Annotated in this window: 48 protein-coding genes and 1 pseudogene (1 of these 49 running past the window's edge); 2 read left to right on the plus strand and 47 right to left on the minus strand. The window is 55.8% G+C overall.

The window, feature by feature from the left end:
• The 23 genes and pseudogenes from A2273_07370 to A2273_07480 form a co-directional block, all read right to left on the minus strand.
• Window positions 1–283, minus strand: a pseudogene (locus A2273_07370) (hypothetical protein).
• Between the two features lie 4 nt (window positions 284–287).
• Window positions 288–1,124, minus strand: a complete 837-nt coding sequence (locus A2273_07375) for a hypothetical protein (protein OGF08162.1) — start codon at window positions 1,122–1,124, stop codon at window positions 288–290.
• A complete protein-coding gene (locus A2273_07380) occupies window positions 1,117–2,379 on the minus strand; it encodes a hypothetical protein (protein ID OGF08163.1) in 1,263 nt (420 codons plus the stop codon). The genes A2273_07375 and A2273_07380 overlap by 8 nt, the downstream gene beginning before the upstream one ends.
• Window positions 2,380–2,385: 6 nt before the next feature.
• Window positions 2,386–3,312 carry a hypothetical protein gene (locus A2273_07385; protein OGF08366.1) on the minus strand — a complete coding sequence of 309 codons (927 nt, stop codon included), beginning with the start codon at window positions 3,310–3,312 and terminating at the stop codon, window positions 2,386–2,388.
• 42 nt (window positions 3,313–3,354) lie between these two features.
• On the minus strand, window positions 3,355–4,797 hold the full coding sequence (locus A2273_07390) for a hypothetical protein (GenBank protein ID OGF08164.1): 1,443 nt from the start codon (window positions 4,795–4,797) through the stop codon (window positions 3,355–3,357).
• Window position 4,798: 1 nt separating this feature from the next.
• Window positions 4,799–5,956, minus strand: coding sequence for a hypothetical protein (locus A2273_07395; GenBank protein OGF08165.1), 1,158 nt, complete (start codon window positions 5,954–5,956; stop codon window positions 4,799–4,801).
• 3 nt (window positions 5,957–5,959) lie between these two features.
• The gene (locus A2273_07400) at window positions 5,960–6,781 is read right to left on the minus strand and encodes a hypothetical protein (GenBank protein OGF08166.1); all 822 of its coding nucleotides are present in this window, start codon (window positions 6,779–6,781) and stop codon (window positions 5,960–5,962) included.
• A gap of 1 nt (window position 6,782) precedes the next feature.
• A complete protein-coding gene (locus A2273_07405) occupies window positions 6,783–7,151 on the minus strand; it encodes a hypothetical protein (protein ID OGF08167.1) in 369 nt (122 codons plus the stop codon).
• Window positions 7,151–7,870, minus strand: a complete 720-nt coding sequence (locus A2273_07410; GenBank protein ID OGF08367.1) for a glycosyl transferase family 2 — start codon at window positions 7,868–7,870, stop codon at window positions 7,151–7,153. The genes A2273_07405 and A2273_07410 overlap by 1 nt, the downstream gene beginning before the upstream one ends.
• Before the next feature lie 13 nt (window positions 7,871–7,883).
• On the minus strand, window positions 7,884–8,624 hold the full coding sequence (locus tag A2273_07415) for a hypothetical protein (protein OGF08168.1): 741 nt from the start codon (window positions 8,622–8,624) through the stop codon (window positions 7,884–7,886).
• Window positions 8,624–9,310: a hypothetical protein gene (locus A2273_07420; GenBank protein OGF08368.1), complete on the minus strand. Its 687-nt coding sequence runs from the start codon at window positions 9,308–9,310 to the stop codon at window positions 8,624–8,626. The genes A2273_07415 and A2273_07420 overlap by 1 nt, the downstream gene beginning before the upstream one ends.
• A 107-nt stretch (window positions 9,311–9,417) precedes the next feature.
• Window positions 9,418–10,236, minus strand: coding sequence for a hypothetical protein (locus A2273_07425; GenBank protein OGF08369.1), 819 nt, complete (start codon window positions 10,234–10,236; stop codon window positions 9,418–9,420).
• 64 nt (window positions 10,237–10,300) lie between these two features.
• Window positions 10,301–12,034, minus strand: a complete 1,734-nt coding sequence (locus tag A2273_07430) for a hypothetical protein (GenBank protein ID OGF08169.1) — start codon at window positions 12,032–12,034, stop codon at window positions 10,301–10,303.
• A gap of 299 nt (window positions 12,035–12,333) precedes the next feature.
• The gene (locus A2273_07435; protein ID OGF08170.1) at window positions 12,334–12,753 is read right to left on the minus strand and encodes a hypothetical protein; all 420 of its coding nucleotides are present in this window, start codon (window positions 12,751–12,753) and stop codon (window positions 12,334–12,336) included.
• Between the two features lie 198 nt (window positions 12,754–12,951).
• Window positions 12,952–13,992: a hypothetical protein gene (locus tag A2273_07440; GenBank protein ID OGF08171.1), complete on the minus strand. Its 1,041-nt coding sequence runs from the start codon at window positions 13,990–13,992 to the stop codon at window positions 12,952–12,954.
• 169 nt (window positions 13,993–14,161) lie between these two features.
• Window positions 14,162–16,333, minus strand: a complete 2,172-nt coding sequence (locus A2273_07445) for a hypothetical protein (GenBank protein OGF08172.1) — start codon at window positions 16,331–16,333, stop codon at window positions 14,162–14,164.
• A gap of 22 nt (window positions 16,334–16,355) precedes the next feature.
• Window positions 16,356–17,567: a pilus assembly protein PilC gene (locus tag A2273_07450; protein OGF08173.1), complete on the minus strand. Its 1,212-nt coding sequence runs from the start codon at window positions 17,565–17,567 to the stop codon at window positions 16,356–16,358.
• A 57-nt stretch (window positions 17,568–17,624) separates the two neighbouring features.
• Window positions 17,625–18,695, minus strand: a complete 1,071-nt coding sequence (locus tag A2273_07455; protein ID OGF08174.1) for a type IV pili twitching motility protein PilT — start codon at window positions 18,693–18,695, stop codon at window positions 17,625–17,627.
• 99 nt (window positions 18,696–18,794) lie between these two features.
• On the minus strand, window positions 18,795–20,558 hold the full coding sequence (locus A2273_07460) for a type II secretion system protein GspE (protein OGF08175.1): 1,764 nt from the start codon (window positions 20,556–20,558) through the stop codon (window positions 18,795–18,797).
• Between the two features lie 38 nt (window positions 20,559–20,596).
• Window positions 20,597–22,324, minus strand: a complete 1,728-nt coding sequence (locus tag A2273_07465; protein OGF08176.1) for a type II secretion system protein GspE — start codon at window positions 22,322–22,324, stop codon at window positions 20,597–20,599.
• A gap of 35 nt (window positions 22,325–22,359) precedes the next feature.
• Window positions 22,360–24,054: a type IV-A pilus assembly ATPase PilB gene (locus A2273_07470; GenBank protein ID OGF08177.1), complete on the minus strand. Its 1,695-nt coding sequence runs from the start codon at window positions 24,052–24,054 to the stop codon at window positions 22,360–22,362.
• A 79-nt stretch (window positions 24,055–24,133) separates the two neighbouring features.
• On the minus strand, window positions 24,134–24,556 hold the full coding sequence (locus A2273_07475; protein OGF08178.1) for a hypothetical protein: 423 nt from the start codon (window positions 24,554–24,556) through the stop codon (window positions 24,134–24,136).
• A 19-nt stretch (window positions 24,557–24,575) separates the two neighbouring features.
• Window positions 24,576–30,182 carry a hypothetical protein gene (locus tag A2273_07480; GenBank protein OGF08179.1) on the minus strand — a complete coding sequence of 1,869 codons (5,607 nt, stop codon included), beginning with the start codon at window positions 30,180–30,182 and terminating at the stop codon, window positions 24,576–24,578.
• A gap of 131 nt (window positions 30,183–30,313) precedes the next feature.
• On the opposite strand from A2273_07480, the gene A2273_07485 reads away from it, so the two are divergent.
• The gene (locus tag A2273_07485) at window positions 30,314–31,546 is read left to right on the plus strand and encodes a hypothetical protein (GenBank protein ID OGF08180.1); all 1,233 of its coding nucleotides are present in this window, start codon (window positions 30,314–30,316) and stop codon (window positions 31,544–31,546) included.
• On the plus strand, window positions 31,524–32,612 hold the full coding sequence (locus A2273_07490; protein ID OGF08181.1) for an LPS export ABC transporter permease LptG: 1,089 nt from the start codon (window positions 31,524–31,526) through the stop codon (window positions 32,610–32,612). Before A2273_07485 ends, A2273_07490 begins: the two co-directional genes overlap by 23 nt.
• Window positions 32,613–32,796: 184 nt before the next feature.
• On the opposite strand, the gene A2273_07495 is transcribed toward A2273_07490, so the two are convergent.
• From A2273_07495 to A2273_07610, 24 genes are all read right to left on the minus strand, one after another.
• The gene (locus A2273_07495) at window positions 32,797–34,053 is read right to left on the minus strand and encodes an adenosylhomocysteinase (protein ID OGF08182.1); all 1,257 of its coding nucleotides are present in this window, start codon (window positions 34,051–34,053) and stop codon (window positions 32,797–32,799) included.
• A gap of 236 nt (window positions 34,054–34,289) precedes the next feature.
• The gene (locus A2273_07500; GenBank protein ID OGF08183.1) at window positions 34,290–35,435 is read right to left on the minus strand and encodes a methionine adenosyltransferase; all 1,146 of its coding nucleotides are present in this window, start codon (window positions 35,433–35,435) and stop codon (window positions 34,290–34,292) included.
• A gap of 34 nt (window positions 35,436–35,469) precedes the next feature.
• Window positions 35,470–36,447 (minus strand): hypothetical protein, encoded by a 978-nt coding sequence (locus A2273_07505; protein OGF08184.1) that lies wholly within the window; start codon window positions 36,445–36,447, stop codon window positions 35,470–35,472.
• Window positions 36,444–37,517, minus strand: coding sequence for a bifunctional phosphoglucose/phosphomannose isomerase (locus tag A2273_07510; protein OGF08185.1), 1,074 nt, complete (start codon window positions 37,515–37,517; stop codon window positions 36,444–36,446). Before A2273_07510 ends, A2273_07505 begins: the two co-directional genes overlap by 4 nt.
• Complete coding sequence (locus A2273_07515) at window positions 37,514–38,092, minus strand: hypothetical protein (GenBank protein ID OGF08186.1); 579 nt, start codon at window positions 38,090–38,092, stop codon at window positions 37,514–37,516. Before A2273_07515 ends, A2273_07510 begins: the two co-directional genes overlap by 4 nt.
• Window positions 38,093–38,103: 11 nt before the next feature.
• On the minus strand, window positions 38,104–39,294 hold the full coding sequence (locus A2273_07520) for a UDP-4-amino-4,6-dideoxy-N-acetyl-beta-L-altrosamine transaminase (protein ID OGF08187.1): 1,191 nt from the start codon (window positions 39,292–39,294) through the stop codon (window positions 38,104–38,106).
• A gap of 1 nt (window position 39,295) precedes the next feature.
• Complete coding sequence (locus A2273_07525; GenBank protein OGF08188.1) at window positions 39,296–41,167, minus strand: hypothetical protein; 1,872 nt, start codon at window positions 41,165–41,167, stop codon at window positions 39,296–39,298.
• Between the two features lie 17 nt (window positions 41,168–41,184).
• Window positions 41,185–41,877 carry a hypothetical protein gene (locus A2273_07530; protein OGF08189.1) on the minus strand — a complete coding sequence of 231 codons (693 nt, stop codon included), beginning with the start codon at window positions 41,875–41,877 and terminating at the stop codon, window positions 41,185–41,187.
• 30 nt (window positions 41,878–41,907) lie between these two features.
• Window positions 41,908–42,387, minus strand: a complete 480-nt coding sequence (locus tag A2273_07535; protein ID OGF08190.1) for a hypothetical protein — start codon at window positions 42,385–42,387, stop codon at window positions 41,908–41,910.
• An 81-nt stretch (window positions 42,388–42,468) separates the two neighbouring features.
• Window positions 42,469–43,662: a hypothetical protein gene (locus tag A2273_07540; protein ID OGF08191.1), complete on the minus strand. Its 1,194-nt coding sequence runs from the start codon at window positions 43,660–43,662 to the stop codon at window positions 42,469–42,471.
• A complete protein-coding gene (locus tag A2273_07545; GenBank protein ID OGF08192.1) occupies window positions 43,655–44,893 on the minus strand; it encodes a hypothetical protein in 1,239 nt (412 codons plus the stop codon). Before A2273_07545 ends, A2273_07540 begins: the two co-directional genes overlap by 8 nt.
• 74 nt (window positions 44,894–44,967) lie before the next feature.
• Window positions 44,968–46,062, minus strand: a complete 1,095-nt coding sequence (locus A2273_07550) for a hypothetical protein (protein OGF08193.1) — start codon at window positions 46,060–46,062, stop codon at window positions 44,968–44,970.
• Window positions 46,062–47,123, minus strand: a complete 1,062-nt coding sequence (locus A2273_07555) for a hypothetical protein (protein ID OGF08194.1) — start codon at window positions 47,121–47,123, stop codon at window positions 46,062–46,064. The genes A2273_07550 and A2273_07555 overlap by 1 nt, the downstream gene beginning before the upstream one ends.
• Window positions 47,120–48,334, minus strand: coding sequence for a hypothetical protein (locus A2273_07560; GenBank protein OGF08195.1), 1,215 nt, complete (start codon window positions 48,332–48,334; stop codon window positions 47,120–47,122). The genes A2273_07555 and A2273_07560 overlap by 4 nt, the downstream gene beginning before the upstream one ends.
• 16 nt (window positions 48,335–48,350) lie before the next feature.
• Window positions 48,351–48,587: a hypothetical protein gene (locus tag A2273_07565; protein OGF08196.1), complete on the minus strand. Its 237-nt coding sequence runs from the start codon at window positions 48,585–48,587 to the stop codon at window positions 48,351–48,353.
• 9 nt (window positions 48,588–48,596) lie between these two features.
• Window positions 48,597–49,574 (minus strand): hypothetical protein, encoded by a 978-nt coding sequence (locus A2273_07570; protein OGF08197.1) that lies wholly within the window; start codon window positions 49,572–49,574, stop codon window positions 48,597–48,599.
• Complete coding sequence (locus A2273_07575) at window positions 49,564–50,160, minus strand: hypothetical protein (GenBank protein OGF08198.1); 597 nt, start codon at window positions 50,158–50,160, stop codon at window positions 49,564–49,566. The genes A2273_07570 and A2273_07575 overlap by 11 nt, the downstream gene beginning before the upstream one ends.
• A complete protein-coding gene (locus A2273_07580) occupies window positions 50,153–51,457 on the minus strand; it encodes a hypothetical protein (protein ID OGF08199.1) in 1,305 nt (434 codons plus the stop codon). Before A2273_07580 ends, A2273_07575 begins: the two co-directional genes overlap by 8 nt.
• Before the next feature lie 21 nt (window positions 51,458–51,478).
• Complete coding sequence (locus A2273_07585) at window positions 51,479–52,351, minus strand: hypothetical protein (protein OGF08200.1); 873 nt, start codon at window positions 52,349–52,351, stop codon at window positions 51,479–51,481.
• 22 nt (window positions 52,352–52,373) lie between these two features.
• Window positions 52,374–53,789 carry an undecaprenyl-phosphate glucose phosphotransferase gene (locus A2273_07590; protein ID OGF08201.1) on the minus strand — a complete coding sequence of 472 codons (1,416 nt, stop codon included), beginning with the start codon at window positions 53,787–53,789 and terminating at the stop codon, window positions 52,374–52,376.
• Window positions 53,786–54,799, minus strand: coding sequence for a hypothetical protein (locus A2273_07595; GenBank protein ID OGF08202.1), 1,014 nt, complete (start codon window positions 54,797–54,799; stop codon window positions 53,786–53,788). Before A2273_07595 ends, A2273_07590 begins: the two co-directional genes overlap by 4 nt.
• Entirely contained in the window at window positions 54,796–56,259 is a 1,464-nt protein-coding gene (locus A2273_07600; GenBank protein ID OGF08203.1) for a hypothetical protein, read from the minus strand. The genes A2273_07595 and A2273_07600 overlap by 4 nt, the downstream gene beginning before the upstream one ends.
• Window positions 56,256–57,533, minus strand: coding sequence for a hypothetical protein (locus A2273_07605; GenBank protein OGF08204.1), 1,278 nt, complete (start codon window positions 57,531–57,533; stop codon window positions 56,256–56,258). Before A2273_07605 ends, A2273_07600 begins: the two co-directional genes overlap by 4 nt.
• Window positions 57,523–57,671: the 3' portion of a hypothetical protein gene (locus tag A2273_07610; protein ID OGF08205.1), read on the minus strand. It continues 991 nt past the right edge of the window; the window shows 149 of its 1,140 coding nt (coding positions 992–1,140); its start codon lies off the right edge, out of view — the gene reads right to left on this strand; its stop codon occupies window positions 57,523–57,525. Before A2273_07610 ends, A2273_07605 begins: the two co-directional genes overlap by 11 nt.

The following is a 57,671-nucleotide window of genomic DNA, read 5'->3' on the forward strand; positions in this document are numbered from 1 at the left end:
AGACCAGAAGGCCGTTGATGGCATGGATGGCCACATTGACAACATGATAACCAAACACGTCCAGGCCGCCAAGGCGATAGTTAAGGGCAAAGGAAAGATTCACCAGAGAACGGGGAATGGCCCTTAGAAGCGAGTGTGAATAGATCGAAAGCGACCTGATGCCGTGGTTCTCCACTATGGCGTGATAATCGTCCAAATGAAATGGAGCCTGCAATGAATTGCCGTAAATTAAAATTGCGGCCAAAACCGCCGCCAGCAGGCTTATTTTTTTTAAAAGATTCATTTGCCTAAATCGGAATTTTTCTGTTTTTGTTTTTTACGATACGGCTGTCGATCCTGCGCCACAGGCGAATAGCGGGATACAGCCGCAGGATCCCGGCCAGGTCCCGCAATCGGATCAGAAAGATATCCCGGTAAAGAATGGCCAGGGACCGAGCTCTGGGGATGCCGTGTGAAATTCTAATGGCGTGGCATTCTGCGGCGCTTTCTTTGGCCCGGGCCTCGCTTATTCCCCCCTCCGACATGAAGGCCATGGTCCTGTCCAGATAGCGGAAGCTGGCCCCTTTCAGGTAAAACCTTGAGAATAGGTCGTAGTCGCCGGCAATTTTGTAATTCTCGTTGTAGTAACCGTATTTCAAGTAGGCGTTCCGGGTGATAAAGGAACCGGGATGGTTCAACGTCATCTTGACGGTCAATAAACGGTAATCAATTTCCGGGAACAATGTCTCCTGATAGCCGCCCCGTCTGGAGACCAAACAGACATTGCCGTGATAAACATCGCCCTGGGGTGAATCCCGGCGGGCTTCCACTAAAGCTGAGACGGCATCAGGTGGATAGCGGTCTCCGGCGTTCAGCATGCCTATCAGATCCCCACCGGCTTTGGCCAGGCCCTGATTCATGGCCTGGTAGATGCCGGAGTCGGGCCGGCTGGACCAAAAAACCAGCCCGGCCTGGGCCTGCCGTATGATCTCCACGGTGCCGTCGGTGGAACCGCCGTCTATAACAATATGCTCGAGGTTTTTATATTTCTGTTGCTGGACGCTGTCCAAGGTCCGCTGAATTTCACCGGCGGCATTGAACACCACAGTGATCACAGAGACCCGGGGGGAGGAATTTTCAGACATGACCAGCGCCTTCCCGCACCAACTCCCGGTAAAGGTTCAGATGGCTTTCTACCGTTCGCTCCAGGCCGAACTCCCGCAAGGCCTTTTCCCGGGCGGCAGTTTTCAGCTCCCCTCCCCCTTCAGACTTCCGCAGGATCCATTTGATGCCTTCAGCCAGGTCGCAGGCGTCGAAGGGCTTGGCCAGATACCCGTTTTCCATATTGTCTATCATGTCGGGCATGCCGCCGGTATTGAAGGCCGCCACAGGGGTCCCGCAGGCCAGCGATTCCAAAACGGTGTTCGGCAGATTGTCCTGCAGCGAAGGGACCACCTGCAGGTCGGCTGCGGAGTAAAGCAGGGCCATGGATTGGTCATCATGCAGATAGCCGGTAGTTGTAATATCGTAGCCGGCGCCACTGGAGCTGATGCCATCCCGATGGCCAAAGATCACGATTTCCAGGTCCCGGGGCTGGAAAGACCTCCTCAGGTAGGGCAGCGCCTCAAAGAACAGGGCCGACCCCTTGCGCTTGTCCCCTCCCGGGGAAAAGGCCCCGAAAAGCACTATTCTTTTGTCCTGCGGCAGGTTCAGAATTTCCCGCGCGGCCTTTTTATCCACCGGCTTGTATACTTCCGTATCAAGGCCGTAAGGTATAATTTCGATCCTGGCATTCTTCAAAACGTTGCTGGCCCCGGCCGACCGGGCCATCCAGTGGCTGGGTGCGACAACGGTATATTTTTTGCTGAGCCAGGCCCGGCTTTTTGCCTTCCAGCCCCAGCGGCTGAGGTCGGAAGCCCGGCGGCTTTTTAGCTGGGGGCAGCCGGAGCATTGGGTTTCATATTTTCCACAGCCGCCGTCGTAATGGCATCCCCCGGTGAAGGGCCACATGTCATGAAAGGTCCATACCACCGGACATTTTATCCTGGATATGTCCGCCAGCGGGAGCATCCCGTTCCCCACCCAGTTCAAATGGCAGATGTCGGGATTCATCCGGTTGATCCTGCCCGCCGCTCCGTTATAGAGCCAGTTAACCGACCAGTTCCCGAAATCCCGGCCGGGATACAGCCTGGTCGGCAGCAGATCGATCACCGGCCCCGTCAGCGACCAGACTTTCCCGATTTTTGAACGCGGGGCCGCGACCTGAGGGTCATCGGAGCTCTTCTGGCCTGCCAGCATCAGAGAATCCTGGCCGGCAGAGAGCAACCCGCGGTGCAGGCGGTAGGCCGCCTTGGCCGCTCCTCCCTTCAGATCGGAAAAACTAACGGACAGTATCTTCATGCTTTTTTAAAACTCTTTTATTACATTCATCATATACAACCGGTGCCTTATTTTCTGGTATAGGGACAGGGAGAAATGTTTCTGCTGGATCGCCTGGTCCATCTCATCATCCACCAGGATCGTTTCCGGGTGGATCAGGGGGAAATCCAGCGGTTCGGCCTGGGCGTTGGCCACCCTGATCCTTTTGCGGGTGTGGGTGGCCTCCCGGGAGAAACCGATATTGCTCACCAGATTGGCCGATGGTATGGCTGTCAGCCCGCCGTTAAGCCAGCTGGAATAGGTCCAGCGGTAGGCCCAGGAGTGGTTCTGTTCCCGGTGGGTCTGATCGAATATCCTCTCCCAATACCGGACATGCCGGCGGTTCCCCAGGAGCCCATCCAGCCACCGGCTGTCGCGGAGCGATGGCCATCGGGACATGGAGAAATCGAATCTGTCCCAGGCCCTTTTCCAGGTGGCCCATCCCCAGATAAGGGGATATTTGGAAAAATGGTAACTGGTCCTGGACTTAGGACGGCTGTAATGGAAGTTGTTTCCGGAGATGGTCATCACCCGCGGATCTTCCCGATATCTCTCCAGCAGGTCGCGGCAGAAAACAAAGAAATCCGGCGAGGGCAGGCAGTCGTCCTCCAGGATTATCCCGCTCTCCACCCGGCTGAAGAACCAGCCTATGGCCCGGCTGACAGATTTTTTCAAGCCCATATTCTTTTCATTGAACAGGGTCTCGACCGCGCATCCCCAGTCGGCGGCCTGGGCGTATTGCCTGACCCTGGCCACCTTTTCGGCGTCCTGAACAACCCCCTCCCGCGGTCCGTCCACCGCCAGAAACAGGCGCTGGACCCGGTTCTCCCGTAATCTCTCCAACACCCGGCCCGTCTCCTCCGGACGGTTGAATCCCAGCAGCAGGACCGGAGTGTCGTTTGGTTTGTTGTTCATCAGATCCCGAATGATTAGGTTGGCCATTACTCCCCCGGAATATCAACCGGAGGGAATTAATACCTGCCGGACATCACGAATGAAGCTGTGATTGAATATCCGGCTGGTAAAATAATATATCAGCAGGAAAACGGCAGCAAACAGGGCAGCCCTCGGTCCGGGTGAAGGGATCCAAAAAACCACCCCGTATGAAACAATGCCGCTGGCAGCCGCCAATAGTAGCGGCCTGCCCAACGATCTCCCGTAAGCACCATAACCTATGCTGGCAACCGGCCGTATCCAGAAGATATAATTCGGCAACAGGGCCAGCAGTTGCCCGGCCATCAAGCATAAGGCCACCCCCATGATCCCCCAGCGATACCCGAGCAATACTGTCGCCGGGATCAACAGGAGCATCAGGCCGCTCCAATAAAAATGCAGGTCGGCCCTTCCCTTTGACAGCATTAATGTCCCCGAAGGCTGCCAGACCGATCTGGCCGCTGAATATACCGCCAATATCCTCAGCAACGGAACCACGGAGCCCCATTTATCCCCCAGCAGCAGTCCCACTATCGGTTCGGCCATGATGCCGATCGCTGCGTAAATCGGAAAAGTGATGGAAGACAGGTTGTTTATAAAAGACAGATAGAGGTTGTTTTGTTTCGCGCGGTCCGACTGGTATTGGGAAAGGACCGGGTAAGCCACCCGGATGACCGCCGGATTGATCAATTCAAGCGGTTTGAGGGCGATGTTTTTTGCCAGGCTGAAGAAACCCAGCAGCTCCGGTCCGAACAAACGGCCGATGATTATAATATCCAACTGGAAGTTAAAATAGGACATAAGCCCTGAGGCGGTTTGGTAGAGCCCGAATTTTACATAAGACTGGACATCCCCCGGCGAAAAACCGGGCTGAATGCGGTAGGTCCTCAGGCCTAACAGCAGGAATAACACCGCGGACAGGACATACTGCGCCATGACCCCGGCCATCAGGGAATAAACACCGTGGCCTTTTACCGCCAAAAATATCGAAATGACCAGATTGCATAAAACAGCAGCCGTTTCTATGGCGGTGATAATTTTGAACCGCAGCTGCTTCTGCATCAATGCCGCGAACTGCAAGCCCAGCGGGACGACCAGGAACAGGGCCGAGGCCAATCGCAGCAGCTGCTGTAGTTTTAACTCCTGATAATATTTGGCCAGACCCAAGCTTGAAAGGTACAGAACGGCGGACACACAGATGCCGGACAGGATATTCATCCAGAACAGCGACGACAATTGGCTGGGTGAGATATCCTGACTAGAGATGATAAAATTGCTGGTTCCCAGATCGGTCACCAGCAGAGCCAGCCCGATCACAGCGAAGACGATGGCCATCAAGCCAAAGTCCGCCGGCTCCAGCAGCCGGGCCAGAACGGTCATCTGGATCAAATATATGGCCGCTTTTAAAACAGTCCCGGCGGTGCTCCAGCGGACACCCGATATGGCTTTTATTCTGAATTCTGCCATTTTACCCGTACAGTCCGATTGCCAGTGTTTCCATGGTCTTATTCCAGTTGAAAAGTCCGGCGTGTTTTCTGGCGTTTTCTGAGTACCGGCCGTACAGGTCTGGATCCCCAAAAAACACGCTCAGGGCGCCGGCCAGAACCTGGGGGTCGCCTCCCTCGATCAAAAACCCTGTCTCCCGGTCCAGCACCGTCTCGGCCGGGCCGCCGGAGTTGACCGCCACCACCGGCAGTCCATGGGACATGGCCTCCAGCGGGGCCAGCCCGAATGGTTCATTGAGGGCAGCGCTTACGTAAACATGCGATTCGGCGTACAGCCGTTCAAGCTCTGACTGGCTGACGCTTCCCGAAAAACAGACGGCTTCCCCCAGTCCCAGCTCACCAGCCAGTCTTTCCAGATCTGCTCTCTCCTCTCCGTCTCCCACGATGTTCAGCCTCACCGGATGTCCCTGGTCCAATATTATCTTCAACGCCCTGATAACTGTCCCAATGTTCTTGAATTTCGTCAGCCGGCCGACCGTGATCAGGTTGAACGCCCCGCCACTGAAATTTTCCCGTTCCGGCTCTGCAGGCTGTTCCACGCCGATATATACCGTTTTGATCTTATCTTCGGCATAGCCATACACCGCCCGGGCGTATTTCCGGGTGTATTCCGAATTGGCGATCACCCGGTCGGGCAGGGCGGCCAATTTTACATCAACAGCCTTCAGCAAGGGATTAAAGAACCCGGCTCCCAGGCGCATCAGGGGATCTTTGATGGAGGCTATCCACTCTTTGGAGTGGATGAAGGCCGATGGCTCCTGGCACATCCAGACCAGGCGGACCTTTTTGTGGAACAGCTTGTAAATGCCTCCCCACCAGTTGGCCGGAAAGACCTGGGAGAATAGAATAAAATCTTCAAATTTATCAAGGACCCTGGATACTTTGATGTAAGACCAGGGAAAAAGAAACCAGAACCATGGGCTGGAGGACAGCGGGCCTCCGATATCGATGAAATCGATGTCCTGGCGGTGATCCCCCACCAGGGCCTCATCGGCCCTGATGGAGATGACCCTGACCCGGTGGCCCCGCTGGGCCATCCGGCGGCCCGACTCCAGCACGAAACGTCCGGCCCCGCCGTGGGCGGTGAAATGGGGATGCAGATATATAATGGTCTTGGCCATGCCTCAGGTCCCGCCGATAAGGTTCCACAGCCGGTAGACCGCGGTTGTCTTGACGATGTTGAACCGGTGTATCAATTTTAGCATCGGCCTTTTATCAAGATACCTCAAAGCGATCCGATATTCTTCCTCGAACTGGGCGCCGAAACCGCCGCCGCTCTTGGACTGCCGGTACCAGCGAAAATCAGCCAGATGGTTCCGTATCACGTTTATCCGGTATTTGGAGGCCATCCGGCACCACATATCGTAATCCATGGCATAACGAAGCCCCTCGTCGAAATATCCCAGCTCTATATGAACATCCCGGCGCCAGAAGGTGGCCGGCTGGGAGATAAAATTCTCCTTTAAAAGATTTTTAAAGGAAGGAATCCCCAATAATATATTTTTGTACCAAGTGATGGCTTTCCTTATCTCGTGGCCGTCTTCATCTATAATCCGGCAGTACCCGGTCAGCAGTTTCTGGCCCGGATTTAACCGGAAGAAATCGCTGACCGTCTGAAGGCATCTCGGGGCCAGCAGATCATCAGCGTTCAGATAGGCCGCCACCTCTCCCCGGGCCATCCTCAGGCCCTTGTTGATGGCGTCGGACTGCCCCCGATCCTTCTCCGAAAACCAACGGAAACTAAAGCCGGCGCAGGCAGCTTTGATCCGCCCGGCGGTCAGGTCATCCTGGCATCTTTTTAATATCTCCAGGGTGCCGTCGGTGGAACCGCCGTCGATGACCAGATATTCCAGCTCAAAATCCCCGGCCTGGGAGACCACCGAATCGATGGTCCGGGGCAGGAACCGGGCCAGGTTATAGCTGGGAGTGACTACAGATATCAGCATCTCACTTGCCTTCCAGCATCTCCCTGAGCCTTTCCTTGAGCAGGCCTATCTCCTGGGCCATTTTTTTGTTCTTCTCGGTCAGGTCCGAAGTGATGATGGAGAATTGGATCAGGATGACGAACAATGCCATCACCAGTATCAGCAGGAAGGCGGTGGGCGGGTAGGCGATGCCCATCAGATTGGCCATCACCTCCAGCCCCCGGCGCCATATCGAGAAGAACATGAAGACCGCTCCGATGAACAGCCACAGCAGGGAATGGTTCTCCCGGATCCTTTTACGGCGGATCAACTCCAGGATGAACAGCAGCAGGCCGACGCTGCCGGCTATGGCTAAAAACTGGATGCGGTGGGGATCAAAAGACGTGAACATCACTCCCTCCTTATTTTGGGCCGGATGGCGTTCATGGCCAGGGTCAACAGCACTTTTATCATGTAATAGGGTCCGATGATGCCGGACAGCGAAGAGGCGCCCTCCTTACGCTGTTCCATCTTCACCGGCACTTCGGTCATTACAAATCCGTTACGCCCCAGCAGCACCACCGCCTCGGGCTCGGGGAAATCATCGGGGTAAGTCTGGGCCAGAAATTTCAGGGCCCGGCGATTGTAAGCCCGGAAACCCGAGGTGTTGTCGGTGATCCGCTGTCCGATGAGCAGAGAGTTGACAAATTGGATCATCCTCATTCCCAGCCGCCGAAAGAAGGCCGTCTTATATTGATAGGGCCGGGTTAAAAACCTGGAACCGATCACCACCTCGGCCCGGCCGGCCAGAAGCGGGGCGATCAGGGCCGGGATCTCCCCGGCCAGGTGCTGGCCGTCCCCATCGAACTGGACGGCGATATGGTAGCCGTTCCTTTGGGCATAGATGAAGCCAGTCTGCACCGCCCCCCCGATGCCCAGGTTCACCGGCAGGTCTATCACCCGGACGTTATGGGCCCGGGCAACGGCCGAGGTCTCGTCGGAGGAGGCGTCATTGACCACCAGGATATCGGCCTCCAGGCCGGATGATCCCAGGTCTTCCAGCACCCGTGCTATGTTCCCGGCCTCGTTGAAGGCCGGGATGATTGTCAGGATATCGTGTTTTTTTGGCATCATCCGAATTTGGTTATTTGTCCGGGGTTGCCCGGCCCGGGGCTTTAATGAAAGTATAGTTGCCCGGCCTTCCGATGCAGGCGATTGAATACCCGGCGGCGATCAATCCCTCTATCGATCCCTTGATCCTTTTAACATAGCCGCCGTCCAGGGGATTGAAGGTCTCGTCATATTCCACGCAAATGATCGAAACATCCAGCTTATCCTCCAGGATCGAATCCAGCACCCGGTATTCCGCCCCCTCAATGTCCAGTTTTAACAGGTCCAGCCGGCGGTGTCCGTTCCTCCCCATCAACTCGCTGAGCCTGGCGACCTCGGCCGTAAAATAGCTATCGGTCCCCTGCAGATTCAACAGGGAATGGGAGACATGCTCGGGGTTTAGGGGGGCGTAGAACCTGAGTTTATCCGCCCGGTCCCATAGTCCTATCCCCTGAAAATGGTAATTAGCCTCAGCTCCGGCCGTTCTTCGGACATATTCGATTGACCTGGGAGTGGGGTCGAAGGCATGGACCTGGCAGCCGAATTTTCGGATCAGTCCCAGATCGAAGGAGATGTCCTCACCGCACCCGGCGCAATAGCAGACCGCTCCTTGATTGATCAAAGATACCGGGACCGCCCACCCTCCGTAGGGTGTGCCGATGAACTGGACGTCTCTCCGGGCCAATATCCGGCGCCCTGTCAGGGGATCGCGCCGCAGTGCTTTGTAGACGGCGCCCCGCACAAGGGCAGCCAATTTGGCTGCAAAATCAAGCATCAGAGCGCTGCAGGAACATTGTCCCCCGCTGTTTTGGATCTATAAAGACAGTCATGGGCGGAAAACCTGTCCACCAAATCGTAACGATCTTTTAAAAATCCATTCACCTCATCGAAAAACCTGGCCTCCACTAATATATAGCGGGGACGGTATTTTTCAATGTTCAGCCCTTTTAAAACTTCAAGCTCGAAGCCCTCGACATCCAAAGAAAAGAGATCGATATCCGGCAGGTCGTCCTGTTCATCGAGGATGGATCCCAGTGTCCTGGCCGGAACTTCTATTTGGTACGTTCGGTCGAGATTCTGGATCTTCAGCCCGTTCTTTATATGTTCCTCTTGGGCTTCCTCTGTTTTCAATCCACCCTGGGCGACAGACATCAGGTTGGCATAATGCATGGTCAGGGCGGGTTCACCGTATGAGCGGCTCACCAGCCCGCAGTTATACACCCGGGAATTGGGCCGCTCCCTCAGGCACTTTTGATAAAGCTCCGGGATGGCCTCGACCAGCACCCCGCGCCAGCCGAGCTTTTTCTCCAGGTAATAAGTGTTGCTCTGGGCGTATCCGTCGTTGGCCCCGGCCTCGATGAAAAATCCGTTCCGATAGTTGATATAGCGTGAAAGTTTTTTGTCTATATCATTGAGGGCTGGCCTGGGGTTTTTAGATATCCTTTGCTTAAGGCCATACAGAAAGTTCTTAATATTATTTTTTCGTGGGGAAAGCATATCCTCCAAACTTACCTACGGTAATGTGTATCATTTGTATTGCCTTTCCTGGCAAAATTTAATGTTTGTTTTCATCTAGTGAACGAGAATCCTATGCCGGCCCCCGGATACCAATGCTTGGCTGGTTTTTCCTGGAAGAAAACAAAATGCCGGCCTCTCTTCAGAGAAAACTCAAGAAGCTTGTCAGTGCAATGGGCATTGTCCCCCAGGATCACCGCCTGCCGGGACAGCTTGTCCGCAATCACCCTGTATTCCTCGGCCTCATAGTCCGGAGAATGATCGCTGTCATTGATAAAAAGGTCTATCGTCCCGGTAAAATTTTTCAGGGATGTGATGGAATCGCCGTATAGTATAGACCCGTAGTTTGCATAATCCCCGGACATCAAATATCCCGCTCCGGGATCTATGTCGGTGCCCAAGTACCGGCCGGGGTGCCCCTCCCGGGCGTTGCGCCTGAGCGCCACCGCCAACAAGCATGCCCCCAGCCCTTTATCAACCCCGGTTTCGATGATCACCCCGGGCTTTAATATCCTGGCCAGGGCGTACCAGCCGATCCTCCTCCCGTAACGCGCTTCCCGGTCGGCAATGAAGGCCGAACCGCTGGCCCGGGTCAACTGGTGGATATGCCGGCGCAGTTCATCGTCCTCCTTAAGTTCCCGGATATAGGACATAACCAGATCGTAGCTTTTATTTGTAATATCGGCAATCATCGACGCCAGATATCGTTCATTGGTCTCATCCAGGTCATAGGTAAAGTTGGATATCTCCCGGGATACGAACAACAGACGGAACAGGTTGGCCAGCGGTTCCCGAAAGTACCTCCAGGCCGTCCTGGCCCGGTAGATGACAAGCAGGGAACGGCCCAATAGCGGAGTTTTGGCGATGGTCATCAATGGTCCCATTTGCACCTCATGGTTCCTTGTAAAGCCCGCCTCCGTTCCGGCCCGGCCGGATTCAAGGCATATGTTTTTCAAGCTCCGGATTTTCCCCCGCGGCCCGCTTCAGATAATTTTCCGAACTGTCCCGCCGCCCCGTCTGCCGGAACAGGATGCCCAAATTGAACAAGGCTTGGGAGGCCTTCCCATCAATCGATAAAACCCTTTTATATTGGCGCTCCGCCTGCTGTAGTTTACCCTGCTGGTGGTAAAGCATCCCCAAGTTAAGTTGGGCCCTGATATTCTCCGGCCGGCTTAAAATTGCCAGTTTGTACTGTCTCTCCGCCCCGGCAGTATCGCCCCGCTGGTGGTAAAGGTAAGCCAGATTATACCTCAACGACGAGGAACGGGGCGCCAGTTCCAGGCCTTTTTTAAAACTGTCCTCAGCTTTTTCCCAATTCCCTTGAGACTCATACACCACCCCCAGGCCGTGAAATATATTTTTGTTCTTGGGTTCCAGTGTAAGGGCTTTTTGGTAATACAGCTGGGCTTTATTATACTGGCCGGATTCGGTAAAGATGTAGCCCAGATGCTGATATGATAGCGCAAGTCCGGGGGTCTTTTCAATCAAATTCAGCAGAAGACTGTTGTGATCGTAATATATCGGCAGACGAATAATGGATAGGGCCGCAAATACCCCCAGAATGATCGCAGCCGCCGCAAAATTCGCCGTCTTGCGCCAATTGATCTCCCCCAAGACATTCATCTGGGAGAGCATCAAAACAAAGCCGAGCAGGGGAACATACAGCCGGTGCTCCAGGAAATTTACGAACTCGGCGCCCCTCAACAGGTGGGGCAGCAGGAACAGGACCAGGATCGAGGCCCCGGTATAGAATAAACCCTTATTCTTTAGCCCCCGCGCCGCGATGGCGGCAATTATTATAATGACGACAACAGCTCCATATAAAACCATATTGATACCAGGGATCGGGATCACCGACAGATTGAACGGCAATAATATCTTTCCCAGATATCCCAGCAGGCCCTGGACATTTTCCCAAAAACTGTTGAAGATCATCCTACCGGATTCGTTGCTTCCCCCTATCGCCGAGTTCCGCAATACAAACCAAAAGACCGATATACCGCCCCAGCCGATCATCAAGGCACATCTTGATTGCCGGGAAAGATCACCGGCCCGATAAAACATCATATAAACCAATCCCACCGCCGGCAATACCAGGGCCGCCTCCTTGATGAAAAGGGCCGACAGATAAAAGGTCAAATGAATGAACAGCCAGCCTCGCGATCCGGTCTGGGTGATCTTATATAACGATATCAGCCAGAGCAGGACAGCCAAGCCCAGCAGAGAGTCATTCCGGCCGGGGATCCAGGCCACCGCCGGGACCAGGGCCGGGTGGACCAGAAAAAAGATCGATAATAGCGTTGCCAGCCCGGCACCGACCTCAGATTTTTTCAGGAAGAAGAACAGCAGGCAGGCTGCCGTCAGATGTATGATGATGTTGCTCAGGTGGTATATCCAGGGCGAGGTCCCGCCGATCCTGGCGTCAATCATTAACGAGAGGGTAAGGAACGGCCGGTAGGCTACGGTTTCGGCCCGGAAGACATCCGAGCTGAATATCTTAAGAACATTATGAGCATTGGAGATGAATCCTGCATCCTGCACGATCAGGGTGTAGTCATCAAAATAGGTGTATTTGAAGAATACCGCCGGGGCATAGAGCAGCAGGCCCAGCAGGGCATATTGCCGCCAAAAAGGCAAGCGCCGGAGAAATGTATCCATATATTTTTTCATATCGTGACGGGAATTATATCAGAACTAGGCTTTTGTATCTACCATTTATTACTTTGGCAACTAAATACATCTGCTCGTCATTCCCTCGAAAGAGGGCATCCAGGCCTGGATGCCCGTTCCCCGATCTATGCCGAGGACAAGTTTCAGGGGCATGACAACGAAGACTTCCGGAAAATGGATTGGGGTTATTGTCCTGTTTAATTGTCAAAGTAATAATAGATCCAAAATCAGCCCTGAAAATATAGAAACTAAAATAGGTAGGTTGCTTAACAACCTACCTATTATACACGGAAAACAGCTTACAGGCTGATGCCGGGGGACAGGGTCAGGGTCAAGATGTCGGTCTTGCCTTCGCCGACGATGGTATAGCCGGAGAATGCTCCGTCATAGGTGACTATGCCCGGAGTGGCAGTATGGGTTGCCGAATACTCAATCACGCTGCCCGGGGTCAAGGGATTCTTTAAGTTAACAGCGTCAATCAAGGCTGAGAAAAGAGTACCTGACGGGGTGGTGGAGGAGCCGTCCTCGGCATAAACGCCATCGTTACGGGTGGAGAAATCCTCGGCAGTCAGCTGAACGGTGTGCATGTTGGCCTTGATGGCCGATTCCTTGGCCCGGTCCTGCATGGACATAAAGTTGGGGATGGCGATGGCCGCCAGGATGCCAATGATGACCACCACGATCATCAGCTCGATGAGGGTAAAACCTTTGCGGGACATTTTGTTCTCCTTTTTAAAGTTAATTGATATGTCTGATAATTTAAATTGTTACTCTATAAATAATGCAAGTCTGATGCCAAAATAATTTATTATGCAGTATGTTAATTATCAAGCGGTTATAAGTTTTAGATCATATTGGTTTATATTAAGACCTTGCATTTGCTTATATTGTACCATATGACCTTGCATATTGCAAGGTCATATTGACTGACCCGGAGTTAGTTCCAATGATAATAGCTCAATTTTTCCAAAACCTCTTATTTTATACCTATCAGCTCTGGTTCCAACACCATCTCCTATTATGGCCCCGGAAGTATCGTAGGTTGTATAAAATACCATACCGGGGTTTCCAGCAGGATCATCGTTATCCAAATAGGCTAAGGCGTTTTCCTCTTTATTGAAAGGATTGGCATAACCCAAATAGGGACAGATCAGAGAATTGACCGGGAAAGGTGGTTTATACACGCCTTCGGTAATAGATTTATCTACATTAAATTCGGGATTTACAGCAGAGATCCTAACCTCCAGATCAGCCGGATAAAAACCTCCGGTCCTGACATTGTAATCTTCCACCACCAATTGCAAAGTATGCATATTGCTTTTGATGGAAGCCTCCAAAGCTCTGGCCCGCATGCTCATGTAATTGGGCACCGCTATGGCCGCCAATACCCCTATAATCACCACTACGATCATCAGCTCTATCAGGGTGAACCCCTTCTGAGCCGTTTTATTGGCTTTCTGCTGGATCCGGTTAAGCTTTTCTATGATCTCCCTATCCACCTTCTGCTCCTCCTTAAGTATGCGGGTGTACACCTCCAGCTCCGACAGTATGGACCTGGCTGTCTCCTGCTCCCCGGCCACCATCTTCCTGACGCTCTCGGTCATTACATTGAACTGCTGGGCCAGATGATGGCCCTCGTCACCCTTGCGGAATTTCATGGGCCTTTCAGGCCACCGGCCGCTCTCCAGGTCCCTCATGCCGTTGTTCAGCCTGACCAGCGGCCCGGCGATGCGATGCGAGATGATGATCGCTATCCAGCCCATGATAACGATCAGAACCGGCACCACCACCATCAAGGTCTGATTGACCTGATCGAAGATGCTGATTATGGAGACCGCACCGCCGGCAAAATCCTGGCTGGTGATCCCGTTCCAGATTATCATATAGATAGCCCCGCCCACCAGCAATATCCCGCTGGCCACCATGGCCAAGATCTGGGCTACGATCCTGATCTGCATATCCTTGTGAGCCAGTATTTTTCGCCTTCTATTTTCAGCCATACCCGATCCTTTTTTATATTGTCATATAATACAAGCAATTATCATGCCCGATAATACCATAGCCCGGGTAATTGCGTCCCGGGCTATATTTTGTTTTCCAATCAGCTAAAAACCCCTGCCGGCCCTGTCAATCGGCACTAATATTATAGCTTTTCAGCTTGCGGTACAGGGTGGCGTAATGGATACCCAGTTTTTTGGCGGCCAAAGATTTATTGTTTCCGCATTCCTCCAATACCCGGAGTATGGTCCGCTTCTCCTTGTCCTTAAGGCTCCCTCCCTCCTCCGGGGCCGATGCTTCCTTTTTCACCTCAGGACCGGGCCTCAGCAGCTCGTCCGGCAGGCTTGACCGCTCGATCACCGGGCCGGTCTCCAGGATGATGGCCCGCTCCAGGACATTCTCCAACTCCCGGACGTTGCCCGGCCAGCTGTACTGCATCAAAGCATCCCTGGCCGCGGCCGACAGCAGTTTTACCGGAAGGTTCTGCTTCCGGCAGTAATTGTCAATGATCTCCTCGGCCAGCAGCAGCACGTCGTCCTTCCGGTCCCTTAAGGGGGGGATGGTTATCTGGATCACATTGAGCCGGTAGAACAGGTCCATCCTGAATTTGTTGTTCTCCACCGCCTTGGCCAGGTCGCAGTTGGTGGCCGAGATCACCCGGACGTCCACCTTGATGGGACGGGTGCCTCCCACCGGCACGATCTCCCTCTCCTGAAGCACTCGCAGCAGCTTCACCTGGATGGCCGGCGAGGTCTCCGACACCTCGTCCAGGAAAAAGGTGCCGCCGGAGGCCACCCGGAACAGGCCGTCCTTGTCGCGCATGGCCCCGGTGAACGACCCCTTGACGTGGCCGAACAGTTCCGATTCCAGCAGGGTCTCCGGCAAAGCGGCGCAGTTGATGCTGACGAAAGGCCCCTGCCCCCGGCCGCTCAGGCGATGCAGCTCCCGGGCCAGCAGCTCCTTGCCGGTGCCGGACTCCCCGCTGACCAGCACCGTGCTGTCGGTGGGAGCCACCTGCTGGACCATGTTCATGATCTCGACGAAGTTCGGGGACCGGCCTATAATCCGGCTGTCATATTCCCGGCCGGCCTGTTCGGCCTTATGGGCCCCGGGGATCTCGATATGGGCAAACCGGGCGAAATCGTCTATGGTCTTGCGGATGTACTCGGTCTTCTCCTTCACCCGGGAGATCTTGGAGATGATGACCGGGTCCACCTCATTTTCCCTCATCAGTTCGGAGATGGTGGCGTTTATCTCGGAGAGATAGGGATGCAGCAGCTTCAGCAGGGATTTGGTCAGCTCCTTGGAGGTCTCCAGCTGTTCCATCTCGATCATCCGGTTCTCCAGGGATTTGACCGCGCTCAGGTCCTGAAAGATGGCGATGACCCCCTCCAGCTTCCCCTGGCTGCCATAAACCGAGGTGGTGCTGACCCCCACCGGAATGCCCTCCTCCCGGCCCCGCGATATCTTTATCTCCATCCGCTGGGAGCGGTTCCCCGGCAGGCTATTCTCCGGGTTCAGCACGCTCCCCAGGGGCTCCAACCCCTCGACGGCTATCTGGGAGACATTGCGGCCGATGATGTCCTTCTTTCCCAGCCCCAGTATCTGCAGGCCGGAAAGGTTGCAGTATACGATCTGTCCTTTTTCATTGATGGTCAGCAGGCCGCTGCCCATCTTCTCCAGAATATCGCCGGTGGAAAGCTTGAACTCCTCCAGGGCCCGGGTGGTGTCCTCCAGCTGCCGGCCTTTCAGCCTCAGCCTTTCGGCCAGGTAGCCGGAGAAGGCCGCCACCAGATAGAAGCAGATGGCATAGAGGTATCCCCGGAAAACAAATTCGGTGGTGAAGGCGGTCACGAATTCCTGATCCCGGCCCAGCAGCAGGCCGGTCCTCAGGCTGCGGTAATCCAGATAGATCAAAAAGGCCAGGGTCAGGCTGGACAGGGTGGCGGTGAAGATGGCCCCCCTGGCAAAACGGGCATTGGCGGCGGCGATGATGGCCAGGAAGAACAACAGGGTGAAGGGATTCTCCGCCCCGCCGGTCTTATGGATGAAGATGGCGATCCAGCCGATGTCCAGCACCATTTGGGCATAATCCCACCGCCAGCCGGGCCATTTGTAATTCAGATACCTGGCCAGAATGGTCAGCAGCAGGTACATGACCGACAGCAGGATGATGGCCGCAAAAGAAAGGGGAAGCGCCCCCAGTGCCTTCAGCACCAAAGCGCTTCCCGTCATCAGGGCCATGATCGTCACCCGGCCCCACAGCAGGATCGGATTGTCCTTTAGGAAGGTTGCTCCCATCAGCTTGCCAATGATAGGCCGATTACTTGCCGCCCATCAGGGCCGAGGTCATGCTGAAGATGGGCAGGTACATGGCGATCACCATGCCGCCGATTCCCAGGCCCAGCACCACCATGATGATGGGCTCCATGGCGGCGGTCAGCCCCTCCACCGCCCCGTCCACCTCCTCGTCGTAGAAGTCGGCGATCTTGTTGAGCATCTCGTCCAGGCCGCCGGTGGCCTCGCCCACCGCGATCATCTGCACCACCATGGGCGGAAAGATCTTCATGGTCTTCAGGGGGGCCGAGATGGTCTCGCCGCCGCCGATGGACTTGCGGGCCGACATGATGGCGTCCTGCACCACCCGGTTGCCGGCGGTCTTGGCGGTGATCTCCAGGGCGTCCAGGATGGCCACGCCGCTGGACAGCAGGGTGCCCAGGGTCCGGGCGAATCGGGCCACGGCCGATTTCTGCTGGAGGTTGCCCAGGATGGGGATTTTAAGCATCAGGGTGTCCAGGTACAGCTGCCCCTTGTCGGTCTTGTACCAGCGCTGCAGGAAGATGATGGCGGCAGTTGCCACAATTATGATGGGGATGATGAACTTCTGCAGGAATTTGGAAAGCCCCACCACGAACAGGGTTGGGCCGGGCAGCTTGGCCCCCATTCCGGCGAACATCTTTTCGAAGATGGGGATCACGAAGATCAGCAGCACCGCCGCGGCCCCCACCGCCACGGTGATCAGGATCACCGGCATGATCATGGCCCTTTTGACCTTGGCCACCAGGGCCTCGGCCTTCTCCAGGTAGATGGCCAGGCGCATCAGGATGTTGTCCAGGATACCGCCGGCCTCGCCGGCCGCCGCCATGTTGATATACAGCTCGCTGAACACATTCTTCTGCCGGTTCAGGGCCTCGGCCAGGGTGGAGCCGCCCTCCACATCGGTCTTGATGGTCTCCAGCACCTTCTTGAAGGTGGGATTCTCCTGCTGCTGGGCCTGGATCTCCAGGCAGGACACCAAAGGCAGGCCGGCGTTGATCATGGTGGCGAACTGCCGGGTGAAGATCGACAGGTCCTTGTTGCTGACCTTGGGCTGCATAAAACTGAGTTTGAGCTCCTTGGGCTTGATCCGCACCGAGGACACAATTATATTTTTCTTGCGCAACGCCTCGATGACCGCGCCTTCGCTTTCGGCCGTCAGCTCTCCGGATACCAAACCGGCTTTGGAATCGCGCCCTTTCCAGAGATATAGTGGCATCGTTATTGCTCCTTGTAAATATTTATTTTTCTCTAAGGAAATATATTGCCGATTTGATTACACCACCGCCTGGCGTTTCTTGATCATCTGGTCCAGTTCCTCAACGTTGGAGGTATAGTCGAAGGCGGTGTCCAGGGTGATCTTCTTCTCCAGGAACAGGTTCATCAGCGACTGGTTCATGGTCTGCATGCCGTATTTCTGTCCGGCCTGCATCGAGGAATATATCTGGTGGACCTTGTCGTCCCGGATCAGGGCCTTGATGGCCGGAGTGCAGACCATCACCTCCAGGCACAGGGCCCGGCCGCCCCGGGTCATGGGGATCAGCTGCTGGGTGATCACCCCCTCCAGCACGAAGGCCAGCTGGGCCCGCACCTGGGGCTGCTGATAGGGAGGAAAGACGTCGACTATGCGGTGGATGGATTCGGCCGCCGAGTTGGTGTGCAGGGTGGCCAGGGTCAGGTGGCCGGTCTCGGAGATGTGCAGGGCCGATTCTATGGTCTCCAGGTCCCGCATCTCGCCCACCAGCACCACGTCGGGATCCTGGCGCAGGGCGTATTTCAGGGCGTTCTTGAAACTCTTGGTGTCCGATTCCAATTCCCGCTGGTTGATGATGCATTTTTTATGATGATGGATGTACTCGATGGGATCCTCGACGGTGATGATATGCCCCCGCCGCTCGCTGTTGATCTTGTCGATCATGGTGGCCAGGGTGGTGGATTTGCCCGAGCCGGTGGGCCCGGTGACCAGCACCAGCCCCTTGGGTTTGTCGGCCAGGGCGGCGGCGATGGGCGGCAGGCCCAGGGCCTGGAAGGAGCGGATCTCCCAGGGGATCACCCGCATGGCCATGGCCACGCAGCCCCGCTGCAGAAAGATGTTGCCCCGGAAGCGGGAAAGCCCCTGAATGCCGATGGACAGATCCAGCTCCCGCTCGGTCTCAAAGCGTTTCTTCTGGGTGTCCTTCAGGATGCTGTAGGCCAGCTGCTCTGTCATTTGCGGGGTGAGCGGCTCGTGGGAGGTCTGCATCAGTTCGCCGTCCACCCGGATCACCGGCGGTACGCCCACCGTCAGGTGCAGATCGCTCCCCTTCTTCTGGATCATCTCCTCCAGGAGTTGGGTAAGAGTCACCATGCTTTGCCCATCCTTATTTTATATTCATTTTAGCGCTGGAACAGGGGAATATTCGGGATCAGCCTTTTAGGTTTTGAATTTTACATTTTTATATTTGAACTATCCCTCGGCGGTCTCGCGGAACATCTCCTCCACCGTGGTCAGGCCCTGTTTGACCTTGCCCCAGGCGTCCATCCGCAGGGTCAGCATGCCCTGCTCCACCGCCTTGGCCCTGATGGAGGTCACCGCCTCCCGGTTCAGTATCAGGTCCCTGATGTCGGGAGAGATGGGCATCACCTCGTAGAGGCCCACCCGGCCCTTGTACCCGGTGTTGTTGCAGATGGGGCAGCCCCTGCCCTTGTAATAAGTGACCCCGGCCACCTCCTCGGCTTTGAACCCCATGTCGATCAGGGACTGGGGATTGATCTGAAATGGCTCCTTGCAGGCCTTGCATATCCGGCGCACCAGCCGCTGGGCCTGGATCAGCACGGTGGAAGAGGCCACCAGAAACGGCTCGATCCCCATATCGATCAGGCGCGACACCGACGACGGGGCGTCGTTGGTATGCAGGGTGGACAGCACCAGATGTCCGGTCAGGGCGGCCTTGACCGCAATGGCGGCGGTGGGGCCGTCGCGGATCTCGCCCAGCATGATGATGTTGGGGGCCTGCCGCAGCATGGCCCGGAGGGCCACGTCAAAGGTAAAACCTATGCCCAGCTCGGCCTGGACCTGGTTGACCCCTTTCAGATTATATTCGATGGGATCCTCCACCGTCAGGATGTGCCGGTCCGGCGTGTTCAGCTGGGATAGGGCGGAATACAGGGTGGTGGTCTTTCCCGACCCGGTGGGGCCGGTGATCAGGACTATGCCGTAAGGGGCATGGATGGCTTTCATGAAATTCTTCAGGGCCAGCTCGGTAAAGCCGAAGTTGGCCAGGTCCAGGGTCAGCGATCCGGCGTCCAGGATACGCATCACCACCTTCTCCCCGAACAGCACCGGCAGGGTGGAGACCCGCAGGTCTATCTTCTTGTTAAGCACCTTGATGGCGATGCGGCCGTCCTGGGGCTTGCGGCGCTCGGTGACATCCAGCTTGGACATGATCTTGATGCGGGAGACCAGCGGGGCTTTCATCCGCATGGGCGGCTCCATCAGGGTCTGCAGCACGCCGTCCTGCCTTAATCTTATCCGGAAGACCTTCTCGTAGGGCTCCACATGGATGTCCGAGGCCCCGCGACGGACCGCCTCGGTCATGATGTAATTCACCATCTTGACCACCGGAGTGGAGGAGCCGGCCTGCTGGGCATCGGCCAGGTCCTCGTCCTGCTCCAGGTCATCCACCATCTCCATCTCGATGTCTTCCCCCAGCCCCTCCAGGGCCGTGTCCTCGGGCAGGCTCTCGATGGCCTCTTCCTTGACCTGGCTCAGCTGGCCGCCGGAGGCGATCACCTGGACGTCCTTGCCCAGCGGATAGTGCTGTTCCAGCAGTTTCTTGACGGCCGAATAGCTGGCCACCACCGGCTTGACATCCAGCCCGGTGAGGAATTTGATGTCCTCCAGGGCGAAGATATCGGAGGGATCGATCATGGCCAGGGTCAGGGCCCGGCCCAGGCGTTTTATCGGGATCACCATGAATTTGTTGGCGATGTCCGGCCGGACCAGCTTGATGACCGCCGACTCCACCTGGAAATTGCTCAGGTCCATGGCCGGGACGGTGAACTGCCGGGACATGAACTGCATGGCCACGTTCTCGGTGACCATCCCCATCCGGACCATGGTGGCGGCCAACGGCTCGTTGCTGTTCTTCTGCTCCAGGGCGGCCTGGTCGTACTGGGCCTTGGTCAGGAGCCCCATCTTCAAAAGCATGTCGGCTATGTTTTGCGCCATATATCAACAATCTATCTATGATGTGTTTGATTATCCTGCTACTCGGCGGCGGCCACGGTCTCCTTGATGACCTCTTCGATGGTGGTTATACCGCTGCGGACCTTGTGGATGCCGTCCATCCGCAGGGTGGACATCCCTTCTTTCACAGCCTGGGCCTCTATCTTGAAGGTGGGGGCCCGCTCCAGTATCAGGTCCCTGATGGCCGGGCTAATCGGCAGGATCTCGGCCAGGCCGATCCGGCCCTTGTATCCGGTATTGCGGCACTCCGAACAGCCCTTGCCCCGGAAGGCGGTGAAACCGGCGATATCCACCTTGTCGCCCAGAAATTCGCGCAGCATCTTTTCCTCCGGTTTGTACTGCTCCTTGCAGTAGGAGCAGATCTTGCGGACCAGCCGCTGGGATTCCACCAGCAGCAGCGAAGAGGCGATCATGAACGGCTCCACCCCCATGTCCACCAGCCGGGTGATGGTCAGCGAGGCGCTGTTGGTGTGGACGGTGGACAGCACCAGATGCCCGGTGAGCGATGACCGGATGGCGATCTCGGCCGTCTGCCGGTCGCGGATCTCTCCCACCATGATGATGTTGGGATCCTGCCTTAAAAAGGCTTTCAGGGCGGCGGTAAAGGTGGTGCCGCCTTCCTCGTGCACCGCCACCTGATTGACCCCCATCAGACTGTACTCCACCGGCTCCTCGGCGGTCATGATATTGGTGTCCGGATGGTTGATGGATTCCAGGCAGGCGTACATGGTGGTGGTCTTGCCGGAGCCGGTGGGCCCGGTGACCAGCACGATCCCGAAGGGCGTCTGGATGGCCTTCAACAGATATTTCAGCGGCTCCGGCTCGAACCCCAGGGTGGGCAGGTCGAATGACACCGCGCTGCGGTCCAGAATGCGCAGGGCCACCTTCTCCCCGAAGGCGGTGGGGATGATGGACACCCGGATGTCTATCGGCTTGCCCTGGATGATCATCCGCAGGCGGCCGTCCTGGGGAAAGCGCTTTTCCTCGATCTTTAATTTGGCGATGATCTTTATCCGGGCCGCTATGGAGCTCTTCATCCTTAAGGGGGGCGACATCACCTCGTGCAGCACGCCGTAGACCGACATCCGGACCCGGATCTCCTTCTCATAGGGCTCGATGTGGATGTCGGTGGCATTGCGCTTGACCGCCTCGGCTATCAGGCCGTTGACCAGCTTGGCCGCCGGGCTGCTCTCGATGGCCGCGGCCATCTCCGAGGCGGAATCTCCGCCCGCCTCCTGCTGTTCCTCCAGGACCTCCAGGTCTCCGGCATCCACGTCGGCCTCGGCCTCATCCATGGCCTTCATCACATCCTCCAGCATGCCGGCCGACCCGTATTGCTTGTCGATGGCCGACCAGATGGCGGCCTCGGAGGCTATCACCGGACGGACCTCGAAACCGGTGGAGAATTTTATGTCCTCCATGGCCAGGACATCGTTGGGGTTGACCATGGCCACGGTCACGCTCCGTCCCAGGCGCGACAGGGGGATCAGTCCGTACTTCTGGGCTATATGGGGCGGTATCAGTTTAAGGACGGGCTCGTCGATCTTGTAATCGTTCAGGTTGACCGAGGGGACGTTGAACTGCTTGCTCAAGAAGGCCACCACCTCGTCCTCGGTGACAAATCCCAGTTTTACCAGCAGGGAGCCCAGCCTCTGGCCCGAGGTCTGCTGTTCCTTAAGGGCCTGCTCCAACTGCTCCGGGCTGATCATCCCGGCCTTGAGAAGCATATCTCCAACTTTTAACGCCATGTCATGTCTTATTTAAAGGTTAGATATTGTGATTATCAATCTGAGGCCGTCTCCACGATGGCCGCCTCCATGGTGGTGATGCCTTTTCTGACCTTATCCAGGGCGTCCTCCCGCAAAGATTTCATCCCCAGCTTGATCGCCATCTCCCTGATCTCATCGGTGGAGGCCCGGGAGACTATCAGCCTTCTTATCTCAGGGCCGATGGTCATCACCTCAAACACCCCCACCCGGCCCTTGTATCCGGTATTATTGCACTCCAGGCAGCCCTTGCCCTTGAAGAACTCCACTCCCTGGAAGCTGGCGGGATCGATCCCCATCTTGACCATCTCCTCCGGAGATATCTTCTCGGGCTCCTTGCATTTTGAGCAGACGCGCCTGACCAGGCGCTGGGCCTCGATCAGGTTTACCGTGGCGGCTATCAGGAAGGGCGGGATCTCCATATCCAGCAGGCGGTTCAGCGAACTGGGAGCATCATTGGTGTGCAGGGTGGACAGCACCAGATGTCCGGTCATGGCCGCGGTCATGGCGATCTCGCCGGTCTCCCGGTCCCGGATCTCCCCCACCAGCACGATGTTGGGGTCCTGCCGCAAAAAGGCCTTCAGGGCCTTGGCAAAGGTATAGCCGATCTCCGGGCGGACGTTGACCTGGTTGATCCCCACAATGTCGTATTCCACCGGATCCTCGGCGGTGACGATGTTGACCCCGGGTTTGTTCAGGCGGGAGATGCCGGAATACAGGGTGCGGGTCTTGCCCGAGCCGGTGGGACCGGTGACCAGTATCATGCCGGTGGGCCGGGTCAGGGCTTTCAAAATATCATCCAGGGCTTTGCCCTCGATGCCCAGCTGGGTCAGGTCGCCGCCCAGGCTGGTCTGCTCCAGCACCCGGATGACGATCTTCTCGCCGTATTTGATGGGCATGGTGGACACCCGCAGATCCACTGTCCGGTCGATAAGTTTGATGGAGAACCTTCCGTCCTGCGGCAGGCGCCGCTCGGTGAGGTTCAATTTGGAAAGCACCTTGATGCGCGAGGCCAGGGCCGCCGAGATCCGGCGGGGCGGCGACATGGTCTCCTGAAGAACCCCGTCTATCCGGTAGCGCACCCTCAGGATCTTTTCGTAGGGCTCTATATGGATGTCCGACGCCCCGCGCTTGATGGCGTCGATGACGATGCTGTTGACCAGTTTCACCACCGGGGTGGATTCGATCTCGGCCTGGCTGGCCACCTCATCCATGTCCTTCTCCACCAGCTCCATGTCCTCGGCGGCGATCTCCTGCTCCACCGACTTCAGGGCCTCGGCCCGGGTGGTGCTGCCGTAATGCTTGTCCAAAGCCTTCTCCAGCGAGGTCTCGGCGCAAACCACCGGCTTGACCTCCATCCCGGTGAGGAAGGCGATATTCTCCATGGTGAACACGTCGGCGGCGTTGGACATGGCCAGAAACAGGGTCCGCCCGGTCCGCTTGATCGGCATCACCTGGAATTTCTGGGCTATTTCCGGTGGGATAAGTTTTAGAACCTGGGGATCCAGTTCGGCGGTGGAAAGATTCACCGTGGGAAGGTTTAGCTGCTTGCCCAGGAACTGGGTGATGGAGTCTTCGGTCATAAACCCCAGCTTTATAAGACTGGAGCCCAGCTTGGCTCCGGAGCTTTTTTGCTCGGCCAAGGCCTTGTCCAGCTGATCTTTGGTTATCAACTCGGACTGCACCAGCATGTCGCCTAATTTCAAACCCATAGCATCTCCCTCAATTTGAAATAATATAGCATATGCAAGTTGCAAATGTCAAGCAATTTGTCTTTTAACTTGATGGCCCTTAATGGTCTACAAATACATGTTCCCTGAGCCGGTTGAATTTTTTATGACCGATGCCCTTGACCTTCATCAGGTCCTCGATTTTCTGGAAATCGCCGGATTCCCTCCTGAAATCAATTATTTTTTTGGCCATCGCCGGGCCGATGGCCGGAAGCTTCTCCAGGTCCCGCGGCCCGGCCCGGTTGAGGTCAATCTTTTCGGCCGGGACCTTTTTGGCGGCCCATCGATTTTTTGCGGCAGCCGGTTGTTCTTTCTGCCAGGGGGGCGGTTGTTCGATGGCCCGGGGCAGGTCCGGGCCGCCGTATTTAAGCTCCGGGGCAGCGCCCGGATGGCTTTTCTTGTAGAGCAGCACGGCATTGCCCAGCGCCAAGGCCACAATAAAAAAAATTATTACCTTTTTTTCATCCGGCGTTAACCCAAACATATTCCCCACCAACCAAGCGTTAAAACTTGATCTCCACCGAGGCATTGAAGGCGGTTCGGTCGCTGTTATTGCTCCTGGCAATCTTGTCCTTGGTGAAGCTGTAGTCAACCGAGGCCGATCCGGTGATGCTTCTGGTGAAATTGTACTTGGCGCTGGGCGACATGGTAAATGAGTGAACCAGCGAGGTGTAGCCCAGCTCGGTTATCTTTTCATAGCTGGTCTCGGCAAGCAGCTGTTTCAGGGCGGCTATCTCCCCTTCCGGGATCTCATTCCTGGCGCCGATGATGGAATAGCCGAACAGTGATGCCAGGCTGAGCTCGCTGTTGAATTTTATCCTCTTTTTGCCCAGCTTCCACAGGTTGAGCTTGAAACCCTTGGGGGCGCTGAAGGAATAGGAAACGGAACTGCTGGTCTTAAAGGTCTGGTTGTAGGTGTCCCGCCCCTGGCCGATAATGTCGTCGTTCTTCTGGCTGCTGTAATCAAAGGCCAGGCTGGTGCTGATGTTCTTCTTCCATCTCCCGGACATTGAAAGTATCGGGCTGAAATTGTTCTTGGTGGAGATCCTGACCAGCGCCTTCTGGTTCTCCCAGGTCTTGTCGATGGTCCGGCTGTAAGAGGAGGTCAGGCTGGCGCTGGTCAGGGTCTTTTTCCACAGGCCCCATCTCTCCAGGCCGGCCAGGGTGGCCCTCAGCTCAGGCCAGGTGACGCTGCGGCTGGAGTTCTGGGCATCGCCCACAATGATGGTATCATCGCTGCGGCGGAAGGAAAGGTTCAGCGACAGCCTCATCAGCTCCAGGCTGGTGCCCAGGGAGTATGAGTTGCGGATGGTATTGCGGTCGGCGCTGGCCTGAAAATACCTGGGGATATCCGCCACCTGCTGCTTCAGGCCGAACTGGTACAACAGATCGGGGCGCCTCATCAGCAGGTTCGAGGCCTGGCTGGAGTTATCACGGCTGAACGAGGCCTGGACCCCTCCCAGCTTGTTGAACAGGTAATCGATCTTTGTCACCAGCCATCGGGGGCTTCCCACCTCGGCCGAATCGTCCCGGGCCTTGTTGCGCCAGCCGGTGACTTTGGCCAGCCATTTGCCCACCTCCAGGCTGCTGTTCAGGGACAGGCTGTTGGAATTGCTGACGTTCAGCAGGTGGAAGGTGTCCACGATGCTGGGCTTGGCAGCCAGGCTGTGGCCCTCGCTGTATTGGGTGGAGAAGGCCAGGCTGGGCTTGATGACCTTCAGCCAGCCCAGGGTGGTGCTGTAGTTCACCCTCTGGGAACGTGAGGTCTCGGACCCCAGGCCGAACTTTCTGGCCCATTCCCCCTGAAAGAACCGGTCCTTCAGGTTTCTGGTGGTGTTGAAGGAGTAACTCAACGAATTCATCAGCTGCCAGGAGAGCTGTCCCTGGCCGTTTCGGGTCTCCCCGCTGCCATTGTTGTTCTTGACACCGGTAAGCTTGTCCCAATACCAACGCTGGGTTTGGTTGCGGGACCATCCCAGGCCCAGGGAGCTGGGCAGATAATAAAATTGCCACCCCGGCCAGGTCTTGAAGGATTTTTTTTCTCCCGAGCTCCAGCCATAGCCCAGGCTCAGGCCGGTGGAGGTGTTGCTGTCCGCCGTGGTCCGGCTGTCGGAGACGCTGCGGCTCCAATTGAACCGGGGCGAGATCCGGTCGATGGTAAGATTGGTCAGCCACCATTGGGTCATGCTCTTGGAGAAGGAAACGTCAAACCCGGCATTCCGGGAGAAGGCCCTCTGGGCCCGGCTCTCCTCCTCGGTAAGCCTGATATCGTCAGCCCCGTATTCGCCATACTGCTGGGATTCGCCGTATCGGAAGCCGACGGGAAGGGCCAGCCCCAGCCGTTCCAGATACAGCTTATGGGCATTGAGGCTGCCGTTCAGGCTGTAGCTTATATTCTTGACCCCGGAGCCGGTGCCGTCGGTATCGATCCCATACCAGTGGCTTCCGGTCTTGTTGTATGCGGCGTTGAGCGATAACAGGTCGGCAAAGTTGATCGAGGCGCTGGAGGCAATGGCGGTGCCCCGGTCCCGGCGGACATCGTCCAGCCGCAGTTCGTCGAACCAGACCTCGTCGCTGAAGATCCGGCCGGTGTCGTCATTGAAAATGCACAAAGCGATCCCGTTAAGTTCCTTCAAGCTGGGATTTCCCTTCAGGGAATAGTTGCCGCTGGTCCTTATCTTATTGGTGGTATCCGTCGGGAACGGCAGCTTCTTCAGGTCGCTGAAGGTTAGGACATCCATGATCATCTCCTGCCAGCCGGAAGACAGCGTTTGCTTGTATTGATAGTAACTGTTGGGATCGTTGCCGATCAGCCGCAGGGCGAACGATTTCCTGACCCGGGTGGTGTCGTTGCTGTGGGCCCAGATCTTCAGGGTTTTATACCCGGTGTAATTATTCTCCTTATCCCGCAGTATTTTCCAGGCTTTGACATAATGCCCGGAGCCCAGGCTGTCGATGTTGAAAACCAGGCTCTGCTCGAACTCCACCCTCCCTTGGTCGTCCTTCTGTTCGGTATTGGGGGGCAGACTATAATCGGGATTATCCCGATTGTTCTTTACCTCTATGGTGAACTTTTCGGAGGAGGCCACGGCGTCGAGGGTGTCGTTGGAAAAAACCCCCTCCTCCTGCCAGCGGTTGCCGCTGACCTCTACCATGGCTATCTCAAAAGCGGTGCTGGCCGGACAGCTGTCCACCCAGATCCGGGCATACTGTATGGAACTCCAGCCCAGCTGGGGCCCCACCGGCTGGGCGGTATCCAGCAGAGCCGACAGCTGGTGCCAGCCATAAGCATTGGTATCACTTTTAGAGAGATCGAAACGGAAAGTGTAATAATTATTGCCCAGCTGGGGCACGTCCAGAGAATCCAGACCGTTCATCTTGAGATCCTCGGTATCGTAATAACCGTTGCCCTCGGTGCCGTTTATTTTGCTGTAATCCGGTTTGGTTATGTCAACCACATAATCATCGGCCCCGTCGTCGCCCGATGAGGCCAAATAAGTGCTGTCATTACCCTTCACCCGGTCCAGGCCGATATCGTGGGCATCCATTAATACCGGCTCCCGGTTGAGGTTCAAAGGCTCGCAGTCCACTTTATTATTCTGGGGATGCAAACCCTTCTTGGTCCACCACACCTGATCCTCATCTATATTACGGCCGATATCTATATGGACTATTCCTTTACTATTTAAGCCCCTTATCCAGAGGTTCAGCAGTTTGCTCTGGCTTAAGTCCAGCCCGGTTTTGCTTAACAGCTGGGTGACCCCGGCCCAAGAGTTCAGAGTGTCCTGATGTCCGGCTTCATATATCAACCGCAATGTTCTGATGGTTTCGTTCCTCTGGGTCTCGTCGGTGATGGCGGGATTGATCTCCTTCATGGTGACCTGGGTGGTGGGGTTGTACCAGTAAAATGTTCTGGCCAGCATGGTGTCGGTCTTGCCCGGGGGGACGCTGGTGCGCACCCAGGCCGAGCGGCTGAGGTTGAACTCGTCGGACACCTTGCTGCCGTCCATATCGTCAATGTACACCTGGCCCTTGGTATTGGGGTTGGGAAAGTTGCCGGCGATCTCGCCGGTAAGCTTAAAGTTTGACGGGGCCTCGGTCTCCACCAGGGGCAGGGCATTGGTCCAGCTGGTGAGAAAATCGGGGGCGGCCTGGTAGCTTCCGTCCAGCCCGGCCACGATTATCCGGCGGGGCTCCTCGCCCAGCCGGGGCTTTTCATCCGGGGTCTGCTCGCTGCGGTACAGCCAGGTGCCTCCCAGCTGCCCGCTCTCCCCGAATTTATAGATGCCCCGCAGGCCGGCCAGGGTCTTGGACCCCAGAGCGAACGACGGCAGGTACTGGTAATCTATCTTAAGGGCGGCGCTGCTGCCCTGGAGGATGGTCTTGATCCGGTCGTTGAAGGTGACGGTGCCCATATCGTAATCCACCGTATATTCGCTGGAAGAGACCGGTGATCCGTTCAGGGTGACGCTGACCGTCCCCTCCAGCAGACGGCCCGGGGCATTCAGGGCATACATTGCCACGGTGGACTTATAGGTGATCAAAAAACGGAATTTGGCGGAATAATTGGTCAAATTCTTCACCCGGTAGATATCGGGGCAGCTGTCCGGCAGGGCCGGGGACAGGAACGGTTGATCTTGAGGGAAGGAGAAATAGCCCTCCTCTTGATTGATATAATAATCATTAAGGTTTCCGTCAGATTCCAGGAACAGAAGCTCCAGGAATGTTTTCTGGCTGTCAAGATCATTCTCCAACCATTCATTCTCTTTGCGGTATTGCAGCTTTATGGTCAGGGTGGAGAAATCGATCCCTCGTCCATTTAACGAATAATAATTTCTTTTTTCATAATTCCAACAGTAGCCGTTTATGGAATCCGGGGGCTGGCAGTTGGCCGGCTTCACCAGCATCAGGGTGTCCGAATTGTCGAAATCATGCTTGCTGGGATAATAACCGCCGTTTTTGGTCTTGTAGGCCACCCCCAGCACCGATTGGTCATAGATGCCGTTGGTAAGGATTATCCGTCCGGTGACGGGATTGTCCAGGATGAAATCGGTGATCTCGGTCTTGATGTCCATTTTAACCGGGCCGTAAATGGTATCCCGGGCAATTCCCCTGAAATCCCGCCAGCTCCGGTCCTTCAGATAATGGGGGATGGCATTGGGGGTGACGTAATCATTGCCCGACTTAATATATACTTTTATGGCCTCAATAGCATCGCCCCCCGCCAATCCCCCGGGAATGATCTCATATACCGTATACTGCATGAATTCATTGTCCGGATGGGTGACGGAAGACGCTACGTTCGAGCCGGAGAAGGTGTTGGTCTGGTTCTGTCCCTCGTCCTTGCTGGCGATGGCCGTCAGCTCGAAGCCCCCCAGCCGGGCCACCCCTTTCAGCCCGAACAGGCCCTTGTGGACCGTGGTCAATCCGCCCACCAGCGAGGAGCCGCTCAGGGAAAATTCGGTGTCGCCGGCCTCCAGGCTCTGCAGCACCTCGTCCTCCTGGCCCTCGTACCGCAGACGGACCTTGCTGCGCTTGTCAATTTCGGCCTCGCTGTCGTAATCGATCAGAACATGGACCCGGTCCCCGATCACCCCCTCCAGGTTCACCCGTTGCTCCTGCTTGATGTTTATCTTGTTGTCGTCGGTGGTGGCATTGGCGTCCAGGTCCCGGCCGATCTGGTTATAAGTGGTCCGGTCGTATCCGGCGGTTATCTTCTGGTTGCCGCTGACCTTTATCTGGGCCCCGGAGCCGAAGGCCTTGCCCAGCCCCGGAATGGGTATCTGGATATCGGGGATCAAACCCTCCCCGGTCCTCTCCTGGGGCGGCTTTGACAAAAAGGCATAATTATTCTTTGACCAGACGCTGTCAGTTCCAGCAGTTCGCAGTTTTTCCCAGAAGGCGGGCAAGCTGTAATACCGGATGGCAAATGGCTGCTGAGAAACAAGCTCCTGTTCTATCATCAGCCCCAGCCGGTAGTCGATGCTATAGCTGCTGGTCTGGGCGCTTTTCCGGAAGCCTTCAGCATTATAATCCGCCGTGATATCCTCCCATGGTCCGAATTCCTGGGCCCCGGCCTTTCCGGCGATGGTCAACGCCAGGGCCCCCATTACGGCAGCTAAAGATAGCGGATATATTTTGGATTTTCTATTGAGCATATGGTTAGTTTATCACAGCTTATGTTTCAACTTCAATAAAAATTCTTGCTTTTTGAGCAAATACCGTATAACATTACAGGCCTATGAAGATAATCGACCGGTATCTGATAAAGGGCCATGTCCTTCCGTTTATTCTGGCCCTGACCGTGCTGACCTTCGTTCTGCTGATGGACCGGCTGTTCGAGCTTATCAATATGATCATCCAGAAAAAGGTGCCGATCCTGATAGTCAGCAAGGTGTTTTTCCTGAGCCTCCCCTACATGCTGACCATGACCATCCCCATGGCGGTGCTGGTGGCGGTGATCATGAATTACGGGCGCTTGGCCCAGGACAACGAGCTGACGGCCATAAGATCCAGCGGGACCCCCTTTATCAGGCTTATCATCGCTCCCTTCCTGGCCGGGATCATCCTGACCGCCGGGCTGTATTTTTTCAACGACCGCCTGATGCCCGAGACCAACCACATGGTCAAGAACCTGCTGATGGACATCTCCGAGACCAAGCCCACCCTGCAGCTCAAAGAGAACATATTCATCACCGACTTTCCCGATTACAATATCCTGATCCGGCGGATCGACCCCAAAACCTCGGAGCTGGGAAATATCACCATCTATGAGCAGAGGGGGAATTCCCAGCCCCGGACCATCCTGGCATCCCGGGGGAGGCTGATGGTGACCCCCCAGGCCGCCTCGCTGAGGCTGGAACTGATGGACGGGGAGATCCACCAGCTGGACCCCGAGGACAAGACCCGCTATCACCGCATCAGTTTCAAAAAACATATTTTATATCTGCCCATGGACCCCCAGATCCAGCATCAGGTGCGGACCTACCGCAGCGATCGGGAGATGTCCTCGGGCATGATGCAGCAGGTGATCGCCGATATCCGGAAAGAATTGAGACCCCTGGAGGCCCAGCTGGCCGACAGCTCCGGTCTTCCGCCCCCCCGCTTGAGCCAGTTGTCTTCGGAGGTCCACAACCGGGTGTCGGAGATCCGGCGCTACCAGGTGGAGATCCAGAAGAAAATGGCCATCCCGGCGGCCTGCCTGGTGTTCATCCTGATCGGGGCCCCCCTGGGCATCATCACCCGCAAGGGCAACTTGGGGGTCAGCTTCGGGCTGTCCTTGGGATTTTTCGTCCTGTATTATATAGCCCTGATCGGCGGCGAGGAGTTGGCCGACCGGCAGATCCTTTCCCCGGTGCTGGCCATGTGGGCCGCCAACATGGTGCTGGGAGGCTGCGGCCTGATCCTGCTATTCTGGAAGAATTATGAACTCAGATTCAAAAAGAACCGATATGCCGATAAAAATACTGGATAGATATCTCACTCGGGAATTCCTGAAATCGCTGATCTTTTCGCAGACCGCCTTTGTGCTGATCTTCGTGCTGGTGGATATCTTCGAAAAGCTGGATATGTTCATCGACCACCGGGCGCCCTATCATCTGGTGGCCCTGTTCTATATCTATCAGATACCGTATATCATGATCCTGACCCTGCCGGTGGCCATGTTGTTGGCCAGCATGGCCACCATCAGCCAGATGGCGCGCCACCACGAGATCGTGGCCATGAAAGCCGCCGGGCTGAGCCTCTACCGGATATTCGCCCCCCTGTTCATATTGGGACTGCTGATAAGCCTGGCGGTGATGGCGGTGGGCGAGACCATCGTGCCGATCACCAACCAGAAAAAAGGCAACCTGGAGAGGATCCGGATAAAGAAGCAGCTTTCCCAGGAGCCCCAGACCAGGTTCAACCTGCTGTACGACGGCAGCCAGGGCCGCCAGTTTTTCATCAAAAGATACAACGTGGAAAAAGCGGTGATGGATTCGGTCTCCATTTTCCAGGTCGACCAGCAGAACCGGATATTGCAGCGGATAGACGCGGCCAAAGGCGTCTGGACCGGAAACGTCTGGCTGCTGGAAAAGGTCATAATCAGAAATTTCCGTCCCGACGGCACGGAGATCTCCGACAGCCTGCAGCAATTAAAACTCACCGGCTATGAGGAGGCCCCGGCTTCCTTCTCCAAGCGCGAGCTGCTGCCCGACGAGATGGGTTTCTTTGAATTGCGCCAGTTTATCGATCGGCTAAAAAGATCCGGCAACCAGGTCCAGCAATCGGTGGTGGATCTGTACCTCAAGCTATCCTTCCCCTTCGCCAATTTTATCATCCTGCTGTTCGGGCTTCCCCTGCTGTCCAATTCCCGCAAAGGCAGCACGGCCTCGGGCTTTGCCATATCGTTGTTGACCTGTTTTGTTTTTTGGGGATTGCTGCAGACCGGACGGGCCCTGGGGCACAGTGCCACACTTTCGCCCATCCTGGCGGCCTGGCTGCCCAACATCATATTCGGGGCCATCGGAGCCTTCCTGCTCTACCGGGCTCCCAAATAAAACGACCGATCCGGCCCAGCAATAACCACCGCCCCCGGACAGACATTGCCCTGGGGGTCCAGACTGACGAGGCTTCTGGCGGTTATTGCTGACGTTGATCGGTCGTTAAATATGCTCCGGCGAATTTTTATGGAATGCCTGACAGGCTCCGGCCTGTCAGGCATTTTTTTGATGACTGATTATTTTAGGTTCCCATCTCCCAGGAGGCCAGGTATTTTTTCTGCTCGGGGGTCAGGGCATCCAGCTTGGTGCCCATGGCCTGCAGTTTGATCTGGGCGATCTTGTTATCCAGCTCCAGCGGCAGGGCGTAGACCTTTTTATCCATGCCCTTTCCCTTCTTGACCAGCATCTCGGCCGCCAGGGCCTGGTTGGCAAAGCTCATGTCCATCACGCTGGCCGGATGCCCCTCGGCTGCCGCCAGGTTGATCAGCCGGCCCTCGCCCAGGATGATGACCTTGCGGCCGTTCTTGAGGGTGTACTCCTCCACGAACTCCCGGGTGGTCCTGACCGACTTGGAGGCCTTTTTAAGGCCGTCTATGTCCAGCTCGACGTTGAAGTGCCCGGAATTGCAGATGATGGCTCCGTCCTTCATGGCCTTGAAATGCTCCGGACGGACCACGTTGATATTGCCGGTGACGGTCACAAAGACATCGCCGATCTTGGCCGCCTGGGACATGGGCATCACCCGGAAGCCGTCCATCACGGCCTCCAGCCCCTTGACCGAATCTATCTCGGTGATGATGACGTTGGAGCCCATCCCCCTGGCCCTCATGGCCAGCCCCCGGCCGCACCAGCCGTAGCCGGCCACCACCACGGTAGAGCCGGCCAGCAGGATATTGGTGGCCCGGATGATGCCGTCCAGGGTGCTCTGCCCGGTGCCGTAGCGGTTGTCGAACATGTATTTGGTCTGGGAATCGTTGACCGCTATCACCGGAAAGGCCAGGGTCCCGGCCTTCTGCATGCTGCGCAGGCGGATGACGCCGGTGGTGGTCTCCTCGGTGCTGCCGATGATGTTCTTGATAAGATCCTGGCGGGTGGTATGCAGGGTGGAGACCAGGTCGGCCCCGTCGTCCATGGTGATATGGGGCCGCTGATCCAGGGCCTGGTTGATGTGCTTGTAATAGAGCTTGTTGTCCTCGCCCTTGACCGAGAAGGTCTGGATGCTGTAATCCTTGACCAGGGCGGCGGCCACGTCGTCCTGGGTGGACAGCGGATTGGAGGCGCACAGCCGAAGCTCGGCTCCGCCGGCCTTCAGGGTTCGCATCAGGTTGGCGGTCTCGGCGGTGACATGCAGGCAGGCCGAGATCTTGTATCCTTTGAGCGGCTTGTCCTTTTCGAACCTGGTGCGGATGGTCTGCAGCACCGGCATGTATTTGTCGGCCCACTCTATCCGGTTCTTGCCCTTGGTGGCCAGTTTGATGTCCTTGATATCGTAATTCATTCTTTCTCCTTTTGTTTTTTGCATCTATTCAGCCTTACTTGTACCATCGTTTCTCAAGATTGGCCACATAAAGCACATAAATCAGAAAACAAGATATTTTAATTGTATTTTTAGCTTGCAAGACGGAATGCCAATGCCCGCGGCGCGCTTAGATTCAAGTGCTTGGACATTTGCTAATCGGCCATTGCTTTCTCAACCATTTTGTGCCATCTGTGCCTTTTGTGGTTGAAGAGTTGCTATTTCTTGGCTGCGGATTTCAGTTTGTCGGACAGGTCGGTCTTCTCCCAGGGGAAGCCCTCATCCTCCCGCCCGAAATGGCCGTAGGCGGCGGTCTTGCGGTAGATGGGCTGGCGCAGTTTGAGCATGTTGATGATCCCGTGGGGGGTCAGGTCGAAGTACTGCCTGATCAGCTTGGTCAGTTTGGCATCCTCCACCTTGCCGGTGCCGTAGGTCTCCACCATGATGGACACCGGCTCGGCCACCCCGATGGCGTAGGCCAGCTGGATCTCACAGCGGGCGGCCAGGCCGGCGGCCACGATGTTCTTGGCGATGTACCTGGCGGCATAGGCCGCGCTGCGGTCCACCTTGGTGGGGTCCTTGCCAGAGAAGCAGCCGCCGCCGTGGCGCCCGATGCCGCCGTAGGTGTCGACGATGATCTTTCGCCCGGTCAGTCCGGTGTCGCCCTGGGGCCCGCCGATCACGAACCGGCCGGTGGGGTTGACCATGATCTTGGTCCGGTCGTCCATCATCTTGCTGTCCACCACCCGGTTGATGACATGCTTGATGATATCCCGCTTGACCTTGTCCTCGGAAACATTGGCGTCATGCTGGGTGGAGACCACGATGGTGTCCACCCTCTTGGGCACGCCGTTGACGTATTCGACGGTCACCTGGGACTTGCCGTCGGGGCGCAGGTAGTCCATGGCGCCCTTTTTGCGGACCTCGGACAGCCTCTTGCACAGCTTATGGGCCAGGCTGATGGGCATCGGCATCAGCTCCGGAGTCTCGTTGCAGGCATAGCCGAACATCATCCCCTGGTCGCCGGCCCCGCCGGTATCCACCCCCATGGCGATGTCGCAGGACTGCTCCTGGATGGAGGTGATCACCGCGCAGGTCTCGTAATCGAACCCGCTCTTGGCGTCGGTATAGCCGATATCCTTGATGGTCTCCCGCACCAGCCGCGGTATATCGATGTAACAATTGGTCGATATCTCGCCCGCCACCAGCACCATCCCGGTGGTCACCAGGGTCTCGCAGGCCACCCGGCCGTTTATATCCTGATCCAGGATGGCATCCAGTATCGCATCCGATACCTGGTCGCACATCTTGTCGGGATGCCCTTCGGTCACCGACTCGGAAGTCAAAAGGTGTCTCTCCGTCATTTTACGCTCCTTGAATTTTATGATTTATATTTGTTTATGATAGATCCACTTCGGAGCCGTCCCCCACGCTCAGCTTCCGTTGTTTGCCCTTGACCACGGCGTTATCGCCGATGATGGATTTTTTAAGCATGATCGAGTCCAGGCATACGTTCCGGCCGATGATGGTGTCGCTGATAAGGGCATTCTTTATATGGCTACCGGCGGCCACCGACACATAGGGCCCGATCACCGATTTTTCGATCCGGGCGGAGGGGTCTATGGATACCGGGTTGTTGATGACCACCCCCTTGATTTTAACGGATTTTTGGAGATACAGGTCAAGCAGCTGCCGGTTGGTGTCCAGCAGGGTCTCCGGCTTTCCGCAATCGTACCAACCGTCGACGGCGAAGGTCTCCATGGTCTGGCCCCGATCGATCAGCAGTTGCAGGGCGTCGGTCAGCTGATATTCGCCCTTGGTCCTGATGTTCTTTTCCATCAGGGTGCTGATGGCGCTATACAGCTTCGGCATGTCTTTGATCAGATAGATGCCGACGATGGCCAGATTGCTCCGGGGATGCTCCGGTTTCTCCACCAGTTTGGTGATCTTGCCGTGTTGATGCTCCACCACACCGAAACGCCGGGGATCGCTGACCTCCTTGACCCCTATCTGGCTGTTTTTTTTGGATAGCAGCTTCTTAAAATCAGTGCTGAAAACGGTATCGCCCAGAATTATCAGGGCATCGTCCTTTTTCACCGCCTCCCGGGAGAGGTATATGGCATCGGCCAGGCCTTTGGCCTCCGGCTGAACGATGTACTTTACTTTGAATTTATAATGGCCGTCCACATATTCTTTGATCCGGTCGCCCATCTGGCCCACCACCATCACGATCTGGTCTATCGGCAGGCCGACTAATTGATCCAGGATATGGCCGATCATCGGTTTTCCCGCCACCGAGATCAGGACCTTGGGGGTGGTATGGGTGTGGGGCCGCAGACGGGTACCGGCGCCGGCCACCGGAATTATCACCTTCATCTTCTTTCCTTAAGAACCGATTTCAAACGGTCGATCCTCTTGACCGGCATGGGATCCACCTCATTTAAAAGCGCCAGATAATAGCTGATGAAATCAGCCAGATACAACAGGGAGAACATCCGGGCCAGCGGTGATCTGCCCTGGCTTTGAATTTTTATGATCCCGGCCGACTCAGTGGTAATTATATCCTGTAGCACATCAAAACGCAAGCGGTTCCTGGGATGATCGCCGGAATCCTGCAGGAGCAATATCTTGGCCCTCGACCCGACCTCCGGCAGCTTCTCCCACCCCACGATCTCGTTATGGCACAGCTCCGGCATGGCCGCCCAATAGGAAAGTATCTTGGCGTTCTCGTTCAGCTGGTTGGCCCAGCGCCGGGCCACCGGAGCCAGCAGGTCGGAGGAGGCGTAAACCACCGGCAGGTAACCGTAAATATCCCCGGCGATCTGTTTGGCTTTATTCTCCCTGCCGGGTTTGTCGGCCGAATAATCGCCGGATAACTTTTTCAGGATATCCATCGTCTCATCCAGAGCCCCCGACTGATCGGATACCAGGCCGCTAGATATGAACAATCCCAACAGGCTGAAAAAAGAGTAGCCCAAGGCGCCCCGGGGAGGCAATCCGCCCGGGATGGTTATGAACGGAAGGCCCCCAGACAGGCACCTTTCCTTCAATTTTCCCCCGGAGGTTATGGCCGCCACGGTGGATCTTCTTTTAAGGGCTTCCTCGAAATCAGACAGGGTTTCCTCGGTCTCTCCGGAATAGCTGCTGGCGATCACCAGGTCGTCCTGGCCCACCCACCCCGGCAGGCCGTAGTTGCGCTGGACAAGGATCGCCGAGGGGACCAGGTCCGCCAGGCAGGAAGCCAGGATATCCCCGGCTATGGCCGAACCGCCCATCCCGCAGATCACGATATTGCGGTAGGCGGTGCGGGGCAGCTTGACATCAGCTTTCCGGGCGATCTCGATGGCCTGGCGGCATTGCCCGGGAAAATCTGCGATAATTTTTCCCATGCCGGCAGGGTCGAGCCTGGCCAGCAGCGGTTGGTCAATTTTGTCCAGATCGGTCATTGCAACTTTTCCACTAGATTTTCGTTTTGCTTTTTATAATGCCGGTGGCAAGCACTGCAGGTGCATTCGTCCGATTTATTGAAATCCAGCCGCCCCCCGCATTCGCACATCCAGCCGATTATTTTGGCCGGCACCCCGGCCACGATGGCGTAATCGGGGACGTTGAAACGGGCCACTGAGCCGGCCGCCACAAAGGCATGCTTCCCTATGGTATAGCCGCAGACGATGGTGCAGTTGGCGCCCAGGCTGGCCCCGGTCTTGACCAGGGTGGGGATCCATTTGCCGCCCTTGGGGAAGGCCGCCCGGGGGTTCATATCATTGGTAAAGACCATGGAGGGCCCGCAGAAAACGTTGTCCTCCAGGGTGACCAGGTCGTAGATCGAGACGTTGTTCTGGATCTTGCAGTTATGGCCGATCTCCACCCGGCTGCCCACGTAAACGTTCTGCCCCAGCGAGCAGTTCTGCCCGATCCTGGCTCCTTGGGATACATGGCTGAAATGCCATATCTTGGTCCCGTTGCCGATCTCTGCCGGCTGGTCCACGTATGCGCTTTCGTGCACAAAATAGTCGCTCATTTAAGCACCTTTTATTTTATGTTATTGAAAATTATTTTTCTTACGGCGCAGACGACATCGTCCACATCGTCCGGCGTCAATCGGGTATACAACGGCAGGGTGACCTCCCTGGCCGACAGGTCCTCCGCCACCGGGAGATCGCCGGGCTTGAACCCCAGATGTTCGCGGTAGTAGGAGAACAGATGCACCGGCAGGTAATGCACATTGCTGCTGATATTCTCCTGCAGCAGCAGTTCGATGAAACGATCCCGGCCGATCTTCAATTTATCGAAATCTATCAGCAGCGGAAAAAGATGCCAGCAGTGGCGGCCGTCGACGGGATCCCCGGGCAACACGATCTGAGGAATGCCGGACAGCCCGTTACGGTATCGATCAACAATATTTTTCCGCTTGACCAAGTTGCCTTCCAATTTGCGCAACTGGTGGATGCCCAGGGCCGCCTGCAGGTCCATCATGTTATATTTATAGCCCGGAGCGACGATATCGTACTGCCACTTACCCCCGGGGGCGAATCTTTTCCAGGCATCCTTGTTCATCCCGTGCAGGGCCATGGCCCGGAGCCGGTCGGCCATTCCCCCGTCTCCGGTGGTCACGGCCCCGCCCTCCCCGGTGGTGAGATTCTTGACCGCATGGAAGCTGAAAACGGTGAAAGGGCTTATGGAACCAATCTTCCGGCCCCGGTATTCCGCCCCGATGGCGTGGGCGGCATCCTCGATGACCGCCAGATCATGTTTTTGGGCGATGGCGCCGATGGCATCCATGTCGCAGCTTCGGCCGGCGAAATGCACCGGGATCACCGCCCTGGTCCTGGGGGTCACCGCCTGCTCGATCCGGACCGGGTCCAGGTTGAAATCCTCCCGGCGGACATCCGCCAGAACAGGAAGCGCTCCGACATGCAGGATCACGTTGACGGTGGCGGCAAAGGTATAGGGGGTGGTTATCACTTCATCGCCCGGGCCGATGCCCAGGGTCTTGAGGCACAGGAACAGTCCGGCGGTGGCGGAGTTCAAGGCGATGACATTATCGCACCCCAGGTACCCCCCCAGCTCCTGTTCAAACCTGGCGGTCTTGGGTCCGGTGGTTATCCACCCGGAGCGCAGGGAATCCACCACCTCATCTATCTCCTCCTGCCCGATATCGGGCGGTGAGAACGGCAGCATGGTTTCCCGCCGGGGCCGGTTTGAATATCTTTCATCCTGCATTTTAGGCATCCCTGAAGTTGGGGATTATCTTCCTGATGGATCCCACCACTTTATCATGTTCGCCGGATATTGCGGCCTTCTGCAAGGCCGGCAAAATTTTCGACAGTTCCTTCAGCCTGGCATGTTTCCCCCTGACCATGAAGATCTGGGCATGCTTGGTGGCTCCCACTCCCTCCTCGGCCGTTAACAGCTCCTCGTAGAGCTTCTCCCCCGGCCGCAGACCGGTGAATTCGATCTTAATCTCCGAATCGGGTTCGAACCCCGAAAGCTTGATCATATCCCGGGCCAGGTCCACTATCTTTACCGGCTGGCCCATGTCCAGCACGAACACCTCCCCGCCCTTCCCCATGGCCCCGGCCTGGATAACCAGCTGGACGGCCTCGGGGATGGTCATGAAATACCTTTCCATATCCGGATGGGTGACGGTGACCGGCCCTCCGGCGGCGATCTGTTTTTTGAACAAGGGAACCACGCTGCCGCGGCTGCCCAGGACATTGCCGAAACGCACCGCCATGAATTTGGTATTGTCCCGGCCCACCAGGGCCATTATCACCTTTTCCGAGATGCGCTTGGTGGCCCCCATGACGCTGGAGGGATTGACCGCCTTATCGGTGGAGATCAGGACGAATCTCTCGGCTTGGTGCTTCATCGCTGCCTCGGCCACCGCCTTGGTGCCGAAGATGTTGTTCTTGACCGCCTCGCCGGGATTATGTTCCATCATCGGGACATGCTTATGGGCCGCAGCATGAAAAACCACCTGGGGTTTGTATTTGGCGAATATATGATCCACCCTTTTGATGTCAGCCACATCGCAGATCAGGGTCTCCACTTGTTGCGCCGGATGACTGCGGGTAAGTTCGGTGGCGATCTCATAAAGGCTGTTCTCGCCCTTGCCCAGCAGGATCAGCGACTTGGGGTTTAAGAGAACGATCTGGCGGCAAAGCTCCGAGCCGATGGAGCCGCCGGCCCCGGTGACCACCACGGTCCTGTTGGTCAGATAGCCGGCGATCTCGTCCAGGGCGACATTCACCGGCGGCCGCCGCAGCAGATCCTCCAGTTCGATATCCCGGATCTGGTTGATGCTGACCCCGCCTTCGATTATCTCCTTTATCCCCGGGACGATCTTGAACTTCAGTCTGGCCGAATGGCACTGCTCGACCACCTCCCTGACCACCGAGCCCGGCGCCGAGGGAATGGCGATTATTATCTCCTGGGCCTTATTTTCCTCCGCCAAACGATCGATGTCCGCCCGACCGCCCAGAATGGGGATCCGATGGATCTCCCGGCCCCTTTTCTTGGGGTCATCGTCGATGAAACCTACCGGTTGATAGCCGTACTCCGGATGGGCCATCATCTGGCGGACCACCATCTCCCCGGCATCGCCGGCGCCTACTATCAGGATCCTTTTACGCTCTATATTTTTCGAATGAACATCCGATTGATATTGGTTGAACATCCTCAATCCCAGACGGAGCCCTCCGATCATGATGATGTCGCCCAGCCATTCTGCCACCATCACGCTCAGGGGATATCCGTCCAGCCATTCCAGGCCCATCACCACCCGGGCGAAATATACCCGGCGCACCAAAAATGAGGAAACAGCTATAAGCAAAGTGCCCAGGGTGATTGCCTTGAAAATATTGACCAGGTCATTGACCCCGATATATCTCCAGACCCCCCGGTAGATCCCGGAGAAGAACAGCAGCAGAACCCTCAAGGTGGTGATGAACAGCGCGATCCGGAAATACTCGGCCCGGTAATACTGGGGGATGGTCCAGTCGAACCTGAGGCTGAAAGCCAGCCATAACGACAGGTTCAGCAGCAGGACATCCGCCAGGAGCATCCACAGGCGTTTTTTCTCTATATATCTCATTTCGATCCTTGGTGGTTCTAGCCGGGCCCGGGTTTTATCACCGCCAGGTGATGGGTGCACAGCGGCCCGATGCCGGACAGGAGTTCGCACAGCAGCCAGCTGAATCCGGCCAGCCGGCGTGACAGGGGCGGAGCCAGGGTGGTTGTTTTGAGATCAAGCTCGCAGCCGGGGAACAAATTTACGATCTCGCTTCTTTTTATCCCCTGGACGTCGGGGTTGCCGGGATTATCGTACCTGAAATCGTACCACAGGATGATCCCGTCCCGGCGCACCACCCGGAGCATCTCGGCAGCGATGTTCCTTCTCATCTCGGCCGACAGTATGGAGGTGAATACCGTGCTCTGCAGGACGATGTCAAATTCCTGGCCGGGAAAGGCCAGGATTTCGCAGTTCCCCTGGGTGATGTTGATGTTGGGGTACAGGCTTCTGGCCCTGGCCACCCTTTCGGGCAGAAGGTCCACCCCGTAAAGATTGGCCGGGATGGCCCCGTATCTCATCAGCTCCCTCAGCCAGAATCCCTCCCCGCAGCCCACCTCCAGTATTTTATAACCGCCGAAATTCCGTTTGCCGTTCTTTTCCAGAAGTTTCAGCAGGACCCTTTCCCTCTGTTGCAGCATGAACAGATTGCCCCGGTTGAACAGGCTGTACCGGTCGCCGGTGGAATTTTTCCGGGATTGGTATCTTTTTTTTATTTGAGCCACCTCATCCATACCTGTCGTCCCTATCTTTTGCGGACTGGATCAAAATGCCCCTTTGCCGCTTATCACAGCGCTGATCGTTCTGAACAATATCCACAGGTCGAAGCAGAAGGTTCTCCTTCTGATGTAATATATATCCAGCCGGATCTTCCGGTCCATATCCAGTTCGTCCCGGCCCATCACCTGGGGAAATCCTGTCAGGCCCGGCTTGACCGACAACACCTTATTCTGCCAGGCTGAGTAGGTCTTGACCAGCGGCGGTATCTCCGGACGGGGACCCACCACCGCCATATCCCCCTTGATGATGTTGAACAATTGCGGTATCTCATCCAGGCTCCAGCGCCGCAAAAATCCGCCCGCCCGGGTGACCCTATGGTCCCCCTTTACCGCCAGCAGCGGGCCCTTGCTTTCGGCATCGGGCACCATGGTGCGAAACTTGTAGATCTTGAAGGGTCTTCCGTTTCGCCCTATCCGGTCCTGCATAAAAATGGCCGGCCCCCTGGAATCAATAACAATCACCATAGCCAATAACACCATCACTGGCAAGGAGATAACAATTGCCAGGATAGCTAATATTATATCACATGGACGATTCATTGTCTATCAAATATTGCATTTTGGTTTTGATGTAAATGTTTCGCTCATCGCAACCGAGAGGCCCACCAGGAACCAGATTATGGTGACGACCTCCGAGTCGCCGAAATTCCATTCCGCCATCCCGTTGGTCAGAAATCCGATGACCGCCGCCAGCAGGGCCAGGGCCAGCAATTTATGGCCCGGCGGGGATTTGGCTATGGTGCCGATCATCTGTCCGATCACCATCCACCATAAAAAAAGGAACGACAGCAGTCCCGCCAGCCCCATGGTGGCCGCGATGTGGATAAAATTATTATGCAGATGGCCCAGCCTTCGATTGTTCCCATGCAATCGGATGTCCTCCGACGAGCGCTTGGCCTGGTACAATTCGCCCAGGTCGATCAAACCGGTGCCCAGGACCGGCCTTTCTTTTATCAACTGCCACCCTATCCTCCAGATGGTCAGCCGGGCCTCCCAGGTGTTGTCCTTTTTGTAGGTCATAAACCTGTCCGAGGCGGGATTGAAAACGAACAGGCCTGCGCCCAGGGTCGCGGCCGCCAGCAGGATGATGATCAGATAGCGTTTTTGGAAAAGCAGAATGGATACTATCCCGGCCACCCAGCCCAGCCAGGCGCTGACCGTCTTGGTCAGGACCAGGCTGATAAAAGTTATGGCATACAAGGCGGGAAATAGATATCGTTTGAAGCCCGGTTGGTTCAAATAAAAGGCCGCCAGCGGCAAGAACAATATTCCGGCCATCATGAATATCCCCCCGGAGGTCATGGCCATCCCCTGAACGGCCAGCAACCTGGACTGCAGTCCGGCCAGATTCATGATCAGACCGAATATGCCGGTCAATGCCGTCATCAATGCCAGCAATTGAACCAGCTCAAATATTCTCTTGATGCCCTGAGTGTTGAAAGCCACCAGATATACCGCCGAAAGCAGATAGAATTTCTTCAAGCTGATGAAACTCTCCGCCGGTTTAAGGGAAAAGGCCGAGACCAAAAGCGATAGCAAAAAGAACCCCAGAAAGGGGGTATCCAGTACCGTCCGGTATCCCAGCCATCTCTTGGTGACGATCGATCTGGCCAGGAACGCCAGCCACCCGATTCCCAGCGATATCTGGCAAAAAGCTATGGAGACCGGCATGGAGCCGACAAACCCCACTAGCGATGCCTGTATTACCCGGTCCAGCATCAGGACGGTCTTATCATTCATAGTTACCGTCGTTCTGGCGGGATTCGAGTTGGTTCAACCATTCTCCCACGATCCTCTTCCAACTGAGATATTTCAGGGCATAGTCCCTGCCGTTAAGCCCCATTTGCTTTGAGGTTTCTCCATCCCCGGCCAGATCGGCTATCGCTTTGGCCAGGGCCGTCGGATCCTCGGGGGAAACCACCACCCCTCCCTTTGAGTCATGGACCAGTCTGGCTCCCTCGCCCCGGCCGCAGAAGATGACCGGCTTGCCGCAGCTCATAATGGGAAACATTTTGGACGGCCTGGCCCCCCGGAAAAGCTCCAGGTCCTTCAAGCAGACCAGCCCGGCCAGGGAGATAGAGAGATACTTATTGATCATCTCGGGAGGCACCGGGTCAAGGAACCTGACGTTATCCAGGTTTCGTTCTTGGGCCATCTGCTGCAGCTTATTGCGTTCCGACCCGCTGCCCACCATCAGCAGAACCATCTGCCGATGGGAGTCCCTTATTATTTGGAACGCCTCCAGCACCGAGCCCAGGCCCTGGGCAAACCCCAGGGTGCCGGAATACAGAATGATATCTTTCCCAGCCAGCCCCAGATCTGCCGCCAGCTGCATATCAACCGGTGAAGGGCGAAACATCTCCGTATCCACCCCGTTGGGAAGATACAGTATTTTCCGGGCCGGAAGTCCTTTGCTATTTATCAGCCGGTCCCGGATGCCCTGAGTTACGGCAATGACATATTTGGCTCGGTTATATATCGCCCTTTCGGCCATATATAGCATTCGGGCCGCAAGACCGTTCCTCATCAATCCCAGGTCGATTATGGAGTCGGGCCACAGGTCGGCGATGTTGAAGATGAACGGCACTCGGCGAAAGCAGGAATAGACCATGGCCGTCCAGCCCAGGAACAGGGGCGGTGATTCCACCCAGACAAGGTCGGGTCTTCCCGCTTTCATCATCCCCCAGAAGGACGACAGGGTGAAAGAAAGATAATTGAAAATCCGCTTCAACCCCGCACCGATCGCCGGATATATCCAGGTCCGGTGTATCTTTATCCCCTGCGATATTTCCCAGGAGTACATCCGGCTTTTATATCCCGGGAAATACCGTCCCAGCGGATGGTTGGGAATGGCCGTAACCACCTCCACCTGGTGTCCCTTGGCCACCAGCTCCCTGATCATGGCCTGTAGACGGACCTGCGGCGCCCCGACCTCCGGCGGGTAATATTGGGTCAGTATCAAAAATTTCATGATCGCCGATGCCTGTCCTCAAGAATTGATTTCTAGTCGCCGCCGTTCAGGGATGGTACCGGTTTATTCAACTGTCAATGCTTTCCGATACGCTGGTAAAAGGCGCTTAGTTTTCGGCCCTCGGCCGGCCAGTTGTATTTGTTTTTCACGGCCTCCCTTCCGTTGGCCCCCATTTTCCTGGCCTGGCCGGGATTGGCCAGTATATATTCGATGGCCCGGGCCAGCCCGTCGGGATCCAGCGGATCGACGCATAACCCGCATTTGTTGCCCTCCACAATGCTCCTCCACAGGGGGAAATCGGAGGCGATCAGAGGAAGGCCGGCCGACATGTATTCGAATATCTTGTTGGGCTGAGCATCGATATGGTTGGGCAGCGGGTGAAAGGTGACCACCCCGGCCGATGATCGGGACATTATCCTGGAGATCTCATCCCGGGAGCACCATCCCAGGTAATTCACCTTTTCCCATCCCCTGACCCCCTCCAGATGCTGCCGGTATTCCGGGGGATCGAACTCTCCGGCCAGGTTCAGCCGGATGTCCCGGTTTACCAACCCCAGGGCAGTTACCAGTTCGGTATTGCCCCGGATCTGAGAGATGCCCCCGATGTAGCATATCTCATCATTGGCAGCATAGGGGCCGTCAACGATGCCGCTGGGGTAATTGTTGACGTTTACGACATTCTGGTTTATCCGGGCGAACCGGGAATTGATCTGGGGGGTGGCGGTGACGATCCCGGATAGTCTTCCGGCCGCCCGGTTCTCAAATGATTCGACAAGCCGGCTAAGTATTTTACGCAGCGGTTTGGGTATCCAGTACCGGCCGTAAAGGGCCCGGGGCATATCCTCATGCACGTCGTAGATGACCGTCCGGCCCTTGTGTCTCATCAGCCAGGCGTACGGCAGGAACTCGATGTCGTGGAAGTGATAGATATCGGCCCCTTGGGCCATCGCCGTCCGGTAGGCGGCCAGGTTGGCGATCAGGAAACGCTTGATCCTCGGCAGGTCGACATCGGACAGGCCGATGATCTCAACGCCATTGGCCTTTTGGCTCACGGCCTTCCATACTATGAAGATCACCCGGTGGCCCTGGGCCGCCAGCCAGCTGCATTCCTTTTCAAAGATCCGCACGTCGGTGGGCTTATGAACGGTGGTTATATGGCAGATAACCATCAGCCGGCCCTTCCGGCTTTCAGCAGTTCGGCATAAATGCCGGCAAATATCTCCCGGTTGACGGCCACGGTGGCTTTCCGGCCGATGATCTCCCGGTTGATATTGGCCGCGGCCGCCGGATCGATCGACAGAGCTTGATCGATCACGCCGCTCTCCCCTTCGTTGACCACTTTGCCGTTGACCCCGTCGCTGATCCATTCCCGGTTGGCCGGCAGGTCGGAGACCACCGGAAGGCAGCCGCAGGCCATGGCCTCCAACAGGCTCACCGAGGTGGCGTCGCTCCGGGGGACGGATATGAATATCCTGGCCCGGTTGTAATAAGCCCCGTTTTCCCTGGACCCCAGAAGCCCCACAAAATCAATCTTGTCTCGCAGACCCAGGTCCTGCACCTGCTGCTTTAGCTGTCCGGTCTCAGTCCCTTGCCCGGCGATCACCAGACGCCAATCTTCTTTGGCGGTGTTCATAAATTCATGGAAATATTCTATTACTTTATCGATCCGATATAACTTACCATGCATGCGGTTTGAATATATGAGGTTCTCCTTTGGTATCCCCCGGTTAGGTTCAACCCCTATTCCCAGGTTGGCGATGACTATCTTCATCCGTTTACTCCCGGCCAGGTCCTCCATGGCCTTGGCCATATACAGCGAATCGGAGGTGCAGATATCAGCCCGGCTGATATTATACCTTACCATCTGCCGATAAAATAACCCCTGTTCGGGGGTCGCCAGGATATCGCTTCCCAACGCCGTCAGAACTTTGGGGACCTTATATCGTCCGACGGCCAGGATAGTGGCGGTGGCGGTAGTGTTGGCCTGCATGATATGTACTACCTCCGGCCGGTACTTTTTATAGATTTTGCGAATGGCGCCCACTGTCCTCAGAAAGGAGAAGGGATTCCTGACGGAAAAATCAACCGTCATTATTTCCGTCGCACAGCATTCGCCCTCTCCCGAGGGGCCGTTGGTAACAACTATGACCGTTTCGAACTGGTCCTGGACCATCCGGCAGAATCGCCACAGATGGCAGGAATCGGCGCCCACCAGCAGCAGACCCTTCATTGTCCCAACACTCCATCAGAATATTCCCGGATCTGATGATAGCTCAGTCCGCAGAGCATTGCATATAGGGATAGGAACCTGGCATCGGTAAGCGGGTTGTTGGAAAAAGCCGCCAGCAGGATGATGACCGAAAACAAAATCAGCATTTTGGGGTATGGCAGGCTCCGGTAACGCCAGCCGTGAATGACCGGGATCAGCACCTGACCCAGGTACATGGCCAATCCAATCAGTCCGTAGCGCCAGGCCATCAAAAAATATTCGCTCTCGGAGTACAGATGGTTCTGGTAAAAGTAATCCTTGTTGGGCCCGTAGCCTATCCAGGGAGATCGCCTTATCATTTCGGCCAGATGATCCCATATCTCCAGACGGTTCATAAAGGACATATTGCTTGCCAAGTCCGTCCTCCAGAGAGAGGATATATAGCCGATATTGAACAACGCCACCGCTCCCAGCATTATACCGCCGGATGTCAGCAGGATCGCCGCACTTTTCAGGGAAAATTTCTGCATCTGCCAATTGACCAGCAACATGGCCAGCAATGCCAGGGCTGCCGTCTTGGATCCGGTCAGCATCACCATCGTCACCGAGACCAGGCCAAAAAGAACAACCCATAGGTTCTTTTTGGCCGACAGGAAATAAGCCGCGAAGAATGACCAGAGGATGGCATTGTTGTTGGGATTGCCCATCACCCCCAGCAGTCTTTTAGGGGCCGAGCGCCCCAGACTGTCAAGTCCGAACCCGGCCAGGCGGGCGCTGTCGGCATAAAATGGCATCACCCATTTATTGAAATCGAACAGGTTGAGATAATTCAAGATATTGAAGGCCAGCAACAGTCCGAATACCGGCCGGGCCAGTTTTTCCCATCCATTGGGGGCCTGGTCCTTTAACAGCAGGCAGACGAAGACGATAATAACAGCATACTTGAACAGTTTATAATATTCAAAATAATCCCTCAGGACAAAAAAACGGCCGTTGCCCAGCATGCAGGCCAATATCCATACCGCAAAGAGGTTGATATAAATTAAATAGGCCGCCAATCCTTTGGAAAGCGGCAGAGGACGTTTGATGTTGAATATCAACACCAGGGTCATCAGATACACCGCCAGGTCCTCGGACCTCAGCAAAGGAACTCCTCCGCCCAGGCTGATGTTGGGCAGGAGAAACAGGCCCCCGACAAAAAAAGCCGCTATGACGTTATAGGCCCTTTTCATGGCCGCTGAGCGGACATCAGATGCCGGAAGCCCCGGCCTGGGCCAGCTTTTCTCTCAGCTGTTTCAGGGTCAGATCCCCGGTCATCTGAAAAGCACTCAGATCGAGGCCCAGGATGGTTTCCAGCTCCAGCTGCAGATTGATGACATTCATCGAATCCCACCCGGGGATATCGTAAAGCTTCAGCCCGTCGACCACCTGTTCGTCCTTCAGCTCGGGGAAAACATTCTTCAGGGCGGTTCTGATCTTCTCCATCGTAACCTCCTATAATTTAATTAAGGCGGCACCCCAGGAAAGGCCCCCGCCAAAGGCCACCAGCAGCACCTGATCCCCGGGGCCGGCCGACCCGCTGGCCACCACCTCGCTCAGGGCTATCATCACTGAAGCCCCGGCAGTATTGCCGTAATTGTAAAGATTGACATAAAATTTGGAGCGGGGTATGCCCGAATTAACCGCTATGGCGTCGATGATGCTGATATTGGCCTGATGGGGCACCACGACCTTCAACTGCGATCTATCGACCTGGTATTTGGCCAAAATCTCATCGATGATTTCGCTGCCCCGGGCCACCGCAAAATCGTACACCTCCCGCCCTTTCATGGTGAAATACCAGTCCCGGGGGTTGCTTACCTGGGGCCCCGGCAACATGGTCCCGCCCCCCGGGACCTGGATGACATCGTGCCCCCGGCCGTCGGTTTTGATTATCGATCCGATGATGCCGGGCGAGGCCGGATCGCTGCCCAGCAGGACCGCCGCGGCGCCGTCGCCGAAATAAGGAAAGGTTGCAAAATCGCTGGGATTCAGTATTTTGGAGTAAAGTTCGGAAGCGATGACCAGAATGTTGTCGTATTGGCCGGATCTTATCAGGCAGTCGGCGAAATGCAAAGCATATATCCCGCCGCTGCAGACGCTGTTGACATCGACTGCGAATGCTTGGTCGGCATTAAGCAGGGCCTGGACCCTGGCAGCGGTGGCGGGCTGGATCCGGTCCGGAGAGGAGGTGGCCAGAATTATCCCCTGCACTTTGCCGGGATCGAGGCCGGCCTTGGCCAAACACTCCCTGGCGGCCAAATAGGCCAGGTCGGAGGTGCACTGCTCCGGGGCCGCGTAATGCCTGGCCTTTATTCCCGTCTTCTGCTCGATCAGGGGAATGGCGTTGGACGGAAACTGCTTCAGGTCGGAATTTCTCACCTCCGCTCCGGGGATGTGGTGGCCGGTGGATATTATCCTGCTATGCATCATCGTTCCCTTCTGCCCATTGACTATACAGAGGCTCCAGCTCCGGGTATTTTCTCAGGAAAGCCTGGTCGGTCTTCCTGGTGTCGCCGATGACCTTGGCGGGATTGCCTCCGATGATGGCAAAATCCGGGAACTCCCCCCGGACGTAGCTGTGGGCGGCCACGATCGACCCCTTCCCTATGCTGGTGTTCGGCATCAGTATCGAATGCGGCCCGATAAAACTGTACTTTCCTACGGTGACCGGCCCGGTGATGTAACCTTTGAGCTGATGGTGATCGCTGTATTTCTCCCCGTAAAGCCTTATGGAGATATGGCTGGAATGGGTGAATATCCCCACCCAGCCTCCTATCTGGCAGCCCTCTTTGATGGTCAGGCCGTGGGAGGCATCCAGGATGGAGTAATGGAAAACGAACACGTTGTCCTCCAGCACCAGCCCCCCCGGGGAAACGATCACCGCGGTATTGCTGATCCGGGTGTTCCGGAGAACTTTCCGGCCAGGCCCCCGCTTGACCCTCACCATCTGGGGCTGATACAGCCGGCTGATCTCCGATATCACCCTGGCCCTTACCCGGCCGATTATGTTACCCATAGGCCTCCGATCTCTTTCCGGATATTTTATAGAGCCACACCAGGGCCCCGCTTAGATAGGCCAGTTGGGTGGCCGAAAGCATATACAGCCCGGCCTGGATGCTATGGGCCACCACTGCTCCGTATAAAACAGACAGCACCAACAGCAGGTTGCCGAACAGCCCCAGATACAGCACCTCCTTCTGTTTGTTCACTATGATCGGGATCTGGGACAGGGGCGACACGATAAAGTTCAGGAACAGCCAGGGGGATAATATCCGGGCGTACTCCCCGGCCGCCTGCCAGCGCCCGCCGAAAACCATCGAGAACAGCGCCGGAGAAAAGAGATATATCAGGATAAAAATCGGCAGGGCCGCCAGAAACAGCCCGGCGATGGTCCTCCCCACCAGTTTTTGGAGGTCCTGACCGCTATTATAGGTTTCCGCCGCCTTCTGCAGAAAGACCTGAGACAGCGAAGCCCCCATCAGGGTAAGCGGGGCCCGCAGGATCCTGACGGTCAGGGTGTACAGCCCCAGGGTGACGCTGCCGAAATAAAAAGTGATCAGGAAATTCGTGCCGGAGAGCTGCAGCATATCCATGAAAGCGTGCAGCGAATTGATCAGGGGGAAATCTTTGTATCTCCTGGCGTTGGATTTTATTTTTTCCCAGCTGATGGCACCGGGGATGCGGTTTTTATCCCTCCATATCTGGTATCCCAATATCCCGGTAGCCACGCTTTGTCCCAGGACCCCGCCGCCGATCAGTCCTCCAACCCCCCACCCCCCCAGGCCCATTCCGATATTGGCCAGGGAGGATGATCCGTATTGGAACACCCGGGAGGCCGAGAGCCTTTTATACTGTTTGTTGCGGTTCGACCAGTAATTGAATATCTGATAGGCCCCGGTCAGTACTATGGAACAGGGGACCAGATACAGCCAGGGGGCCAGCTTCAGGTCCCCCAGAGCCAGGGCGATCCTGTTTTTTGCCAACACCACGGCCAGCAGGGAAAGTCCGCTTACGGCGATGGTGATCAGGCCCGACAGGGCCATGATGTTGAGGGCATCGTCATCTCCGGCCGGAAGCATGATGGCCATCTCGTAACGGCCGGTGGCGATAATGCTGAACAGGGAGACCACGGACAGGTACAGGGCAAACATCCCGAATTCCGACGGCGAATAGATCCTGGTCAGTATCGGAGAGATGCCCAGCTGAATGGCCTGGGCGATTATGGTCCCGGTCATCAGGGTGGCTACGTTGACGGCGAACTTTCCGCGAGCGTAGTTTTTGATATTGACATTGTCGTTAAAAAAATAACCCATTCCGCTATAAAAACTTCAGGTTCAGCACGATCGGTCCCTGACCGCCCCTTTGATGAACACCGCCAGCAGTCCCAGCATCAGCCCCAGAGCCAGAGACATCAATACAGTGGAAAGAACTTTCGGCCTTATGGGGTCCGTCCCGGCCACCGGCTTTCCAATGATCCGGTAGCCGGTCAGGTTCTCCAGGCTGTTGCGAAGATTATTGATCTTCACTTTGAAATCGTTGATCGAGGTCTCCAGCTCGGCCGGATTGAAGTTGGGGTTCTGCCGGAAACTGCCGGATCTCTGCAGGCCTTCCCTGATCAGCAGGGCCTTCTGCAGATTCTCTTCGGTGTCCCTGATGCTTTGATCCAGGGACTTCCGTTCTTCTTCTATCTTCTGCTTGATGAACAGATTGTCATTTAAATGGGCGATGGCCCCCAGCAAGGCCTTCTCAGCCGGCGGCCCCGGTTGTCTGGTCTGCACTACCAACCTGAATATATTCTCCGATCCCTTTATCTCCTCGCACCTTATCCCCTCGATGATCGCAGCATCGCCTGGGGGGAACATTGTCCCCGGCGGGCCCGATTTGATACGGTCCCATAGCTGGTTTATCATGGCCTTGGTCTCGGGGATGTTGACCAGAGAGACGGTGGTGGGCTTTGATTTAAGGGGACTGGTCCCCCCCACATTCACCAGGACGAACAGGGTTCCTTTGGATTCGGAGGAGATGGCCGCCAGTTTGCCGCTTTCCGGAACGGCCGCCAAGGCTTCGGCCTGGTATATTTTGGGGGAGGTCAATGAGAATATCAGCCCCGCCAGGGCGGCCAGGATCATAGCAGATCCGATGATCCTCCAGCCCCGGAATACCTGTTGCCACAGGTCCTTTAGCTCCCGGTCGTTCGGGTTATCCATGGCGCCCTCCGTTATAGGTTTATCAATAAGCATTCCGGGGGAATATCACCTGAAGCACGGTCCGGATCAGTATCTTGACGTCCAGGAACAGCGACCAGTTCTCGATGTAGAAGATGTCGCACTTGGTGCGTTCCACGATCGAGGTGTCCCCCCTCCAGCCGTTGACCTGGGCCCAGCCGGTGACGCCGGATTTCATCTTGTGCCGGGAGGCATAGCGCGGGATCTGGTCCTTGAATTTCTCCACGAAGAACGGCCGTTCCGGACGGGGCCCCACCAGGCTCATATCCCCCATGATGACATTGAAAATCTGGGGCAGCTCGTCCAGGCTGTATTTGCGCAGAAAGGCGCCCAGCGAGGTCCGGCGGTCGTCGTTGGGCTTGGCCCACACCGGCCCGGTCCTGTCCTCGGCCCCCATCCGCATCGAGCGGAATTTCAGCATGTTAAAAGTCTCTCCGTCATACCCCACCCGCTCCTGGGCGTAGAATACCGGCCCGGGGGAGGTAAGTTTGATCAGCCCGGCCAGCAGCAGGTACAGCGGCGAAAGGACCACCAGTCCCAGGGTGGCGGCGGCCAGATCGAAGATCCTTTTATTGATCAGGTCCCATTCCGTCAGCGGGATCTCCCGCAGGCCGATCACCGGTATATTGCCCAGCTGGGAGATGCTGGTGTCCCGGCCGATCATATCCATCAGGTCGGGCACGAATTTCACCTCCACCGGCCGGTGTTCCGCGGAGTTGACTATCTCGTTGAGGTCGGACTGCATATCATGCGGCAGGACTATGAACAGGGCATCCAGCCGGTATTCGTCTATCAGCCGGGATATCTCGCTGTATTTTTTTACCTCCAGTTGCTTGACCGCTGTCTCGCCCAAGACCGGTTCGTCGGCTCCGTTGGCCGAGATCAGGCATTCAATCCCGTAGCCATACTCGGGATTGAATTTCAGCTGTTCGATGATCTTAAGGGCGATGTCCCCGCTGCCGATGATGGCGGTCCTTTTCAGTCCGACGCCATGTTTGGCCACGATCCGTCTGAAAATGCTTACCGCCATGATCCGCTGGGCCGAAAGCAGGAAGAAGGACAACACCGTCGCCATGGCCAGCACCAGCCGGGACCAGACCACCTCCCGGTAGAAAAAGGAAAAGGCCATGATGGCCACGATCCCCACAAAAGTGCCCTTGGCCACCCGGTAGATCTCCTCGTCGGGAGCGAACCGGCTGCGGTTCTCATACAGCCCCAGCAACCAGAAGATGCTGACCCATAAAAAGGCCACCACCAGGGACCCGACAAAATACGGCCTGAAAGGCGGACGGCCCAGAGGAATGGGAAACAGATGGGAATCGAACCGCACCCAGAATGAAAGGATGAATGCCAGTGCGATGACCAATACATCGGCGGTCATGATCATCCCGGAATATGTCAGCTGCCATCTGCGGTTCATATTCTATTATCCCGTTGATCTGCTGTTGATTTAGACTTCCGCACCAGGTACCAGTCGATCAGACCCCTAAAAACCCCGGCGAACTGGGCCGCCGCCCGGCCCAGCAATATAAGCGGCGAAAGAGATCCCACCACCGGATCCTTTGCCAAAGCCTTCAAAGTGAAAGGCAGTGATATCAACAAAAATGCCAGTGCGGCAAAGACAGAGCCATAGACGAAAACCCTGCCGAACAGTCCCAGCAGCAAAAGGGCAATTATCATCGGAGCCAGCAGCAGCTGCAGCTTCATGACCTGCGGGGTGTGTGAATCGGAGACCAGCTTGTTGGGATTCTTCCTGACCGCCAGCATCCGCCAGTAGGCAAATTTAAATTTTTTCCTGAAATAGGCCGCCAGGGTCGCCGGATGAAGGTGATAAACCAAAGCCTGCGGGGCGAAGATCATCCTATGGCCGGCATTGTGCATCCGGTATGAGAGTTCGACATCCTCGGCACAGGCCACCTTGAAGCTGGTATCGTAACCCTTGAACTGGAGGAAAACATCCCGCCGGAAGGCGGCCGAATAGGTGTCTACGAAGTCTATATTTTCCCTTTTCCTTAAAAGATCGTATTTATCCTCATATTCCAGCTGAACGAACCTGGCGGCGATCTGATGCTGTTTGGTGCGATAGGCCCCCTTGACCGCAGTTACATTCGGGTCGGCTTCCAAAGGACCGATCATCTTTTCCAGCCAGTCCGGCTGGGGAACGCAGTCGGAATCGGTGAACACGATCACCGGGGCCTCGGCCTGGGAGACGCCGTTATTCCTGGCTGCCGCCGGGCCGGCATTGCCTTGTTTTATCGATTTGATGTCCTGATGTCTGGCGACAACCTCGGCGGTTGCATCATTGGAGCCATCGTCCACCACAATGATCTCATATTCCGACCGGCCTATGGTCTGATCGGCCAGAGCATCTAAACACTGTCCTATGGTCTTCTCTGCGTTATATGCAGGGACAATGACCGAAGCCCTCACGGCCTAGCTCCTCCATATGTTCCCTTAAAAATATGTTTGCCCAGGGTCAGTCCCCCTTTGGCCAGACGCTTGAACTCCCGGGGATCGGTCAAGCCGTCCAGCAATTTGCGGAGGATATATGACGGCCGCATGTAGAATTCTTTTCGGGCCCGGTCGCAGAACTCCACCAGCTCGGTATTGGAAAGCCCCGGCCGGCTGACGATGCTGTTATGCATCCCGTCAGGCGTCAGCCACTCCCGGAAATCGCCGGTGGTCAGGTAGCCGTTGCTCTTGGCCCACTGGTAGGCCTCGGTCCCCGGGTATACCATTATCGGGAAGAACTGAGCGGTATCCGGATTGAGCTCCTTGGCGAATTTCAGGGTGGTCTCCAGGGTATCCCTGGTCTCGCCGGGGTTGCCCACCATAAAACAGCCGTGCAGTTTGATGCCGGCCTTTTTGGCGTCCCGGAAGAACTGCCGGACCCGCTCCACCTTCATGGATTTTTTCATCTGGTCCAGCACATTTTGATCGCCGCTCTCCACCCCCACGCAGAACAGACGGGCCCCGGCCTTCTTAAGCATTTGCATCGTCTCCAGGTCGACGTCGCAGCGGGAATTGGCCGACCACTTGATCTTGATGCCGCGCCGGATGATCTCTTCGGCAAACTCCAGGCACCTTTTCTTGTCGAAGGTCAAAGTGTCGTCCTCGAACATCAATTCCTCGACGTCGGGAAAGTTTTCCAGGATGTATTCTATCTCGTCCGCCACATTGGCGATGGAGCGCAGGCGGGGCTTGCGGCTGCAGAACACCTGGGGGTAGACGCAGTAGACGCACTGGTAGGGGCAGCCCCGGCCGGTGATGATGGTGATTATGGGATACTGGCTGTGGGCGTAAAAATAATCCTTGTAGTTAAGGTGCTTGCGGTAGGCCTGGCTGACAAAGGGCAGGGAATCGATGTCGTCCCTCAGTTCCCTTTCACCGGTATTAATAAGCTTGCCCTTATGTCTTAGCACCATTCCCGGAATATTATCGATTGGTTGCCCTGATCCCAAATTCCCGGCCAGCTCAGCCAAAGTGTCCTCATACTCCCGTAAAGCCACGGCATCGATGGCGTCATTGATCCCCAGACTTTCCTCCGGCAGGGCCGAAACATGCGGGCCGACCAATATCACGAACGAATCGGGGAGCATTGCTTTGATTTTGGCTCCGGTCTCGACGTCGCTGAAGATGCTGGGGGTGCTGGTATCGATGACCACCAGGCTTGGGCCGAATTCCCTGATTATCGGCACCAGCTGCTCCCACTCCATGCCCGAGGCCGGGCAGTCCAGCAGTTTGACCTGGTGGCCCTTCTGGTCCAGCACCTCGGCGGCGAAGGCCAGCCACATGGGGTAATAGAAGGTGCCGCTCTTGGTGACGGCCGGGCTACGTTGTTCGCGGGAGAATTTGGCGAGGAACGGGGGGTTTAGTAGTAATATATTCATAAAATATCATTCACCTGAATTATTTTTTTTTGCACGACGACCCTGATAATATCATCGTATTGCTTGATTTGCTCTTCAAAAAAACCCAGCTCTCCATTAACACTGATTGCCCTCTGCGGACAGCATGAAAAACAATACAGACATCCAATGCAGTTCTCCGAGAATTTATCTGGCTCCGGTTTGCCCATTGGGCAATATTCTTTACAATAACCACATTTAATGCACCTTGAATGATTATGATTCAAAAGGACCGACCCCATTTCATTGTTTATCATAACTTCTTGAGTTACCCCTAGCCTAAAGAGCAATTTATTGCCCAAACCTTTATCGAAAAGACTACCAATACCTGGTGCATGTCGTATTTTTTGAAAATATTTTTGCAGTTTTTTATGCGTAACCAAAGCCGTTAGCCAAGATATTTGAGGTCTTTTGAAGGCTGTCGAAAAAGACCCCAATCCAAGTGTTTCTAAATATTCTAAGTCTTTGCCGTTTAATTTCCCGCGTTCCTTCGCTTCTTTCAATACCGGGACATCATTGATTGGTACATGGGCTATTATTGCTGCTGCTGCGTCAATCAAATAAGGGTTAGAACCAGCTACGATCAATCCACCCTTGATTGGTGTTCCAGTGGTTGGACCAGTCCCCTCCATTGCTATAACAGCATCCAGTATATGTAAATTTGGTTTGATCTGGTCATTTAAATTGCAGATGTTCTTTATTAAACTATAATGGGTTTTTTGTTTGTTTTTCATACCAGCAAGACAACCGATGAGGCTTTTCAAGCAAGCACTCATTTCAGTCTCATAATGCATTTTCAATTTTGGCAAATTTATAAAATAATCTGCCTCAAAAAATATTTTTGCAGCCATGGCCACCACCCCGTCTTCAAACACCACATCCCGCGCGTCAACCGAATTGGTGTCCAAGTATTTTATTCCCAATTTGTCCGACAAAACGTCAACCTTCAATCTTTTTATAACATCTATACCCTGGCGATGAAATCCAGAATTAGTCCCCTCTGCTATGGTTATGTTTTTGTACCCCTTGCTATGTAATATTTTCACTACTGCTACTATTATACGCAGGTCAGTAGTGTTGCCGGTAAGTGCATTCATATTGCTGTTTAAATTCGGCTTAAGAACAATAGCCGCATCTTTATTAACCGGCAGATGATTGTCGTATTGAGTTATAATCTCTTCTACCGATTTATATATCCCACCAGCGGTATCTGCCCGTTTGATGATTATTTCATTTTTATATATATCAACCGACATATTTCGATCGGTTCTTTTTTGCAAGTTCATACACTTCATCTGCCTTCTTTGCATAATTGGTCCATGTATATTGGGCCGAACGTCTGGGCCCCGCACTGCCCATCTTTTCAAGAAGTGCGTTATTATTTATTAATTCAT

The organism is Candidatus Edwardsbacteria bacterium RifOxyA12_full_54_48 (assembly GCA_001777915.1).
Taxonomy (GTDB): Bacteria; Edwardsbacteria; AC1; order AC1; family EtOH8; genus UBA2226.

Bases quoted from the DNA above. Each gene is read 5' to 3' on its own strand.
- A2273_07375 (OGF08162.1), bottom strand. From the start codon at position 1,124: ATGTCTGAAAATTCCTCCCCCCGGGTCTCTGTGATCACTGTGGTGTTC.
- A2273_07380 (OGF08163.1), bottom strand. From the start codon at position 2,379: ATGAAGATACTGTCCGTTAGTTTTTCCGATCTGAAGGGAGGAGCGGCC.
- A2273_07385 (OGF08366.1), bottom strand. From the start codon at position 3,312: ATGAACAACAAACCAAACGACACTCCGGTCCTGCTGCTGGGATTCAAC.
- A2273_07390 (OGF08164.1), bottom strand. From the start codon at position 4,797: ATGGCAGAATTCAGAATAAAAGCCATATCGGGTGTCCGCTGGAGCACC.
- A2273_07395 (OGF08165.1), bottom strand. From the start codon at position 5,956: ATGGCCAAGACCATTATATATCTGCATCCCCATTTCACCGCCCACGGC.
- A2273_07400 (OGF08166.1), bottom strand. From the start codon at position 6,781: ATGCTGATATCTGTAGTCACTCCCAGCTATAACCTGGCCCGGTTCCTG.
- A2273_07405 (OGF08167.1), bottom strand. From the start codon at position 7,151: ATGTTCACGTCTTTTGATCCCCACCGCATCCAGTTTTTAGCCATAGCC.
- A2273_07410 (OGF08367.1), bottom strand. From the start codon at position 7,870: ATGCCAAAAAAACACGATATCCTGACAATCATCCCGGCCTTCAACGAG.
- A2273_07415 (OGF08168.1), bottom strand. From the start codon at position 8,624: ATGCTTGATTTTGCAGCCAAATTGGCTGCCCTTGTGCGGGGCGCCGTC.
- A2273_07425 (OGF08369.1), bottom strand. From the start codon at position 10,236: ATGACCATCGCCAAAACTCCGCTATTGGGCCGTTCCCTGCTTGTCATC.
- A2273_07430 (OGF08169.1), bottom strand. From the start codon at position 12,034: ATGAAAAAATATATGGATACATTTCTCCGGCGCTTGCCTTTTTGGCGG.
- A2273_07435 (OGF08170.1), bottom strand. From the start codon at position 12,753: ATGTCCCGCAAAGGTTTTACCCTCATCGAGCTGATGATCGTGGTGGTC.
- A2273_07440 (OGF08171.1), bottom strand. From the start codon at position 13,992: ATGCAGATCAGGATCGTAGCCCAGATCTTGGCCATGGTGGCCAGCGGG.
- A2273_07445 (OGF08172.1), bottom strand. From the start codon at position 16,333: ATGGGAGCAACCTTCCTAAAGGACAATCCGATCCTGCTGTGGGGCCGG.
- A2273_07450 (OGF08173.1), bottom strand. From the start codon at position 17,567: ATGCCACTATATCTCTGGAAAGGGCGCGATTCCAAAGCCGGTTTGGTA.
- A2273_07455 (OGF08174.1), bottom strand. From the start codon at position 18,695: ATGGTGACTCTTACCCAACTCCTGGAGGAGATGATCCAGAAGAAGGGG.
- A2273_07460 (OGF08175.1), bottom strand. From the start codon at position 20,558: ATGGCGCAAAACATAGCCGACATGCTTTTGAAGATGGGGCTCCTGACC.
- A2273_07465 (OGF08176.1), bottom strand. From the start codon at position 22,324: ATGGCGTTAAAAGTTGGAGATATGCTTCTCAAGGCCGGGATGATCAGC.
- A2273_07470 (OGF08177.1), bottom strand. From the start codon at position 24,054: ATGGGTTTGAAATTAGGCGACATGCTGGTGCAGTCCGAGTTGATAACC.
- A2273_07475 (OGF08178.1), bottom strand. From the start codon at position 24,556: ATGTTTGGGTTAACGCCGGATGAAAAAAAGGTAATAATTTTTTTTATT.
- A2273_07480 (OGF08179.1), bottom strand. From the start codon at position 30,182: ATGGGGGCCCTGGCGTTGACCATCGCCGGAAAGGCCGGGGCCCAGGAA.
- A2273_07485 (OGF08180.1), top strand. From the start codon at position 30,314: ATGAAGATAATCGACCGGTATCTGATAAAGGGCCATGTCCTTCCGTTT.
- A2273_07490 (OGF08181.1), top strand. From the start codon at position 31,524: ATGCCGATAAAAATACTGGATAGATATCTCACTCGGGAATTCCTGAAA.
- A2273_07495 (OGF08182.1), bottom strand. From the start codon at position 34,053: ATGAATTACGATATCAAGGACATCAAACTGGCCACCAAGGGCAAGAAC.
- A2273_07500 (OGF08183.1), bottom strand. From the start codon at position 35,435: ATGACGGAGAGACACCTTTTGACTTCCGAGTCGGTGACCGAAGGGCAT.
- A2273_07505 (OGF08184.1), bottom strand. From the start codon at position 36,447: ATGAAGGTGATAATTCCGGTGGCCGGCGCCGGTACCCGTCTGCGGCCC.
- A2273_07510 (OGF08185.1), bottom strand. From the start codon at position 37,517: ATGACCGATCTGGACAAAATTGACCAACCGCTGCTGGCCAGGCTCGAC.
- A2273_07515 (OGF08186.1), bottom strand. From the start codon at position 38,092: ATGAGCGACTATTTTGTGCACGAAAGCGCATACGTGGACCAGCCGGCA.
- A2273_07520 (OGF08187.1), bottom strand. From the start codon at position 39,294: ATGCAGGATGAAAGATATTCAAACCGGCCCCGGCGGGAAACCATGCTG.
- A2273_07525 (OGF08188.1), bottom strand. From the start codon at position 41,167: ATGAGATATATAGAGAAAAAACGCCTGTGGATGCTCCTGGCGGATGTC.
- A2273_07530 (OGF08189.1), bottom strand. From the start codon at position 41,877: ATGGATGAGGTGGCTCAAATAAAAAAAAGATACCAATCCCGGAAAAAT.
- A2273_07535 (OGF08190.1), bottom strand. From the start codon at position 42,387: ATGGTGATTGTTATTGATTCCAGGGGGCCGGCCATTTTTATGCAGGAC.
- A2273_07540 (OGF08191.1), bottom strand. From the start codon at position 43,662: ATGAATGATAAGACCGTCCTGATGCTGGACCGGGTAATACAGGCATCG.
- A2273_07545 (OGF08192.1), bottom strand. From the start codon at position 44,893: ATGAAATTTTTGATACTGACCCAATATTACCCGCCGGAGGTCGGGGCG.
- A2273_07550 (OGF08193.1), bottom strand. From the start codon at position 46,062: ATGGTTATCTGCCATATAACCACCGTTCATAAGCCCACCGACGTGCGG.
- A2273_07555 (OGF08194.1), bottom strand. From the start codon at position 47,123: ATGAAGGGTCTGCTGCTGGTGGGCGCCGATTCCTGCCATCTGTGGCGA.
- A2273_07560 (OGF08195.1), bottom strand. From the start codon at position 48,334: ATGAAAAGGGCCTATAACGTCATAGCGGCTTTTTTTGTCGGGGGCCTG.
- A2273_07565 (OGF08196.1), bottom strand. From the start codon at position 48,587: ATGGAGAAGATCAGAACCGCCCTGAAGAATGTTTTCCCCGAGCTGAAG.
- A2273_07570 (OGF08197.1), bottom strand. From the start codon at position 49,574: ATGATGCATAGCAGGATAATATCCACCGGCCACCACATCCCCGGAGCG.
- A2273_07575 (OGF08198.1), bottom strand. From the start codon at position 50,160: ATGGGTAACATAATCGGCCGGGTAAGGGCCAGGGTGATATCGGAGATC.
- A2273_07580 (OGF08199.1), bottom strand. From the start codon at position 51,457: ATGGGTTATTTTTTTAACGACAATGTCAATATCAAAAACTACGCTCGC.
- A2273_07585 (OGF08200.1), bottom strand. From the start codon at position 52,351: ATGGATAACCCGAACGACCGGGAGCTAAAGGACCTGTGGCAACAGGTA.
- A2273_07590 (OGF08201.1), bottom strand. From the start codon at position 53,789: ATGAACCGCAGATGGCAGCTGACATATTCCGGGATGATCATGACCGCC.
- A2273_07600 (OGF08203.1), bottom strand. From the start codon at position 56,259: ATGAATATATTACTACTAAACCCCCCGTTCCTCGCCAAATTCTCCCGC.
- A2273_07605 (OGF08204.1), bottom strand. From the start codon at position 57,533: ATGTCGGTTGATATATATAAAAATGAAATAATCATCAAACGGGCAGAT.